Genomic DNA, 57671 nt, shown 5'->3' with positions numbered 1-57671 from the left:
ATGTATCGTATTCTTAAGCCTGGCGGTCGTTTACTTGTGCTTGAGTTCTCAAAACCAGAGCAAGAAATACTGAGCAAAGCTTACGATTTCTACTCATTTAATATCTTACCTAAGATGGGTGAGCTGGTTGCGAATGACAGCGAGTCTTATCAATACCTTGCTGAGTCTATCCGTATGCATCCTGATCAAGAAACATTAAAAGGCATGATGGAAGATGCGGGTTTTGAACAAACCAGTTATCAAAACCTTACTGGCGGTATTGTTGCCCTTCACCGTGGTTTTAAATACTAAAAACTCTGTAAATTAAGTAGGTAACGCGATGTTAGCAAACGCTCTGTTATCACTCGTCGAACGAATCATTAATCAACTGCTGCAGTTAGACCCTCAGTTAAAGGGTAAGCTTGCAGCAATTGCTGATAAACAGCTGTTGATTGAGATACGTGATTGGCAACAGTCAATTTTGTGCGTTTACAGCGACGAGCAAATTCACTTATACAGTACGCAAGAACGTAGTTTTGACTGCATGATCAGCGCCGATATCAACACCTTATTGGCGCTTAAAGATCCATCAATGCTCACGCAACTCATTCGCCAAGACAAGCTCGACTTACAAGGCGATTTAAATCTTGCGCAAGGCTTTAGCAATGCGTTTGCTGAGCTTGATATTGATTGGCCAGAACATTTTTCTCGATACATTGGCGATGCCCCAGCACAACAGTTGTGGCTCTCTATTCAAGCTTTAAAACGTCGTAGTTCACAAACGAAAAGCAAGTTAGAAAATACCTTAACAACGCTTTGCCAAGATGAGTTAGCAGTGACCATACATCCTCTTGAACTTGCTGAATTTAAACAGCAAAATCGCCAATTAAAAAGCCAAGTATCTCAATTAGAGATGCGAATTAACGCGCTGTTACAGTCACGCTAATGCGCTAAGGAACTTGTGTGTCGTCTGCTCGTCTTTATTACATTACTAAAACTCTACTGAGCTATGGCTTAGACGAATTAATTCCGCGTAAACGAGTGCCTTGGTTTGCCAAACTCGCCCGTGGCAGCTTATTTTGGTTACGTAACCAACATAAAGATAAACCTGCAGGTATGCGCTTAAGACTTGCATTGCAAGAGCTCGGCCCGGTGTGGATCAAGTTTGGTCAAATGCTTTCTACACGCCGTGATTTACTGCCGCATGATGTCGCATTAGAGCTTGCACTGCTACAAGATCAGGTTGAACCTTTTGAAGGTGAGCTTGCCCAGCAACTGATCGAAAAGGCGCTCGGTATTAATGATATTAGTGAATTATTTAGTGATTTTTCGCAAACACCTTTGGCATCAGCCTCGATTGCACAAGTTCACACGGCAACTTTAATTGATGAGCATGGCGCGCCACAAGATGTGGTGATTAAAGTCATTCGCCCTAACATTAAAGAGCAAATTGATGCTGACTTAATGCTAATGCAAAAAGTCGCTCGCTTGGTTGCTAAGTTATTAAAAGAAGCAAAACGTTTACGCCCTATTGAAGTAGTAAACGAGTACAAAAAAACTTTACTCGATGAGCTCGACTTAATGCGTGAAGGGGCGAATGCGATTCAGCTACGCCGTAACTTCGAAGACTCAGATTCGCTCTACATTCCCTTTGTTTACAGTGACTACAGCCGCAGTAACGTATTAGTAATGGAGCGCATTTATGGTATTCCGGTATCAGATACCGACGCATTACTGGCACAAAATACCAATATGCAGCTACTAGCTGAGCGTGGAGTCGAAGTATTTTTCACACAAGTATTCCGCGACAGTTTCTTCCACGCTGATATGCATCCGGGTAATATTTTCGTTTCACGTGAAAACCCTCATAACCCAAAATATATCGGCATTGATTGCGGCATTGTGGGCACCCTTAATCGTGAAGATAAACGCTATTTAGCAGAGAACTTTATTGCCTTTTTCAACCGTGATTACCGCCAAGTAGCGCAACTGCATGTTGATTCTGGCTGGGTACCCGCCGATACCAGCATTGAAGAGTTTGAATTTGCCATTCGTACTGTGTGTGAACCAATTTTCAACAAACCACTGGCCGAAATCTCTTTTGGCCACGTGCTAGTTAACCTGTTTAATACGGCTCGTCGCTTTAATATGCAAGTTCAACCGCAATTAGTGTTACTACAAAAGACGCTGTTGTATGTTGAAGGCCTTGGCAGACAACTGTATCCGCAGCTTGATTTATGGAAAACCGCTAAACCTTTTCTAGAAGATTGGGTCAAAGAACAAGTTGGTCCGCTTGCAGTAATGAAAAAAATGTATGCGAACTTGCCATTTTGGGCAGAAAAAATGCCTGAATTACCTGATTTAATTTATCAAAACTTAAAACGTCAACAACAACCTGTACAATTGCCAGCGCCGCAATCTGCTAAGCCTTTGTTACTTAGTATCTTTGCTGGTAGCTGTTTAATAGTTTCAGGCTTATGTTATTTACAGCATGACTTAGTCGCCTGTGTAATTACCGCAGGCTTTGCTATAGCAGGCTTTATTGCAGCATGGCGAAGCGCATAAACTAAGTGCTATTTATGTTTTGGTGGGTATAATCAAGGCAAGTCTATTCAATAAATTTGATAAAAACGGAGTAACCCATGGGTTTTGGTGGTATCAGTATTTGGCAATTAATCATTATTTTAGCAATCATCGTGTTGTTATTTGGCACAAAGAAACTTCGTGGCATTGGCGGTGATTTAGGTAGCGCAGTAAAAGGCTTTAAAAAAGCCGTGTCTGATGATGACCAAGCTAGCGCTAAAAGCGAGCAAATAGAACAAGCTTCTAACACGCAAAACAAAGAAACCGTAGAGAAAAGCAAAGACGACCATAAGGCTTAATCAACATGGGGATGTGGGAACTTGTTGTCGTACTTATCGTAGGTCTGATTGTGTTAGGCCCTGAGCGCTTGCCTGTGGCAATTCGTACAGTTAGCCGCTGGGTAAAAACATTAAAGTCAGTCGCCAATTCAGTGAAAGCTGAAGTGAACGAAGAACTCCGTATCCATGAGCTTCACGAGAACTTAAAAAAAGCAGAACAGCAAAACTTGCAAGAGCTCACACCAGATCTGCAAGATTCTGTAAACGAACTTCAAAAGGCTGCTCAGTCAGTTACCCACAGTTATAAAAAAGACACACCAGAAAAAGCAGAAACTAACAATAATGACGAAAAAAAGTGAATTTAATCTCTGCTTTTGTGGTCAATAACAATGATGATGAATAGTAAATTATGACCGAGCAAGCTCACACAGGCTTTGTTGGCCACTTGATTGAGTTACGAAACCGACTCATGAAAGCTTTGTTAAGCATTTTGCTAATATTTATCGCCTTGGTGTACTTTGCCAACGATATTTATAGCTTTGTTGCAGCTCCACTGATTGCAAACTTGCCAAGCACTGCCACCATGATCGCAACGGATGTAACAGCACCTTTTTTTGCACCGTTTAAACTCACCTTATTTGTAGCGTTATTTGCTGCTATTCCCATGATACTGCATCAAGTTTGGAGCTTTATAGCACCAGGTTTGTATCAACATGAAAAGCGTATGCTGATGCCTATTTTGGCCTCAAGTATCTTGCTATTTTATAGTGGTATCGCATTTTGCTACTTTGTGGTGCTACCTATTATTTTAGGGTTTTTTACTAATACTGGCCCTGATATGATGACATTAGCACCTGATATTAGTAGTTATTTAAGTTTTGCTTTAAAACTGTTTTTTGCTTTTGGTATTGCGTTTGAAATACCTGTTGCCATCATGCTGTTATGCTGGAGTGGCGCAACAACAACGAAAAGTTTAAAAGAAAAACGACCTTATATCGTGGTAGGTGTATTCGTGGTTGCCATGTTCTTAACACCTCCTGATGTACTGTCACAAACATTACTAGCATTACCCATGCTGTTATTATTTGAATTAGGTTTAATTTTGGCTGCATTCTATACCGCCAAACCTCAACAGGAATCCGAGGAATAAAATGAAAAAACAACTCATTCCCTTCGTTGCTCTTTTAACTATTGCTGGTACTGCACAGGCAGACGAAGTTAACTTACAAGCATTGCAAGCCTGTACTTTTGTTGAAAATGATTTTAACCGCTTACTTTGTTACGACAACGTAATGGCAGGTAAATCACTTTCAAAACCGGCTACAAAAAAACAAATTGAGCAACCTGTAACTAGCTCAGCAGCTCCTGTTGCCGCAGCAGCCGCAACAAGTGAACAAGCTCTAAAAACAAAAAATGAAGACTTTGGTTTAGAACACAAAGAAGTTGCAAAAAAAAATGATGACGAAATAACCGCAGTGGTTAAGAGCGTTAGAAAAGCACCTTACGGGGAGCTGATTATAGAACTAGAAAACGGTCAACAGTGGCGCCAAGTAGGCTCAGATAGAATGAAGCTAGAGGTGAGCGACAAAGTCATAATTGAACGAGGCGTTTTCAATTCATTCTTGTTAAGAATCGAAGGGCAAAACCGTTCAATTCGTGTTAAGCGTACTGACTAATGAACTATTCGCTAGTTGATGCTGGCGTCAATTTAAGCAATCATCAATTTGATGATATTCATCAAGCTGTGTTACAACGTGCCGCAGAGGCAAATGTAACACAGATGCTTCTTATTGGCTGCGATCTGCAAAGTAGCCAAGCCTCTCTTAAACTCGCCAAACAGTTTAAGCAATTTTGCACAGCTGGGGTCCACCCTCATGATGCAAAAACTGCAGATGATCAGCTTGAAGCACACTTAACAACTCTCAGCCAACACCCTGAAGTGGTTGCAATTGGCGAGTGTGGCCTCGATTACAATCGTGACTTTTCTCCTCGCGATGTTCAGCGCAGCGTTTTTAGACGCCAACTGCAGCTAGCTGAGCAACTAAATATGCCTGTGTATTTGCATGAGCGAGATGCCAGCGAAGATATGCTCGCAATCTTGAGTGATTACAAGGTACGAGGCGTACTACACTGCTTCACGGGTGACGAAAACGCACTCCAAAGTTACCTAGCAATGGGGCTTTATATCGGTGTTACGGGCTGGGTCTGCGATGAACGCCGTGGTGAACAACTACAAGCCTTAGTACCAACTATCCCTTTAAATCGCTTGTTAATTGAGACTGATGCGCCCTTTTTAATGCCGAGAAATATTAGGCCTAGACCTAAAACTCGCCGTAATGAGCCTCAGAACCTTCCTTATGTATGTCAGCAAATTGCTGATTTAAAAGGCTCAGAATTTACTGAAGTGGCAAAACAAACTACACTAAACTTTCAGCAATTATTTTCCATAAAGGGTTAAGATGAAGCGCCTATGGTCACTTTGTGGCGTAATCTTCGTTGTTTTATTTACTCCTTACTTGCAGGCTAACTCCATTATTGTTAGTTCACAATTCAAATCTCAACATACGCTTAATGTTGAGTACACCCTTGATCCTATCACTCAACAGCAAGCCTTTAGCAGTAACAATGTAACTTGGCATTCAAGCCAAGGCGAAACCCTAAATCTAGGTATGACTCTAAAACCAATGTGGCTCAAGCTATCGATAAGAAACACCTCATTAGATGTTATTCCACTGATATTATCGATAGATAACCCTTTACTCGATGAAGTGAGCGTGTTTCATCTTCAAGGTAGCCAATTATTATTTAACACAAAGATTGGGGATGCAGTCCCATTATCTAATCGGCAAATCAAAAATGAGTCTCTGTTAGTCTCATTAACCATTCCAAAAGCCAGCCACTCCGTTGTTTATCTTAAAGTTAAAAACAATGGGGGTTTAAGAGTACCTCTAAGCCTTTGGAAACCCTCAGAATACCTAAAGCATAAAAGTAAATTTAATTTATTGTACGGTTTATTAGTCGGTTTTATATTATCACTCGCACTCACTAATTTAGTGCTTTATGGCTTTTCTAGACGCCGCTATTTCGCCTATACAGGATTATTACTTACCTTGCTGTGGCTTTCTTTGGCTTACCTTTATGGCTTTGGTTATCGTTATTTACAACCTAGTGGCTCATCGTTTCAACAACTGACAATCCCAACTCTATTTTTTATCTGTGGTGCGTTATTTGTACCATTGCAAGGCTATATATTCGGCTTTACCAAATCTCGCTTAAACCGTTTTCAGTATTGGCTAGCATGGGCAGTTGTGCTTGCCACTATAACAATGTGGTTTTTGCCTATTCATATTGCTATCACACTCTGCTTATTGAGTTTACCTGCGGTGCTTATCATTTTTGCAGGTATTGCTCTAAAACAGTTTAATCATGAATATAAGCAGCCTTGCATTGGCTTTTTTGTTGCTTTGTTCGCTTTCTTCTGTGCCATTGTTTACAGTGCACTCGGTGTATTTAATCCATTTGATTTAAATATCGGAATGCTTTCGCTCACCTTCGTTTGCTTTTTAGTTTGTAGCTTGAGCTTGAGTTATGCGGTAATAAAATTGTTTTTGATGCAACGCGACGCTGAAGTCGCAGCGCAACAAAATGCACTAGCAGAGAGTAAAGCACAAGATACCTTAATGCGTGAGCGCCTTGAACTGCAAGAGCAAGCACGCCAAGATCTTGAAGCTAATATTGAAGAGCGTACCTTTGAGTTACAAGTGACATTACGCGAACTTGAAGAGAAAAACCGAGAGCTTGAACAGCTCAATATGGAAGATGCCCTCACTAAAACCAAAAACCGCCGCTACTTTGATAAAAAACTATTGATGGATATTCGTCGCTCACGTCGAGAGCAAACACCTCTAGCTATCATCATGTTAGATATTGACCACTTCAAAGCAATCAATGATACCTATGGTCATTTAACCGGTGATCAAACCATTCAAGCAGCTGCAGATGTCATCAAACAGCATCTTAAACGACCTCTCGATGAAGTGGCGCGCTATGGCGGCGAAGAATTTGTAGTGTTATTACCGAATACACCACTAGAAGGTGCATTAGAAATTGCCGAACAAATACGCAAAGCAGCCCAAAATACTGATATAATAGTTGCCGGAACAACGATTAAATTTACTTTGAGTGCAGGTGTTTACAGCGCAATTGCTGAAGACATTAATAACCCAAGTTTTTTCACTGACTATGCCGACAAAGCCTTATATCATGCCAAGCAAACAGGTCGAAATCGCGTAGTGAGTTATCCTCTACCAGACTAGGAGTATACAAAGCATGGCCCAATCAGGACTCGACCTTTTCCCTTATACACGTATGCGCCGCATGCGTCGTGATGACTTCTCTCGTCGCCTAATGGCTGAAAACCAACTAACTGTAAATGACCTTATTTTTCCTGTATTTGTGCTAGAAGGTAAGAACCGCCGCGAAGCCATTGAGTCTATGCCAGGTATAGATCGTCTTTCTATTGATTTGTTGCTTGAGGAAGCGAAAGAGCTTGTAGAGCTAGGTGTACCTGCCGTCGCTATTTTCCCGGTAACACCGAGCGATAAAAAATCCCTTCTTGCTGAAGAAGCCTATAACCCAGATGCATTAGCACAACGCACTGTACGCGCACTTAAAGAAGCTTTTCCTACATTAGGTGTGATCACAGATGTTGCACTTGACCCATTCACTATTCATGGTCAAGACGGCATCATCGATGAAGACGGTTATGTGATTAACGATGTAACAACTGAAATCTTAGTTAAACAAGCGCTATCGCATGCCGAAGCTGGAGCTGATGTAGTTGCGCCATCAGACATGATGGATGGACGTATTGGTGCAATTCGTGAAGCTCTCGAAGCCGAAGGCCATATCCACACTCGTATCATGGCTTACTCAGCTAAATACGCTTCAAGCTACTATGGCCCATTCCGTGATGCGGTAGGTTCTGCAGGCAACTTAAAAGGTGCCGATAAAAAGACCTATCAAATGGACCCTGCCAACTCTGATGAAGCGATTCGTGAAGTAGCCCTTGATCTGCAAGAAGGTGCAGACATGGTGATGGTAAAACCAGGTATGCCATATTTAGATGTAGTACGCCGCGTAAAAGATGAGTTTGGTGTGCCCACATTTGCTTATCAAGTAAGTGGTGAATATGCTATGCATAAAGCAGCCATTGATAACGGTTGGCTTGCAGAAGATGCAATAATCATGGAGTCATTATTAGCATTTAAGCGCGCTGGCGCCGATGGCATCCTGACTTATTTTGCAAAACAAGCTGCAAAATGGTTAAAAAACAACTAACTTAAAAAAATGTTCTTAAAATAGGTCATTATTTCTATTTTATTAACATTTTGTATTTAATTTGTCATAGATTTTTCTTAAAGTACTGTGTCCCATATTGGGACTTTAATAATACATACACGGGAAAAATAATGATAAATACAAAATTAACGCCGCTCGCGCTTGTTATTGCAAGCCTGAGCGCGCCTGCTTCTGCAAACCTAATCATCTCTGAATATGTTGAAGGAAGCTCTAACAATAAAGCGGTAGAGCTATACAACACATCGAGTGCTGAACTATCGCTTGACGGTTACACCATCTCTTTATACTCAAATGGTAACGGCGATCTAGCAGACCCTAATAACAGCTTAGCTTTAACAGGTACTCTTGCAGCAAATGCAACCTACGTTATTGTAAATGCGGGCTCTGCTGATGAGTTAAAAGCCAATGCAGATACTGAATCAACAATCACTTACTTCAACGGTGATGACGCATTAGTGCTAACTAAAGATGGTGCAATTGTTGATAGCTTTGGTCAACTGGGCGTTGATCCAGGTTCAGCATGGGATGAAGGCGGCGTTTCAACACAAAATAAAACACTGCGCCGTAAAGCAACTGTTACTACAGGCCGTACTGATGCAACCTCTGCGTTCAACCCAAGCGATGAGTGGGAGCAATTCGACCAAGACGATTTCAGCAATATTGGTCAATATGGTGAGAGCACAGAGCCAACGCCTGAGCCAGAACCTGTCACTCCCCTTGAGTGTGGTGCAGCAAAAACCTTAATCAGCGCAATTCAAGGTGAAGGCGGCGACAGCCCGCTTATTAACACTGAAGTAGAAGTTGAAGGTGTTGTTACAGCTGACTTCCAAGGTGATGATCAACTAAAAGGTTTCTTCATTAGCTCACTTGCTGCTGATGTTGATACAAACCCACTAACTTCTGAAGGTGTATTTGTTTATTTCGCAGATACCGACGTTGCAGTTGGTGACCATGTGCGTGTTAAAGGTAGCGTTGCTGAATACTACAGCGCAACACAACTAGGCGATGTTAGCCAAGTTGAGATCTGTGCGACAGGTTTATCTACTGATGCAACCGCTATCACTTTACCAGTTACTGACGTGGCAGACCTTGAAGCTTACGAAGGTATGTTAGTAACCATCGCGCAACCTTTAGTCGTTAATAACAACTACGGCCTTGGTCGCTATGGTGAAGTTGACTTAGGTACTGAGCGTTTATACCAAGGAACTCAAGTAGCGCTTCCAGGCGATGCAGCAAATGCTGTTGAAGCTGAAAACCTGAAAAAACAAATCTTAATCGACGATGGTTCAACAAAGCAAAACCTTGATCCTATTGCTTACCCAGGTACGGGCCTTGATGCCTATAACACATTACGTTTAGGCGATACTGTTAATACGATTACCGGTGTAATGGGTTACAGCTTCGACCGTTACCGTATTCACCCAACAGTACAACCTGAGTTCACTGCAACTAACCCTCGTACAGATGCACCAGAGCTTAACGAAGATGCAGATCTACGTGTAGCAAGCTTTAACGTATTAAACTACTTTAATGGCGACGGCCAAGGTGCAGGCTTCCCAACTAGCCGTGGTGCAGATAGCGAAGAAGAGTTTACTCGCCAAGAAGCTAAATTAGTTAGCGCAATCACGGCTATAAATGCTGATGTGATTGGCTTAATGGAAATCGAAAATGACGGTTTCGGTGAAAATAGCGCCATTGCTAGCCTAGTATCTGCACTTAATGATGAAGATGCAGAAAATACCTACGCATTCGTTGATTTCGGCGTTGACCAAATTGGTACTGATGCAATCACGACAGCACTGATTTATCGCTCAAATAAAGTATCTGAAGTTGGTAAGGCTGCTCATACCACAGTAGAACCTTTCGATTACAGCAATCGCCCGCCAATTGCACAAAGCTTCCAATCTCTTGAAAGCGAAGAAATCTTCACTGTTGCCGTTGCCCACCTAAAATCTAAAGGCGGCTGTGGTAGCGCTGAAGGTAATAATGCTGACTTAGGCGATGGTCAAGCATGTTGGAATGAAATCCGTGTTGCGGGTGCAAATGCATATGCTGATTGGTTAGCCACTTACCCAACAGAAGTTGAAGATGAAGATATCATCTTAGTGGGCGATATGAACGCATACGCGATGGAAGATCCTATCCGTGCATTTGCAGATAAAGGTCTGAAGAGTGCGGTTGCTGAACTAGACGGCGACACATTAGGTTATTCTTATAGCTTCTCTGGCCGCATTGGTAGCCTTGACCACGCACTAGTCTCTGAATCTATGCTTGCTAAAGTTGTTGCTGCTACGGATTGGCATATCAATGCCGATGAGCCAATCAGCCTAGACTACAACCTTGAGTATAAATCATCGACACAACAAGCTAGCCTTTACGCTGACAATGCATACCGTGCATCTGATCACGACCCAGTGATTGTTGATATCCAATCTGCAGAGCCTGTTCCAGAACAACAAGCGCCAGTAATCGAAGTTCAGCAATCATTCGAAATCGTTGAAAACAGTGAGGTAGGCGCTGTGATTGGTCAACTTGTTTTCTCTGATGGTGACGCTGATTATACACCTGTCGTTAGCTTTAGCATTGAAGGTGAGCATGCTGACGCGATTGCAATCAGTGCTACAGGTGAAATCACAGTAGCCAAAGAGCTCGATTTTGAAGAAGAAGACAAGCTTACATTAATGATCCGTGCAGAAGATAGCGCAGGCAACTTATCAGAAGCACAATTACTCTACATCAACATTACCAATGATGTGGCAGATGATGTAACCGAAGAAGTTGAAGAAGATGAAACTGAAGAAGAGTCAAAAGATGATGATTCTGGTTCATTTGCTTGGTTAAGTCTACTTGCTTTACCATTTGCACTTCGTCGTCGCATGAAAAAATAAGCGACACCGCATTAAGTAAAAAGGCCGCTTATCGCGGCCTTTTTTATACTTCACACTCTAAAACTGATTCAACTCTAGAGTTGGCTTTTGCCTTATAGAGTCTTTCAATCTCAATTTTTTGCTCATCGCTAACTTGCCAATTAAAGAATTGGCAGCTTTTTCCATTTACTAAATCTACTTTAAAAATAGTTAGAAATGCGAGCTGAGAGAACTCAACTGCAGCAATATCTTCAGTGTTAATATAACGCTTTTTAATTCCACGCGAATAACAAATTCCCGCTTTATAACAGTGTAAAAAGCGCAGTTGTAAGAAATTTAAAATAGTTATAAAGAGCAAAATAGGTAAAAGAAACAAAAGTAGCGATGTTCCAAGAAAAGTAACGCTTAATAAAACAAGAATAGCAAACGCTATCTTGGTTCCCTGTAGAGTCCAATTAGGACTTAACTTTATCGTTTTCATGAGGCTGAATCTTAAAATTTTAATGATAATAAGCTGACGTTTAATACAAAATGATTAAAGAATCATTCGATTGCTATTTTACAGAGTCTAAAAAAGGGACACAAGGTACAAAAAATACTTTTGTACTAGAAAAAAGAAACCAGACCGCAACTCATTATAAAACCGCTACTTTTTACCTATAATAGATTTAAATTAAAATATTATAATTTATACCACTCATACCAATCCGCTTAATTAAGTTGTCTATTTTGAGGCAATAAAACCTCAAAATGATTAAGTATTATTGCAGGTTGGTATCACACAAATTCGTTTAATAAGCGGTCTATTTTAGGCAATAAAAAACCCGCAACAAGTGCGGGTTTTTTTAAAAGAAGTTAAAAGGCTAATTACTTAGCAGCTTTTTTCTCTTTTTCTGCAGCGATTACTGTTTCAGCAACGTTTGCAGGACATGGTGCGTAGTGTGAGAACTCCATAGAGAACTGACCACGACCAGAAGTGATAGTACGTAAGTGGCCGATGTAACCGAACATTTCAGAAAGTGGTACATCACCCTTGATGCGAACGCCCATTGCGCCAGCTTCTTGGTCTTTAATCATACCACGACGACGGTTAAGGTCACCGATTACGTCACCTACGTTGTCTTCCGGAGTGAATACGTCAACTTTCATGATTGGCTCAAGAAGTTGTGCACCCGCTTTAGGGATAGACTGACGGAAAGCGCCTTTAGCAGCGATTTCGAACGCGATTGCTGATGAGTCAACTGCGTGGAAAGCACCGTCGAAAAGTTCAACTTCAACGTCTAATACTGGGAAGCCAGCTAGAACACCTTCTTGCATCATTGATGCGAAGCCTTTCTCAACTGCAGGCCAGAATTCTTTAGGTACGTTACCACCAACAACTGATGAAGAGAACGTGAAGCCTGAGTTTTGCTCGCCTGGCTTGATGCGGTAATCGATCTTACCGAATTGACCAGAACCACCAGATTGTTTCTTATGCGTGTAGCTATCTTCGATTTCTTTCGTGATAGTTTCACGGTAAGCAACCTGAGGTTGACCAACAACTAGGTCTACGCCGTAAGTACGCTTAAGGATATCTACTTTGATATCTAAGTGAAGCTCACCCATACCTTTAAGGATGGTTTCGCCTGAATCTTCGTCAGTTTCAACTTGGAATGAAGGATCTTCTGCAACCATCTTACCGATCGCGATACCCATCTTCTCGTTACCGCCTTTGTCTTTAGGAGCAACAGCGATTGAGATAACTGGATCAGGGAAGATCATCGCTTCAAGTGTACATTCGTGCTTAGGATCACAAAGAGTGTGACCAGTTTGAACGTTCTTCATACCAACAACAGCGATGATGTCACCCGCTTGTGCTTCAGTAAGTTCGTTACGCTCGTCAGCTTGCATCTCAACCATACGGCCGATACGCTCTGTTTTACCAGTTGCTGAGTTAAGGATTGTGTCACCTTTCTTCATGCGACCAGCGTAGATACGGATGAACGTAAGTGCACCGAAACGGTCGTCCATGATTTTGAACGCTAACGCTTTAAGTGGCTCATCTGCAGAAACAGTTGCTACTTCACCAGTAGGCTCACCTGTTTCAGGATCAGTTAGAGGTTGTGGGTCAACTTCTGTAGGCGAAGGTAGGTAATCTACAACCGCGTCTAATACTAACTGCATACCTTTGTTTTTGAATGCAGAACCACAGTATGTTGGGAAGAACGCAAGATCACGAGTACCTTTACGGATACAACGTTTGATGTCTTCTAGAGAAGGCTCTTCACCTTCCATGTAAGCCATCATTAGGTCTTCGTCTTGCTCAACAGCAGACTCAACAAGCATCTCATGGTATTCATCAACTTTGTCTACCATGTCAGCTGGAACGTCTTGTACTTCGTAGTTTTCAGGAAGACCAGTCTCGTCCCAAACGTATGCTTTTTTCTCAAGTACGTCTACAACACCAGTGAATTGGTCTTCGATACCGATTGGTAAAGTCATAACTAGTGGGTTAGCACCTAGTACTTTCTCAACTTGACCTACAACGCGGTAGAAATCAGCACCCATACGGTCTAATTTGTTTACGAAGATTACACGTGCAACTTCTGATTCGTTCGCATAACGCCAGTTAGTTTCTGACTGCGGCTCAACACCACCAGAACCACAGAATACACCGATACCACCGTCTAGTACTTTAAGTGAACGGTATACTTCTACTGTGAAGTCAACGTGTCCCGGAGTATCGATAACGTTTAAGCGGTGGCCTTTCCACTCACAAGTTACAGCTGCTGATTGGATTGTAATACCGCGCTCAGCTTCTTGTTCCATGAAGTCAGTAGTAGACTCACCGTCGTGTACCTCACCAGTCTTATGAATTTTACCCGTAAGCTTAAGGATACGCTCAGTGGTGGTAGTTTTACCCGCGTCAACGTGGGCGAAAATACCAATATTTCTGTACTTCGATAAATCTGCCATTATTTTACTCTTAATAAAGTCGAAAAATTATTCGGCGGGAGTATAGCATTACTTAAAGCGAACATCACCATCGAAGTCGCTTAAAATGCAATCAATTTTATAAAATTTTTCTATGCTCAGGATAAGCGGCACTTTTTAACGTGCCGAACAGTGAGTTTATGCTACTAAAATCGCTAATTTAGCGCTGATTTGGCTATTAAATGATGTGATTAGCTACTTGTCATTTTATAGCAACGCTCGGGTCGCCCGATACTTCCGTAGCTCTGATCAGCACTGACTTGCTCAGCTTCAAGCAAGTATTCAAGGTAACGACGGGCTGTTGAGCGGCTTACGCCGACTAAATCACCCATTTGCTGAGCAGTAAAAGCCGTGCCAATATTCGCTTTAAACGCTTTTAAGATCTTTTGCAAAGTAAGCTGATCCACCCCTTTTGGCAGCCTGACAGGGGTTTTTAACTGTTCTTGCGATCCAAATAAAGTATCGACCATAGATTGGGTTACTTCATCGGCATCTGACAAACATTGTTGCCTTGCTTCGAATCGCGCCAGCGCTTGATCTAAACGATTTAGCATTAATGGTTTTACTAAGAAGTCACAGGCGCCAAGTTGCATGGCTTTTTCCAGTGTTTCTACTTCTTTTGCTGCGGTTAATAGCATTACTTCGCTTTTCATTTCTTCGCGGCGTAATTCATTAAGTAAATCAAGACCGTTGCCATCGGGTAAATGAATATCGAGCAAAATTAAATCGGCATTAATCGCCGATAATAACGCTTTCGCGGTGGCAAGATTGCCTGCAATACCAACAACCTGATATTGCCCCTGACGTAGAGTTTGCCGTGCCCCTTGTTGGCCAGCAACGCCATGAGGAAGTAATAAGTATTGCGCCAATAATTGGGCTACTTCAACTTCGTCTTCAACAATGACAACTGAGTAAGTCATGTTCTTTACCTTTTATTTATAGGCTGATCATTTTTTATTATTTTGGAATGTAGACACTTAAGCGTGCCCCCATCAGATCAGACTCACCTATTTCTAAACTACCACGACACGAATCTAAGTTGGTTTTGACCAAATAAAGGCCGATACCATGCTCAGCCCCTGACTTAGAACTGTATTGTGGTGTAAATATCACATCCTTGTCATCGCCTAAACCAAAACCGCTGTCTTCAACATCAAACAATAGTGTTTTACTGGTTTCATCAACCGTAACACGAACCTTAGGGGTACGTGTATCGCTAGCTCGAATAGCAGCTTCAATTGCGTTATCAATCAAATTGCCAAGTATCGAGACAACCCGTTCAAGCATATCTTTACGGGTGATCGATCCTAATAAACTATCTGGATTAAGCTCAAGTATCACGTTTAATTCACGGGCTTTGTGGTATTTACCAACCAATAAACCTGCTAGTACCGGATCTTGGATCCTTTCGAGTAAATGATGGATCTGCGCTTGCGAGCCTTTACTTTCTTGACCAATTAACTCAATTGCCTGATCCGTTTGCCCCATTTGAATTAACGCACCAATTAAGTTTAGCTTGTTCGAGTAATCATGCGTTTGCACTCGTAATAACTCAGCAAAGGCTTGCACTTTAGTTAATTGCTGCGATAAATATTCAAGCTCATCCGCAGGGCGCATACTCAACAAAATACCATCAGCCTGACCTTGCACTTGCAATGCATATCGCGACAACACAATGCGTTTATCGGCGGCAAACAATTCAAAACCAACAATCGGACGCTGTTGGTTATGCATCAAAAACTCGCTATGTTCAGGAAGCAAATCTGCAAGCTTAAGTGGCTGATGAATACAGCTAGTCGGTTTACCGAGGATTTCGCAAGCACGCTGGTTTAAGTTACGCACGTTACCCTCAGGATCGAGGGCAATAATGCCGCTACGAACGGTATTCAAAATAGCATCTTGCTCCGAGAACAACCGTGCTATTTCGTCAGGCTGTAAACCAAAAATAGCGTTACGTACCCGTTGACCGATATATACCGCAGCCAGAATGCTCAAGCCCACTAACAACAAGCCCCAAAGCATAATTTCAGCACTGCGAGCACGAATAAGCGGTTCAATTGACTGCACTAAAAAGCCAACCGAAACCAAGCCGATAACTTCGCCCTGCTCTGAAAGCACAGGGACTTTGCCACGAATAGACTCGCCCAAACTCCCTTTTGCAATCGATACATACCGCTCACCACGTAGCGCCGCTTTACTATCACCACCCACCATCGGCTTACCGAGCTTGTCAGAGTCGGGGTGAACAATGCGGCGAGTATTTTTATCGCCAATTACGATAAAGCTGGCAGCGGTGAGTTCACGAATATGCTCAATTTGCGTATTTAACTCATCAAGCCCTTGCTTGGTTTGCAATGCGCTTTGCACATCATCCCGTGAGGCAATACTGGTTGCGAGCGCAAGCGCTTTATCACCCATGTGGTTATGTAAGCTTTCTGCAGTGATCTGATACACCAATGCGCCAAACAACACAGCCTGTAAAACACATAGACCGGTAACCCAAATAATGAGTCGCGTTTCTAAGCGCTTAGGTTTTTTAACCATATGCTGAAATGGGTTTAGCTTATTGGTGTATCTCATATCAGTGCCTTGTTCTACGCATGTTGCTCTGCTTGCGTAGCTGCTTTTTCTTTACGACGTTGGACAATATAGTCTTTCAGTGGGAACAACAACACTAAGATCGAAATCACAAAAATACTCAGTGTTAATGGGCGGTCCCATAAAAAGCTCAGCGAACCATCAGAAATCATCATTGCACGGCGGAAGTTTCGCTCAATCATATCACCGAGGATAAAGCCAAGTAATAAAGGTGCCATCGGGAAAGCTAACAATCGAAGCACCAAGGCCACCAGCGCAAAGCCCACCATCATAAATAAATCAAAGGTGTTAAATGACACTAAATACACACCAATTAAGCTGAAGAATAAAATCATCACGGTCAGCACAGATTTAGGCATTGCCAACACTTTAGCGAAATATGGGATCAACGGCAGATTCAAAATCAGCAGTACAATGTTGCCAAAGTACATACTGACAATAACTGCCCAAAACACGCTTGGGTTTTCTTGCATTAACATAGGGCCCGGCTGAATACCGTAAGCAATTAATGCCCCTAGCATGATCGCTGTTGTACCAGAGCCTGGAATACCTAAAGTCAGTAATGGTACAAATGAGCCCGTACAGGCTGCATTATTAGCCGACTCAGGTGCCGCTAAGCCACGCATTGAACCCTTACCAAATTTATCTTTCAGTGCCTTTGGAGCAAGGTTACGCTCAGTAGCGTAGGCCATAAAGCTGGCAATGGTTGCCCCTGCACCCGGTAAAACACCGACTATAAAGCCAAGTAAAGATGAGCGGCCAACCACAGGAGCCATATCTTTTACTTCTTCTTTAGTCAGTTTTGTTGAACCAATTTTTGGCGTATCAGGATCGTCAATTTTTTTATCTGGCTCAGCTTCTGGGCGCGCCACATTAATCAGTGCCTCAGCCAACGCAAATGTTGCCATTGCTACTAATAAAAAGCTAATACCATCTAGTAAATCAGCTTGGCCAAAAGTAAAGCGCTCGGTACCTGAAGAGGGATCAATACCTACCGTTGCCAGCATTAAACCAAATACCGTCATCATCATGGCTTTTAAAAATTGCCCTTTATTGGAGAACGCAGCAATCGCCGTTAAGCCTAAAAACATCAGTACAACATAATCAGGCGACTGAAAACTTAATGACACTTTCGCTAATAATGGCGCAGCCACCATCAATAAAATGGCGCCAATGGTCCCGCCTATAAAGGATGAATAAGCTGCAATCGCAAGGGCTTTACCAGCCTTACCTTGTTTTGCTAGTGGGTAACCATCAAACGATGACGCTACCGTGCCTGCCACACCCGGCGCATTAATCAAAATAGAAGAAGTAGAGCCACCGAATATAGCCCCGTAGTAAACACCGGCCATTAAAATCATGCCCGAATCAGCACCGATGCTGTAAGTGATCGGGATCATCAACGCAATCGCGGTAATTGGACCAAGACCCGGTAGCATACCGATGAACGTGCCAACAAAGCAGCCAACAATCACATATAACAAGTTGTTCCAGTCGAGTACGGTCGACAAACCTAACATAATTCCATCAAGCATAACTTAACTCCACAGATTGCCAGGTACTAAGTAAATGCCCAGTACTTGTGTCATTAAAAACCAAAAAACCACGGCCACAGGCACAGAAGCAAACAACAACACTGCCTTACGGCGTTCGCCCATGATAAAAAAGCCCGTAATTAAAAAGGCACTGGTGGCAATTAAAAAGCCGAACGGTTCAAGCATGGCGCTATAAGCAACCATTAATACCAACAGTGCAAAGGTACGTAGTAAGTTACCCTTACTGAGTAGCTCTGCTTTTTCTGCAGGTGCTTGCTTTAATAAGTTGGCACCAATCGATAGTACACACACCACGATACCGAATACTGCATACACTTTTGGTAAGGTTGCAGAAGTAACGCTTTCGTACTCTTCAAATGGCATAAGTGGAATTTGCCAAGCCACAAGGGCGTAGAGGGTAAAGAGGACCAAGAATAAACTTGGTCCAATTAGTTCACGGTTTAACATCGTCTAACCTTAGCCTCGGATAAAACCAAGTTCTTTCATTACAACGCGTAATTGCGCTTCTTGCTGCTCAAGCGATTTAATAAACGCTTCTTTTTCTTGAAATAGATTTAGCCAACCATTGCGGGCACGAACCGCTTCCCATTCAGGGGTTTGTTGCAACTTACGTAGTTTTTCTGTGTACTCGGCAAGTTTGTCTGCTGGTAAATCTGGGGTTGCAAAAAAGCCGCGCCAGTTTACGAACTCCATGTCGTAACCTAGCGACTTTAAGGTTGGAATTGCTGGGTAATCTGGCAATGTTTCTGCAGAAGTCACCGCTAAAATACGTGCCTGACCACCATTAGCGACTTCGAGTGCTTCACTTAAGCCTGTTGAAAGTAAGTTGACCTCACCCGACAATAAACCAGCTTTCGCTTTACCACCGGCATCGTAAGGAATGTAACGTAATCGACGACCATCAAGACCCGCCGCTTTAACCGCTTGTGCAGCCACTAAGTGATCCATGCTGCCGCGCGCAGAGCCACCTGCTACTTTTACAGAGCCTGGGTCTTTTTTCATGGCATCAATAACGTCTTGCCATGTTTTAAATGGCGAGTCATTACGCACCACAAATGCACCATAATCAGCAATCATGCTGGCAACTGGTGTTAAATCGCGATAGCTGTAAGGAATTTTGCCTGATAATGCGCGCAGAACGATAGGCGTTGAGTTAACCATCAACATATCGCCTTTTTTAGTGCCCGACTCAATCAAGTAAGCAATTGCACGGCCACCGCCGCCGCCCGACATATTCTGAAACGATGCATTATCTTCAATGCCCGCTTTTACCATTGCTTCACCAACACCACGTGCTGTGGTATCCCAACCGCCGCCTGGGCCACCTGGTACCAAAAAGTGTAAGTTTGCCAATGCCAATGGGCTGGCTACTAATAATGAAGCTGCTAAAACAGATCTTTTTAATGATTTAAACATAGTCATAATGCACGACTCCTAAAATAAGTACTGCATACGAGCACTGATGCCCATACCTGAATCTTCATCACCTACCAGGGTAGAAGCACCGGCACCATCAACATCGCTGTAAATCAGGTTGCCCATAAATTTGATATCGCAGCTTAGATAATAAGATGTGCCTAATGTGTAAGTGGTTACATCGGTACCTTGCTGTTTGCTGCTGGCGTTCATTTGTGACACACGTGCAACAAGCTCCCATGCATCTTTAATCCCTTTTGGTTGTACAAATAATGCTGAGCCTGCTTTGTAACGGCGCTGCTCACCACCTAAGAAGTAACTTGCCGAAACATGGAAGCCATCAAAACGTTCACCATCAAGTTCGTTGCTACTATCGACCGTATCAAGGTAACGGCTGGCATATTCAGCCTCTAGAGTGAATGCATTCGCTTGGTAGGCAAATTCAAGACCGCTTTGCGACATGCTATTTAGCGCTGCCGTTTCACCACCGACTGCGTAATCGACTAAGCGAACATTGGTTTCACGCACTTCACCACGGGCAAAACGAGCGCTTAAGTCATTGCCGCCCATATCACGATAAGAGTGCCAAGCACCTAAATGAATCACATCACCCGGTGCTGCACTTGACCAGGTTAAGCGACCTGTTACAGCCAATGTCAGTTTGTCATTTTCGTCATGGCCTGAAGCACCAAACGCATCGTTTTTGTAAACACCCACGGCGTAACGCAAGCCTGAATCTTTAAAGTATTGATAAGCCGAGATACCCCAGCGGAAGAAAGGAGAGAAGGTGTTAGCAAGGGTGCTACGCTCAATGGTATTAATGTGTTTAGAACTGGTTAGCGCATTGAGCGACATGTCTTCACGGATTTTACCGGCTTTTACTTTTAAGCCGTTGTCGAATGCATAACGTACCCGCGCTAACACGATTTCAGCCGTGCCTTCAGAAAATTCGAGTAGTAATTTGTGATCCCAGTTACCATGTTCACTTTCAACATAAGTACGGATACGACGTGGGAAGAAGTCGCTGCCTCCAGCGCCATCATTGTCGGCATTGTAAGCACCGTCGAAATAGTTGTAATCAAGTTGCACGCGACCACCAAATTCTAGGTTGAAGCCGCTAGATGTTTTTAATGAATCCACTTCTTTTTGAAGTGCATCGAGTTGTTGCTGTAGTTGTTCAGTGTCGCTTTGTGCGAATGCTGATGTACTTGCTAACGCCGCTGCAACGGCTAAAGCGAGCTGTGTGTTACTTGCTTTCATGAATTACTCCACACCAGATTATAATTATTTGTTGTCGTTGATCGGCCTACTGCAAACGGCGATCTGGTTTGGAGCATAGTGTTAACGATAGATTAACGAAATGTTTAGGGGGTAAGTTGCATTGATGGTGATAAATGGCTTTTTGTTCATAAAACTCATGAACAAAAAGCACATTACTGGGGGTTAGTATAAAATCTAGGCAAATTAGCTGCTTAAAAGTCGCAAAACTAGCTAAAAGTCATCTCAGGAATGTCACCAGAGACAATAAGCTTGCCCTGTGTCTTAGCAATAATCTCATCAACCGAGACACCCGGGGCACGCTCTAATAAATGAAATGCACCGTCTTTAATTTCTAATAGTGCCAAATCGGTGATCACTTTATTGATACAACCAACACCTGTTAACGGCAAACTGCATTCGGTCAGCAGTTTTGATTCGCCATGCTTGTTGGCATGGGTCATGGTACAAATAATGTTTTTAGCACCGGCCACTAAATCCATCGCACCGCCCATCCCTTTAACCAGCTTTTTCGGGATCATCCAACTGGCTATGTTGCCGTTTTGGTCTACTTCAAACGCGCCCAGCACGGTTAAATCAACGTGGCCACCGCGGATCATGGCAAAGCTTTCTGCGGAGCTAAATATAGCCGCCCCCGTTGCAGCGGTGACCGTTTCTTTACCTGCGTTAATCATATCAGCATCAACTTGGTCTGCACTTGGGTATGGCCCCATACCGAGTAAACCATTTTCAGATTGCAGCATCACTTCGATGCCATCAGGGACATAATTAGCAACCAAGGTTGGAATACCTATGCCTAAGTTAACGTAGTAACCATCCTGTAGTTCCATCGCCACGCGTTTAGCGATTTGTTCTCGTGATAATGCCATCAGCGTGCTCCTTATTGATTCTCTTGCTTAGTGGTAACTTTCTCGATGCGCTTTTCAAATTCACCTTTAATCACTCGGTCAATATAGATACCCGGCGTGTGAATTTGGCTTGGCTCTAGCTCCCCTGGCTCAACAATTTCTTCAACTTCAAGAACCGTAATTTTGCCTGCGGTTGCTGCCATCGGATTAAAGTTCATCGCCGTATGACGATAAATGCAATTACCGTAGCGATCTGCTTTCCACGCTTTAACTATCGCAAAGTCGCCAGTAATGCTTGGCTCTAATAAATAATCGCGACCATTAATATTGCGGGTTTCTTTACCGTCAGCCACCGGTGTACCGACACCCGTTGCGGTATAAAATGCAGGAATGCCCGCGCCACCTGCGCGCATTTTTTCAGCTAAGGTGCCTTGCGGTGTCAGCTCAACTTCAAGTTCACCATTTAATAGCTGCTGCTCAAATAACGCGTTTTCACCAACGTAAGAGGCAACCATCTTGCTGATTTGCTTATCTTCAAGCAGCACACCTAAACCAAAACCATCAACGCCACAGTTATTCGATACCACGGTTAAATCTCGGGTGCCTTGACGTTTAATTTGCGCAATCAGTCCTTCAGGAATACCGCATAAGCCAAATCCACCGGCTATCACTGTCATGCCATCTTCAAGGCCAGCCATTGCTTCGCTATAACTTGTAACTACTTTATCAAAACCTGCCATTGGCTCCTCCTATTGTGCAGTCCAACCGCCATCAATGGCGATTGCTTGGGCGGTAATATTGCGTGCTGCATCGGCCATTAAAAAGCTAACGGTATGCAGGATCTCATCTAAGCCGATAAATGCTTTTTTCGGCATCGGTGCTAGCATAATTGTGTCGATCACTTGTTGCTCAGAAATGCCATGTTCTTTGGCTTGCGAGGCAATTTGTTGCTCCACAAGCGGCGTTTTTACATAGGCTGGGCACACGGTATTAATCGTGATGTTGGCATCGCCCGTTTCAAGTGCCATGGTTTTAGCAAAGCCGATTAAGCCATGTTTTGCAGCGATATAAGCCGACTTATATTTAGATGCCACCATGGCATGAATTGAGCCAATATTAATGATGCGACCAAAATCTTGCTCACGCATGCGAGGGAGTACCGCCTTGGTCATCATCGCCGGGCCAACGAGCATAACTTGCTGTAAGAACTGCCATTTATCAGCAGGAAAATCTTCAAGCTTCGCAACGTGCTGAATACCTGCATTATTAATAAGTACATCAATTGGCTGATTAAGCTCAGTGAAAAACTGCTCAATTGCATCACTATCTGCCACATTAAGCGCATACCCTTCGGCGCTACCACCTTGCTCAACAATGCCTGCCGCCGCTTGTTGTGCAGCTTGCTGATTTAAATCAGTCACAATAATAGTGTGACCTTGCATCGCCAGTTGCTGAGCAACATATAGACCAATCCCACTGGCTGCACCGGTAATTAAAACTGTTTTGCTCATCGGGTTACTCCTCTAAAAACTCACTGATAAGCTGCGCTTTCGGGGCGATTGAGAAAATGCCATCAAGGTGTCCCCAACCCCCTTCAATTTCTGAAATCTCAACGTCTTTACCTGCCGCTTTCATGGTGTCAAAAACGGTGCGCATGTTTTCAGGGCGAAGCAGTAAGTCGTTCGTTGCGGGTAGTAATAATGTTTTGGCAGAGACATTTTTAAGTGCCGTTGTTAAATCGCTTTGCATACCAGCGGTAAATAGTTGTGATGCCCGGACCAAATAAAGTACATGGTTTGCATCTTGGGTTTTAGCTCGTGCCATTGCGCGCTGAGCGAGTACTTGGTTTAACTTAGGCAAGGTACGAATATCTTTTAATGCACCTTCATCCAATACATTAAAGTCAGGGAAGCTCGCGTTATAAATAATTGGATGCATCGCATCTTGCGTAATATTAAGCATGGTTGCCGCTAAACCATCTAACGGGCGCTCTTTGCCGTAGTAATTACCTTGCTGCCAGTTTTTATCTAGACGAATTGGTAACGCCCATTTTTCAAGTGCAGCGACTGTCCATGCATCCATCGTTGCAGCGCCAATCACATGAATTAAACGCTCTACTTTATCTGGGTAACGAGTTGCCCACTCAAGTGCTTGAAACGACCCCATTGATGCACCCATCACAGCATGTAACTTAGTGATACCTAGGTTGTCGAGTAAACGCTTTTGCACATTCACAAAGTCAGTAATCGTAACCACAGGGAAATCCAAACCATAAGGTTTACCTGTTTTTGGATTAGTTGACGCAGGGCCTGTGGTAATAACATTTTCATCATGCCAGTTGGCATTTACTAAAGTATCTGAGCTAATCACATAATATTTATTGGTATCGATAGCTTTACCTGGGCCGATAATCGCATCCCAATAACCCGGTAGGGCATCATCTGCTTTATATTTACCTGCGGCATGAGAAGTACCAGAGAAGTAATGAGTGATTAAAATCACGTTATCTTTATTGGCGTTTAGTTTACCGTAGCTTTCCCAGCCAATATCCACTTGCTCTAACGTCACACCAGACACGGTGGTAAAATCTTTTGTCGTAAAATGCTGCTTTTCCACCAGCATGGTGTCGGCTTTATTTGCAGCGCCAAACGCAGTGCTACTAAATACAACCAGCCATAGCAAAATTATTAATTTGGTTTTCATTGCTGTTCCTTAAAAGATAATAAAGAGTCCGAGTGCCAATGCGACACCGATAAGCGGAATAACCGCCGTCAGCGCTGCCATTGACCAATACGCACGTTGGTGCGTTTCTTTACAGATAGCGCGTATTGTTGTGACCACATAACCATTATGCGGCAAGGTATCGAGGGCTCCAGAGCTAATTGCCACTACTCGGTGCAGTTGTTCGGGGTTTACACCCATGTCTAAATAACCTGGTGCGACAAGGGGTAATGCAATGGCTTGCCCGCCAGAAGCAGAGCCAGTTAAACCAGCAATTACACTAACCGCAATCGCAGCACCAACCAACTCATTCCCCGGCATATGGGTCATCACATCGACAGCGGCGGTAAATGCTGGTGATACTTTCGCCACAGCGCCAAAACCAACCACGGCAGCGGTATTACCGATTGCCACTAAGGCGCCGGTTGTACCAACATTAATAGCGTTACCCATATCGTGAAAATGCTTAAAATTGATAATCACAATACTCAGTACACCACCAAGCAAAGCGACAATAAGCGCGGTTTGCTGCAGTACATCATGTAGCGTAAATGATAAAAGCAGCACCACAATCAGTGGGATCACACCCGTAATTGGATGCGGACGACGACGCTCAATAATGACAGGATCATCATCACGCGCTTCAAAGGTTTCGCCATTAGCAACGGCTTTTTTGATCATCTTGTTCAACCAAAAGTAACCTGCTGTCGCCATGAAAATAGCGACCACTAAGCTCACTTCCCACGCTGCATAGGGTGACGTACCAAGGTGCTTAACCGGGATCCAGTTTTGAATTTCTGGCGAGCCTGCCGAAGTCATGGTAAAGGTCACCGAACCAAATGCCAGCGTTGCTGGAATAAAGCGGCGCGGTAAGTTTGCATCTTTAAACAGACTTAATGCCATTGGATAAACGGAAAACGCAACAATAAAGACGCTCACGCCACCGTAGGTTAAAACAGCACAGGCAATCACAACCGCAAGAACGGCGTGCTTCATACCTAGTTTACCCACAATGTAGCTTGCAACACTGTCTGCAGCACCGGTGTCTTCCATGAATTTACCGAACAACGACCCCAGTAAAAACATAAAAAACCACGCACTTAAGAAGCCTGCAAAGCCATCCATATAGGCGTTAATAAAGTTTGTATCTGCCGATACAGGGAAAATGGCCATGCCACTACTAAGTGCAACTAACAGTGCACAGATTGGCGCAGCGATAAATAAATTTACCCCACGCAGCGTTAAAATGATCAGCAGTATTAAACCGCCTAACAGTCCTATCATGCTCAGCATAGACATTCCTATAATTATTGTTATTACACAGATAAGGTGACATCGGAATAATGCTTTCAGTCTTACCCTAAGCGTTCAAAAAATACATAACACTAAGGTACTATCTGCTTTAAAAATAGCTTAATTGCTTGATAAATAAAGGGCTGTGACGGGTATAGCACTATGGTACTAATTCAATTTTTGCAACTATCTTCTACATTAATTGACAGGTGACACGGGCAAATCTTATTCAGTCTTCGGCAACATCGATGTGAGTGGCCATAAGACTAATGACAACAATAACAAGGAATACAACATGATAAAGCTTAACCCAAAAGTCGCGCCACTTACTCTGGCTGTATCACTTGCTTTGGCAGGTGTCAGTGCTCAAGCGGCAGAACAAGCCGAACCTGCAGCAAAAAAAGGCGAACTTGAACGTATTCAGGTAACAGCACGTAAAACTGTTGAAAACCTGCAAGAAGTGCCAGTCGCAGTCACTTCAATTGGTGCTGAAGAGCTAGCTGAAAATGGCATCGTCGTCATGACCGAAGTTCAGCAGTTCTCGCCAAATACCACCTTACAAGCAAGCCGTGGTACTAACTCTACAATTACTGCGTTTATTCGTGGTGTAGGTCAGCAAGATCCACTTTGGGGGTATGAGCCAGGCGTAGGTATTTATATCGATGATGTTTATCTTGCTCGCCCACAAGGTGCCGTGCTTGATCTGCTTGATGTGCAACAAATCGAAGTATTACGCGGCCCACAAGGGACGCTTTACGGTAAAAATACCATTGGTGGTGCAATTAAATACGTCACCAAAGAAATGAGCGGTGATGCTACCTTAAATATACAAGGCACTGTAGGTAGCTATAACCAAAAAGATTTAAAAATCACTGGCCAATTACCGATTGTTGACGAAAAACTTTACGTGGGTTTTGGTTTTGCAACGCTTAACCGTGATGGCTTTGGTGAGTTTTTAACATCGGCTCTTGATAACCAAGACCGCGAAAACTACAACAAAGACGTAACCGCAGCTCGTGTTACACTCGAATACACACCGACTGATGACTTATTCTTCCGCCTCGCGTGGGATAAAACAGAAGACAAATCAAACGCAAAAGGTGGTTACCGTTTACTACCAAGTATTCTTACTGATGCACCAGTTCCAGACAGCGTGTATGACTCTTACACCAGCTTACCAACATGGAATAAAGTTGAACTCGAAGGTTACAGCTTAACTGCTCGTTGGGATATGACTGACAGCACTAGCATTAAATATATCGGTTCAAGCCGTGAGAGCTACTCACCAACCAATATCGACTTTGATAACACGTCACTGCAAATTTTCGACGTACCTGCTATTTACGATGATGAGCAAACGACTCACGAGTTGCAGCTAAATCATCAAGGCGATAACTACAAATTGGTTTCAGGTCTTTACTACTATGATGGTGAATCTTGCGGTCAATTTGAGGCTATTTTAGGTATCTTAGGTCAAAGTCTAGGTGCTCCGGGTCTGACTCGTGAAGTAAGCGGCTGTAGTAACTCAAACAGTAAAGCAGCGTATATCCAAAGCTCGATTGATTTAACAGATAAATGGTCAATGACACTCGGCGCACGTTACACCAAAGACAAAAAAGAAGCGCAGGTTAACAATGGCCTAATCTTTGACATTGTTTACCCTGAATCAGGTTGGGTACCAGGTTACACTCGCCCAGAAGGTCAGCTTGTACCAACGGTACTCGATGATGAAGAAGAATGGTCACGCTTCACACCACGTGCTGGCGTTGAATACCAGTACAATCGTGACATCATGTTCTTTGCAAGTTATGCGCAAGGCTTTAAGTCAGGTACTTTCAATCCACGTGCAACCACTGCAGAGCCAGCTGCAAAGCCAGAAATCGTCGATTCATTCGAAATCGGTATGAAGAGTGAGTGGAACAACAACTTACGTGCAAACGTCACGTTATTCACCCTTGACCATAAAGACCGTCAATATATTTCGGTATTACCGGGCGATAGCGCAGCAGATCTGAACCAACGTTTAGGTAACATTGGTGAGTCAACATCAGATGGTATTGAGCTTGAGCTTAACTATGTTGCAACAGAATCACTCAGCTTTGATGCATCAGTGGGTTACATCGATAGTAGCTTTGATAACGTAATTGATTACGACCCAGAAACCGGTGAAGCATTCGATAAATCAGACCGCTTTACGGTATCAAACACACCTGATTTAACCTTTAACCTGGGTGCAACGTACCGCATGTACACAGAAATGGGTGACTTTGTTGTCAACGGTAACTACTACCACAGAGGCAACTACGCGCTATTCGAAGAAGATAGCCTATTAACGCAAGATGCTTACGGTATCTTTAATATGGGTATTACTTGGTACAGCACAGATGGTCACTGGACGGCAGGTCTTTACGGTAAAAACTTAACGGACGAAGAGTACATGATTGGTGGTTACCAGTTCGTAGCACCTGATCCAACAGACCCAACAGATACCAGCAAATACACCCCAGGTTTAGGTGGTGATAATACCCTGATTGGTTACTACGGCGACCCTCGTACTGTAGCCTTCACTGTTGGTTACCGTTTCTAAAATAGAATCTAAATCCTTGTGTGAGAAAGGTTTGTCTGAAACTTCCCCTCAGGCAAACCTTGTTTCAAAAGGCAAAATCACTTATAACATAACGCATTGGAGAATCGAGGGAATGTCTTTAGCTGTGAACACCATAATCGCCGATGATCACCCGTTATTTAGAAGTGCGCTGCGTCAAGCTGCCGCGACATCAGTGCCAGAAGAACATATTAAAGAAACCAGTGACATTGATGGTTTGTTTGCACTGTTAAGCGCTCACCCTGAGATTGAACTGATATTTTTAGACCTTACGATCCCAGGTGCAAATGGCCTGCAAGCCCTTTCGCAACTGCGTAACCACTACCCTGATATCTTGGTAATCATGGTCTCTGCCAATGAGACACCCGCCATAATCAAACAAGCGATGAGCCTTGGCGCTGCTGGCTATATTCCTAAGTCATCTTCTTTAGATGTTATTAGTGAAGCAATTAGTCATGTACTCAATGGCGACACTTGGTTACCACCTGAAGTGGATTTAACCGATGTGGTGATCAACGACGAACAAAGCGAATTTGCTCGTAACCTTGAAAAACTAACTCCGCAGCAATACCGCGTACTAGCGATGATTGCCGACGGTTTATTGAATAAACAAATCGCCTTTGAAATGTCGATTCAAGAAACTACAATCAAACAACATGTGTCAGCGATTTTACGCAAACTCAATGTTTATAACCGTACTCAAGCGGGCATTTTGTTTAATCAGCTTTCGCAGGTTGGCAAAATCGAAGAAAGCTAATTTAAGCATTCACTCCCAGTTTTAAAACTCGCTTTCCCAGTAGTGGGAAAAGCTCACGTTGCAAAAGATAAAAAGTTACTACTTTTCAACACCTTAACTTTTGGCACAAAACTCGCCTTAGCTATTCCATGATTATTTATTTTTCTCAGTATCATGGATTTAGACAGCACACTAAAACGCAAACCTCAGCAATCAAAAGCTAAAAAATGGCTGGCTGGTGCAGCTATTGGCGTATCGGCTCTTGGCGCTTTAATGATGTATCAATGGGCGACACCCACTGTAGTTGCTGCAAGCCAACTGCAAATAGCAACCGTAGAACAAGCCGATTTTGTGGTAAAAATACGTGGCTTTGGTCGTTTAAAGCCAAAGTATCAACGTTATTTAACCAATACCGACACCGCAATGGTCGAAGCTATCCATGTATACCCCGGCACTATCGTTAAAAAAGACACGGTGATTTTAAGCCTCGTCAACCCACAGCAAGCGCAGCGTTTATCGGTCGCTCGGCTAGAACTTGCTCGCCAAAAAGCCAGTGTTAATGAGCAAAGAATTAACCAGCAAAGTGAACTACTTGAGCGCCAAGCAAATCTCGCCATATTAAAAAGTGAGCTGCAAAGTGCAGAGCTTAGAGTCGATGCTGAAAGCAAACTGATCGAGCAAGGGATTGTTTCAAGCCTCGATTACAAACGAAGCATACTAAACGTTGCACAGCTTACAGAGCGCGTAAGTATCGAGCAGCAACGCCTTGCACAGCTTAAAGAAATGCACTTACAACGTAGCAAAATACAGCAAGAACTATTAAGCCAATTTGAGCTTAATTATCAGGTTGAACAACACGCTTTTGATCAGCTGCAAATAACAGCTGGCATCGATGGCATGCTACAAGAGTTGAATGTTGAACTTGGCCAAAACCTCGTGCCGGGTACCCGCCTTGCGGTGGTTGGCTCAAATAAAGCACTCAAAGCAGAGCTAAGCGTTAAGCAAGCAGATGCCGAAAAAGTGGCACTCAATATGGCAGCGAAAGTAAACACCTTTAGCCAAGCAGACCACAGTGAAGTTGATGCCAAAGTCACCCGAATTGACCCTATTGTTACCGATGGTCGAGTTATTATCGAACTTGATTTACAAGGCACACTGCCTGCCAATGCCCGCCCCGATTTAAGCATTGAAGGCTATGTCGTTAGCAACATTATTCCCGATGCGTTAACCATTAACGTGCCGCAAAAAGCACAAGCAAATAGCGAAGCCACGCTATTTAAACTTAATCCAAATACCCAGTTAGCAACGCCAACCAATATCGAATTTGGTACACTCAGTGACAATCAAATTCAACTTTTGAGCGGTGCCACCGTGGGCGAACAGCTGATCATTTCAGACCTTTCTAAATGGCAGCATTTGGCAACAATAAAAATCGAACAGGACAGTTTATGAAAACCAACACGCTTATCTCATTAAACAAAATCGCCAAAGTTTATCGCGGCCAAAATGTTGAAACCTATGCATTAAAAGACATCAGCCTGAATATTAACCAAGGTGATTATATCTGCATTAGCGGCCCATCTGGCTGTGGTAAATCGACGCTGCTGTCATTATTAGGCTTACTCGATAGCCCAACTGCTGGCGACTATTTCATTAAAGAAGTCGATACAAAAACCCTCGATATGGATCAGCAAGCTGAACTTAGAAACCTTCACATTGGTTTTATATTTCAGTCGTTTAACCTAATTGATGAATTATCGGTGTTTGACAACGTAGCACTGCCGCTCACTTATCGAGAGCCAGCCATGATCCCAAACGAAATTGAGCTTGCGGTAAAACAGGCCCTTGATGAGGTTGAGATGGGCCACCGTGCTCAGCACAAACCAAACCAATTATCTGGTGGTCAGCAACAGCGTATTGCTATTGCCCGCGCACTGGCTGGCAAGCCAAGCATTTTATTGGTGGATGAGCCAACTGGTAACTTAGATTCAAAAAATGGTGATGCCGTCATGGACTTGCTTGATGAGCTGAATAAAAAAGGCACCACGATTTGCATGGTAACCCATGATTTACGTTATGCAGGACGTGCAAAGACGCAACTTAAATTGCTAGATGGTGAAATTGTTTCCTACTCTGAAGCTCGCCAAGCACCTAGCAACGACACTGCTGAGCAAGTACTCGAAAGCGCCGAGGTGATGTAATGAAATTAACCAAAACACGCGCCCAACTGAGCTTAGCGTGGGCATCATTAATGAATGCTCCTGGCTTTGTCACTGCGGTTATCGCAACGCTTGCTTTAACATTGGCCACCTTGTTTGTGGTGCTTAGCCTTGTTAACAGCTACTTTTTAAAGCCCCTTGATGTGTACGATGAAAGCCGCATGGTGGTGGTTGAGCAATCACTTACCTATGATGACTACGATGCTACTGGCTTTCAAAGCTACCAGTCGATGGTGCATTGGCTTAAGCATAATCAAAGCTTTGAACAAAGTATGATGATCAATGCGGGTGAGCAAATCTTTGCAAACCTAGATGGCGAACCTAAAGAGCCTGTGCTGTATGTTGGCGGCAACTATTTTGACTTATTAAACACGCCATTTTTAATGGGACAGGGTTTTGACCTTGGAGAAACACTCGAAACTCCTGATGACCGCGTTGTTATCTCTGCTAACTTCTGGCGCAAGCATTACAACAGCGACCCGAACATTATTGGTAAAACACTTTCAGTCATGGCGGGTGAAACCGATTACGTTCACCGTATCGTCGGTGTTGTTGATGACTCATTCAGCCCACCCTACATGTTTAAAGCAAGTGACGTTGAAGTGTGGTTTCCATCCAGTGCGGACCGCCGTTTCTTTCACAATGACGATTGGCAAAGCCCGTGGACAAACACTTTCAAAAACCTAAAACTGATTGCAGTTTTAAAGCCTGGGGTCACCATAGATCAAGTTAAAGTCGATTTAAAACAGCAAATTGATACGGTTAAATCAGAGTGGCTAAACAACGGGGGGATCACCGATGTAAAACCTGAAGTAACCCCGTATCGTGACGTTGAGCTGGGTAATAACGATGACTTAAGCTTAATGATGTTAGCCGGTGCAGTAGGGCTACTGATTATTGCAGTACTTAATGTAAGCACGTTGTTTTTCTCACGCGCTCTTGCTCAACATAAAACCCTCGCTTTGCAGGCGGTGTTAGGTGCAAAACGCAGCACATTATTTAAAAGTATCTTTTTACAGTCACTGATTTTAATGACCTTATCGGTAAGCATTGCGCTGTTTTTATCGGTATGGGGCATACGTTTATTTAAAGTACTAGCAGAAGGCCGACTGCCACTGGTTAATAGCTTGGCCGTGGATAGCACGTTGGTCATTGTTGCCATCATACTGTGTATTGCTCTTGCTTATATTTTCTCTGTAATTACAGCGCGTTTGGTGAATTACAAAACCCTAAATACGCAAATGCAGAACAGTGGTAAAGGCGGGGTTTCACAGGTATCTGGCCGTACAGTGCGTATTTTAATTGGTTCACAAATGTTTGTTGCCGCGCTGCTTGTGAGTTTTTCGGTGATGGTAGTCAGTAAAGCAATGGGCACGATAAACCGCCCACTCGGCAGTGATACCGAAAACCTGTATTTTGCTAACCTGTTCCAGCCAAATAATCAGATGTCATTGGCTGAGCGCTACGAACATATGCTGCAATACAAGCAGGTTTTGCTTGATAGCCAAGGCATTGATGATGTTGCCCTGGGTCACAGCCCAGTATCAGCAAGACAAAATGCCAACACCCTGACTGATGTAAACGGTAAAAGCTCAATTTTCTTCCCTAGTCAGTGGGTAGGGCCTGATTACTTTGCGTTAGTTAACACCAAAGTTCTCGCTGGCCGCACCTTTAGCGAACAAGCTATACGCGGTGAAACCAACGAGATACTTGTCTCGGTCAGCGTTGCAGAGAACTTATTACCAGGCCAAGACTATCGAAATATCATCGGTAAGAGCTACCAAGGCTTAGAAGAAAAGATGTATGAAGTGGTGGGTGTAACCGAAGATTTTAATCACCCTAAATACTACGATGAGTCGTTTGGTCGTCACATTTGGTGGCCAGCAACACCGTATAGCTACATGTTTACAATCAAAGCTTCTGAAGGCGTTAAGCTAACAAATAAACAAATACTTAATACGCTAAAAGAAAAGAACAGCGACCTAACCATGTGGCAGTTTAATGACCTGCAACAAGAGTACGACAATTTACTGTATATGAGCCGACTGACCGTGGTTCTATGTAGTACCTTAGCGCTATTTACTCTATTATTAGCAGCAATCGGTATTTTTGGGGTACTGAGCTACAACCTGGGTCTGCGCCGTTATGAGTTTGGTATTCGTATGGCATTAGGTGCGAAAAAAGCGCGCTTATTCAAGCTTATGAGTGTTGAAGCTATTATCCCTGTGCTCATTGGCTTTGCGGTTGCTCTCGCCGCGGTAATGGTGGGTTTTTACATGTTACAAGGACAGCTCATGTCTTGGCTGATACTTGATGTAAGACTGCAATTACTCGCTTGGAGTATTACCTTATGTATTGCGCTATTCGCTTGCTTTAGACCTTTGGTTTTACTGCTCAAAGCAAAACCTATGGCCGCACTACGTAACGATTAACAGCACAAAATGGTGGCTTAAGTTTTAGCTTAAGCTACCTCAACAGGATAATAAGAAAACATCATGGACAAAATCTTAGTCATAGACGATCAAGCTGATGTGCGTCTGGCTGCTACTGTTGCATTACAACAACTGGGCTTACATTGCCTTGAGGCCGAAGGCCCTGAACATGCCCTTGAATTATTAAAATCGGAGCACATTAGCCTGATTTTGCTTGATATGAACTACAAGCTCGACACCACCTCAGGTGAAGAAGGGTTACGCTTTTTAAAGCAACTAAATCAATTAGGTTCGACCATACCTGTCATTGTCATGACCGCATGGGCCAGCATTGATGTTGCCGTTAAAGCCATGCAATTAGGGGCTGTCGACTTTGTTGAAAAGCCATGGAATAACTTACGCTTAACCGCCGTTGTGCAACAACAACTCAAGCTCAAGCAAAGTAATCACGACAACGCGTGCTTAAAGGCGCTTACCAGTGACACACAAGCACATTACATAGCTCAATCAGAAATCATGCAGCTGTTGCTTGCCAAAGCTGAGCGCGCAGCTAAAACCGATGCCAGCATTTTAATTACCGGCGAAAATGGCACTGGCAAAAGCTTATAGGCACATTATATTCACCAGCGCTCACTCAGAGCTGATAAACGCTATGTAAGCGTGAATGTTGGCGCCATTGCCCCGACGCTATTCGAAAGCGAATTATTTGGCCATAAGAAAGGCTCTTTTACTGATGCCAAAGAAGACCGCCTAGGGCGTTTTGAAATTGCCGAAGGCGGCACCTTATTTTTAGATGAAATTGCAACTTTAAGCCTTGAGCTACAAAGTAAAATGCTGCGTGTGCTAGAAAGCAAAGAATTCGAAGTGCTCGGCTCAAGCCAAACCAAAACCGCCGATGTTCGGATTATTTCTGCCACCAATAGTGAATTAGCTACGACCATTGAGCAGGGTGAATTCCGCCGTGACTTATTATTTAGACTCAATACCATTGAACTACACATTCCACCGCTTCGCGACAGAAAAGACGACATCGCTCCCTTGGCAGAACACTTGTTGTTAGTGCATGGTAAAAAATACCAACGTGCAAATATGGCGCTAAGTCCTGATGCCCTAAACGCGCTAAAAAATTACAGCTGGCCTGGTAATATTCGTGAGCTAAGTCACTGCATTGAACGCGCGGTGATCATGAGCGATAACAACAATGTTCAAGCCAATGACCTCATTTTAGATCAACCAAGTTGCGAGCAAACAAATAGTAATGCAGAACAAGCTTTGCCACTATTGCCCCTTGAAGAGCTTGAAAAACAGATGATTCAAAAAGCACTGCTGCAATTTAATGGCAATGTTATCGCCGCAGGAGAGTTTTTAGGATTAAGTAAATCAGCGATTTATCGTCGCATTGATAAACATCAGCTCGATTTAAAAGAAGTAGAACGCTAAATGAGTAGCAAGTTGTCGTTAGAGCAGCGTGTTCGACGCTATTTTTATATGGTTATAGCGGTGCTATTAGCACTTGGTATTGCCCTTTCGCTCAGCTTAGAACTAGATTGGTTTGCCAGTATCAGCCTATTATTGCCGTTTATCGGGATAAGCGCTTTTGCTTTAATTAAAAGCTACCGTGCGATCACCGATGTGGTTGAACGCTTTGGCCTGCAACTAGATGCACTGGCAAATGACGAAAGTAATAGTTGGCATTTAGCGTCTTATCAAACTGGACGAGTCGCAGCGCTTAAGCAAGATTTTGCCAAGCTCAGCAATAAAATAGCCAAGAACAAACGCCATTATATGCAAACAGAAGAGTTTGTTTTTGAGTTTGCCAGCATGCTGGACTTACCCATCGTTATACTAGACCCCCATGGCTTGATTTACTTTAGTAATAAGGCGTTTATCAACAGTATTAGTCATCGCCAGATTGAAGGTAAATCGGCCAGCGACTTAGGCATTGCACTGCATGATGGCGAATGGCAACAAAACAGAGACTCACTGTTTAAACAACGCTTTCAAATCTCATCGCAGACTTTTTGGCGGACCGGCAGAAACTTTGAATTACTAACCTTTTTTTCAATTGAGCAACAGCTTCGCGATAACGAACAACTTGTTTGGCAACGTTTAATTCGCGTGTTGAATCATGAAGTGCGTAACTCACTCACGCCGATTTATTCAATGAGTCAGTCATTGCAAACCCTTAAGCGCCAAGGACAAATTAGCAGTCACGATGATCTCGCCCAAGATATGCTGCAAGTTATAGAAAAGCGCGCTCAACACTTGCTTGATTTTGTAGCCAGTTACAGTGCGTTTGCCAAGCTACCACCCGCACAAAAACAAGCAATCAGTAGCGAGCAATTAAACACACGTTTAAGCGCTATCTTTCCTGAACTCGTAATAAATAGCAGTGAAGAGTTACATATTAATGCCGACTTTGGTCAGCTAGAACAAGCATTGATCAACTTGATAAAAAATGCCTTTGAAGCAGGCAGCGATTCTGCCCCAACCCTCACTTGGTCAAGGCAGGGTGATAGCTTGAATATTGCAATTAGCGACCAAGGTTGTGGTATTCAAAACCCCGATAACTTGTTCGTGCCATTTTACTCGACCAAAGCAAATGGCACAGGTATAGGACTTGTGATCACCCGAGAACTTGTGCGTAACCAAGGCTTTGAGTTATCAATAAACTCAAAACCCCTGCAAGGCACAGAAGCTACAATTACGGTGCCCAGCTAACTTATTTTACAAATGTGGCTTTCACACGCTTAGATAAACCTAAATAAAAAGCAAAACTTCAGCGCCATTTTCTAGGCATTTATATGAGCCAAATTAAAAAAGCCCTAAATAGTGAATTTTATTTGGCTCAAGCCGCGAAATTCAGTAATTTGTCATATAAAGCTAAACGTAATTAGAAAATAACAATGAAATGGATGCACTTACAACTTAAGCTACTGGCTGTTTTTTTATTCTTTGTGAGCTGCTTTGCAGCCGCAGAAGAGTATCAAGTTGCGCCCGCAGCTAACTGGGTAAAACACCATAAGTTACTTACCCCTGAGATACCTCGAGACCAAATACGAGACGGGACTTTCTACCTAATGCTCGACACTCAGCTTCAGGTATCTGAGCAAGCCCCACAGCAACGCTTTAATCGTACTGTAATGCAAGCGGTCAATCAGTCTGGGGTTGATTATATTAGCCAGCTGAATATTGATTTTGACCCAAATTATCAATCTCTTACGCTCAATAGTTTAGGCATTATTCGTGACGGCCAATATATAGATAAACTAAATAGTGCCGAGCTACAGGTGTTACAACGCGAGACTGACTTAGCAAGTCGTATATACAATGGCACCTTAAGCCTAAATGTCATTATTGATGATATGCGGATCATGGATATTTTAGATTACAGCTATACGGTTTCGGGCAGTAATCCGGTTTATCAACACTTCAGCACCAAGCGCACACTGAACTGGTCGGTGCCGATAGTGCAGCAATTTATGCGGGTACAGTGGCAAAAGCCTACGCCCTTATATATCAACTTTATAAATGGCGAGTCGCCTGTTACTAAAACCAAGCTAGATACGGGTTTTGACTACCAGATTAGCCAACACAATGAGCCGACCCTTAGCTCTGCAAGCGAAGTACCGCATTGGTATTCGCCTTACAAGGAAGTGTACTTTTCTGAAGTAAATAATTGGCAAGAGGTAGTCAATTGGTCGTTACCTTTGTACCAATCTGCCATCGAAGTGAGCCCTGCTATTGAAACAATTGCTCGTCAAATTAAGTTTCAACATGCCGATTTAGAGTCTCAAATTGTGGCTGCCCTGCGCTTTAGCCAAGACGAAGTACGTTATTTGGGCCTAGAAATGGGCACCAACTCACACCAGCCTACTCCAGCATCAGAAACTCTGGCACTGCGCTATGGCGACTGTAAAGACAAAACCATCTTGCTCATTTCTTTACTTAAAGCGCTCGGGGTAGAGGCTCATCCTGCTTTAGTTAACACTGAAGACCGAAAACGTACTGCTAGCTTACCGGTCTCTCCTAGCTTATTTGACCATGTCATTGTCACCTTAGAGCATCAAGGTAAGCGTTATTGGCTTGATCCGACCATTTCGTATCAGCGCGGCGATTTAGAAAATTTAGCTCAACCGAACTACGATGTAGCGTTAATAATAAAGCAAGGTGAAACAGGCTTTACAGATATGTTCACAGAGCCTGCCCTAAAACGCATACAGGTTTCTGATAATTATCAGATCCCAGAAGGTATTGATGAGCCAGTTAGTTTCTCAACTCAATATAAATACGGTGACTTTGAAGCAATTAGCCGCCGCAGTTCAATCGCTAAAAACAGCTTAAAAAGCATAGAAGATGATTACCGCGAATATTATCAAGATACCTACAAGGGCTTAAAAACTGCCAAACCTATGCTGGTTGAATCCCCAGAGGACACCGGTCAGCTAATTACCAATGAGCACTATACTATTGATGACTTTTGGCTACCTGAGGGTAATGATTTTCAAAACGACTTTTACGCCAGTGAAATTCAAAACTCAGTTTATAAGCCGGAGCAGCGAGAGCGAAACAATGCACCAATGTGGTTTCGTTACCCAAATAATATCGAAACAACCATAAAGGTTACGTTTACGGACTCTAATTGGCAGTTTGATGATGAGCAGGTCACGATCGACAACCCATTTTTTCATCTCGAAAAGCGCGTAACATTTAAAGACTCAGTGTTGACCTTATACTTTGATTACAGTGCTAAGCAGGATCATATTCCAGCCGATCAAATAGACCTTTACCTAAGCGAGCGCAAAAAACTCAATAACGCGACCCATTACGGCATCATTAAATACGGCACAAATAGGGCCACAACCACACCAGTAGATGACGAAACCAACTGGTATAGCGTTTTTATTTTAAGTTACTTAGCGGCAATCATCTTTTTCATCGCGGCTTGGCGTTTTGAAGTTCGAAAACGTCCAGAATTTGAAGGTGCGCAGTTTTATCCTGTAAGCAACAGTAAATTTTACCTTTATAGTTTATTCAGCTTGGGCATATTTATTAATTACTGGAGTTATCGCAATTGGAAGTTTATTAAGCAGCAACAAAACAGCCATATGATGCCCATTGCCCGAGGTATTTTTGCGCCTTTATTCTTTTTTGCACTGTTTCTTCAACTTATAAAACATAGCGAACAAACCTTTAACAAAAATAAAATATTACCAACTGCGGTTGCTTTTGTAATTTGGTTAATGATTATTGTATGTGAAATAGCAAGTTCACTAGGTGACTATGGTATGTGGCTATTCTTAATCATTCCTTTATTATGGCTACCAATTGTTAACTACATTCAAAACCTGAACCAACCTAAAGATGCGTTAGAGTACAACTCAAAATGGCGTGCAAGACAGCTGCTAATTTCTGTATTCGCGACGCCTTTACTACTTTATGGGCTAATTGCTGAATTATACTTATTGCCTAATTCAACCATAGTTACAGGTGACAAACTTTGGTCTTATCAGGTTAACTTTTTAAAGCGTCAAGAGATTATGCCTAGTGATGAAAATGTGGAGTATTTTTATAGCGATGCATTTTTTGATTTCAGAGATGATGGCAATGGCATGACGAAAAATACGCTTTTTAGTTACTGGAAAAATGAACAAGGTGTAATTGAAAAAGATCTGCTCTACTTTAATGAAATAAAAGAAGTGAAAGCAGACTATGCAAAAAGTCCTCTAACAACATCTTCACTTACCGTTATTGATTATGACGGTAATGAGATGCTGTTATTCTTAAGCAATGAAGACGACCTAGATAGACGCTTTGTTGCCAAGGTTAAGCAACGCCTCAAAGAGTCAACCTTAGCAACTGAGCAAAACGCAGATTAAGTCAGTCGCTTAATCATGCGTTTTAAGGCGGGCGCTTTCAGAGGCTTATAAAGCAATGGATAGCCCGCATCGAGCACTAATTCGCGTATGCCTTCATCATGATTCGCAGTATTAACGATGGCTGGTAAGCGTGTTAGTGCCGCTTGCTCAATCACTTCGAGCCCTGTTACCCCATCATCAAGCTGATAATCAATAATCAACAATTGCGGCAGGGCTTGGCTTGCCTTTAACTGCTCAAGCTCCGCTAAGTTAGTGGCTATTGAAATTTCACAGCCCCAATTTTCGAGTAGCTGCTTTAATGCCTCTAACACGTTGCGGTCGTTATCAAGCAACCAAATACGCAATTGCCCCAGCTCTGTTTCTTGTGATGCTTCAGCGCCTTTCGCTTGCGCAGGCGCAGTACTCACTCTACAAGGCAGGGTAAGGGTAAATTGCGTGCCTTTACCAAGTTCAGACCCCATCACTAAGGGTATTTTAAGTAAGTCACATATACGTTTAGTGATTGCCAACCCTAAGCCTAACCCCTCGGCGCTTGGCTTTGCACCAAGCTGTTTAAACTCTTGGAAAATAGTTTGTTGATCGCTCGATGCAATACCAATCCCTGTGTCTTCAACAATAAAGGATACATGGTCATCGTCGTACTGCATTTTTAAGCGCACTTCACCTTGCTCGGTATAACGAATCGCATTACTCAAAAGGTTACGTAGTACTCGACGTAACAGCGCTTTGTCGGTATGCAAGCGCACATCACAGGTTTCAATAATGAACTTTAAGCCTTTTTCACGGGCAAGGGCTTCGTAGTCATTACGCAGAGGCTCAACCAACGAACTGGCAGCAAACTCGCTCATTTGTACTTTAAATGAGCCTGAATCGAGCTTAGTTAACTCTAAAATACTCGATAATAACTCTTCGGCGCTGCCCAATGAATTCTTAATATTCATCGCCAACTCTTTAAGTTCGGTGTCTTGGGCTTTTTCATTCATTAAAGAACAAAACAAGCTCGCAGCATTGAAAGGTTGCAGTAAATCATGGCTAGCAGCGGCAAAAAAGCGCGTTTTACTGACCGTTGCTTGCTCCGCCACTTGCTTTGCCATCGACAACTCTTGGTTTGCTTGAGTCAATGCCAAGGTGCGTGCGGCGACTTTTTCTTCAAGGCTAACATTGGCTTCGGTTAACGCTTTTTGTTGTTTTACGAACTCGGTGATGTCGGTATAGGTTGTTACAAAGCCGCCACCTGGCAGTGGGTTACCTTGCATTTCAAACACGCGACCATCATTGTGCGAGCGCTGGTATTTATAAGCACTGCCTTGGCGTAAATAGGCTAAGCGTTTTTCAACTTCGCTGGTCATGCTCTCGCCGCTAAATAAACCGCGCTCGGCATTAAAACGAATAATGTCGGCAACCGGGCGGCCTATGTAAAGCGCATCATCTGGGTAGGCGAACATGTTTTTGTAGCCTTGGTTCCAAGCTACCAAGCGCAGCTCACTATCAACTACACTGATCCCTTGTTGAATATTTTCGATTGTTGATTGCAGTAAATCACGATTAAATTTAAGCACTTGGCTTGCTTCGTCAACAAACTCGGCAACCTGCTCTAGAGGCTGGCGCTGCTCATTTTTCGCCACATCTAAAATAAGTCGTGCCGATGCGCCGCCGATCACCGCAGACATCTCGCGCTCAACTAATAGCTCTAACTCGACATTGGCAGGGCGCTTCCACTTACTTTTATCATCCGGAAAGTAATGATTTACCAACGACTGCGCCGCTTCTTTTTCAGCAAACCGCTGCATCAGTGCACCTAGATCATGGTAGCTCAAAGGCTGTAGATGATTGCTTACCTTCGAATCATTCAGCTGCGAAACAAACTTATTACTCTGTAAGCGTTCAGCCAAGGTTGCACGACTAAATAACGGCACTAAGAAATACACTAAACAGTTCGCACCTAACGATAGCAATAGAGCTTGGCTAATGCTTTCCATGCCTAATGAGAATAAGTCGGTTGGCGCTAACCAGTTTATTCCCCACGGTCCATTCACAAGCCATAAGCTATCGCTTCCTAAACCTCCGGCGATATTCGGCAGTAAAAGTGTGTATCCCCAAATAATAAAGCCGCTTAAAATCCCCAATTGCGCACCCCGACACGATGCTTGTCGCCACCATAAGCCTATGATCATGGCCGGCGAAAATTGCGCGACTAAGGTGAACGACATCAAACCCACATTGGCAAGGGTTGTACTTTCGCCCAGCACTCGGTGAGTAAAATAGCTAAGCAATAAAATCAATACGATAACGATTTTTCGCGCATGTAATAGGTTATTTTTATCAAGCCCGCGACTGCTCGATGTAAGTTGCGAGCGGCGTAAAATAAACTGGTTAATAAAGTCATTAGTGATCATCACTGAAAGCACAATTGATGACACAATCACCATACTGGTTGCCGCTGAAAAGCCACCTAAAAAGGCTAATAACGCCACAAAGGCATCATCAGCCGCCATAGGTAAAGCCAATACAAAGGTGTCGTAGCCGACTTCTTGACCTTGAAAGTAAATTAATCCGGCATATGCAATAGGTAAAATAAATAGGTTAATAAGTAAGAGGTAAATCGGAAATAGCCAACGCGCCGAGGCCAGCTCTTTATCGTTATTTTTTTCGATAAAGCTCATGTGGAATTGTCTTGGCAAACATAAGGTCGCCAAAATACCAAGCAAAGTATGAGCAACATACACATAGGTTGGACTTTGTGTGGCCGTCACTTGCTGATCAATATTTAAGTCATGCGCTTTTTCAAACAGCGCCACTGGGCTGTCGAATAGAGCAAAGCATACATACAAACCCACCGCTAAAAACGCCAACAACTTAACCACAGATTCAAAAGCAATACTGGCAATCAATCCTGGGTTATGCTCACTGGGTTTTAACCGCCTCGCGCCGAATAAAATAGCAAACAGTGCCAATACAATCGTGATGTAAAAAGTACTATCGGCCCATACTTCATGGCTTTGTGTGGCAGCACGGTCGGTAAGTAAGTTGATACTTTGTGCAGTTGCACTTAGCTGTAAAGAGATATAGGGCACAATGGCAATCACTGAAATCAATGAAATGAGTCCAGACAAACTCGACGACTGACCATACCGAGTCGCAATAAAATCTGCCATTGAGGTTATTTTTTGCTGCCGACAAATATGCGCTATGCGGCAATAGACTTGCCACCCAAAAATGAATAACAAGATAGTGCCTGCATAGGTCGGAGCCAACCACCAGCCGTTGTATGCAGCTTGTGCTGTAGTGCCAAAGAACGCCCAAGAGGTGCAATACACCCCAAGTGATAAACCATAGGTTAAGCCTTTAAAAGGCAATACTTTTCTTTTATCAGCCCAGCCTGCAACCGCAAATAAAATTGCCAGATACACAATTGCAAGAAGGCTTATTGACCAAATTGAGAACATCGCATGTGATTATTTTAATTGTTATAGCCCCAGCATAGTTTTTATTGCACGTAATTTACAGCCTAACTTTAGTGCTAATGCATTGTATTACGGAAGTTTAAAAAACAAACACAAAGAAATGAGAATTATTTTCAATTGAGTGTTGACAGACACGTAAATCTAATTGATAATCACTATCAACAAGACGATAAAGTACTTGTTCGGAATAAACTGATTTGTTTCTCGACCCTGAAACACGTGTGGCCCACGATAAAGCTAAGATCGCCTGTTGCTAATCGCAACGCCCCTTGATATTGGCAACAGGTGATCGCCCTACTATTTTACTTGCTACATTGCTCATATCGGTGACGGTAGATATGAAACTCAAAAAGCCCTTACAGGGCTTTTTTTATGTCTGAAATTCGTACAAAACCTGCAATAAAACTAAATGAGAATTATTTTCAAAAAAGTATTGACAGCATCGCAAACCTAATTGATAATTAATCTCAACAAGCCAAGCGAAGTATGATGACTTGTTGAGATTGAATTTGTTTCTCCCCAGAAACGCGTGTCGACACGTTAAAGCTTTAGCTTATATGTTGCTAATCGCAACGCCCCTTGATATTGGCGACATATAAGCGACCCTACTTATTTTACTTGCTACATTGCTCATATCGGTGACGGTAGATATGAAACTAAAAAAGCCCTTGCAGGGCTTTTTTTATGTCTAAAAGTTAATGCGTTAACTTTATCGACGGTTCTTACGTGCACGTGCACGGCGTTGTTTTTTCTCTTCTTCTTTAGCGGCTTTTTTCGCCTCTGCAGCAGCGCGAAGCTGTGCAACCATTTGCTCTTCTTCTTCACGCATGGCCGGTGTTTCCATGGTAATACGACCAATAATGCCATCGCGTAATTCGTTGATAAGAATTTCAGACATTTTGTAAGTGTCGATTTGATTGCCACCGCGGATACAACCACGCTTTTTACCTGCCATTTCAACAAACTCCCAGTCAGACTCTGGTAGCTCATCAATTTTATAGCGGCTTTTTAAAAGCTCTGGGTATGCATGCAGTAAATATTCAGCGGTGTAACTTGCCACTTCTTCGTAGTCGATAGCGGTATCACGAATAGCACCGGTTGCCCCTAAACGATAACCAGAGTTTTCGTTCTCTACTTTAGGCCATAACATACCCGGCGTGTCGTAAAGCATAATGCCATCGTCAAGCTTAATACGTTGCTGCGCTTTGGTTACCGCAGGTTCATTACCTGTTTTTGCCACGATACGGCCGGCCAAAGTATTAATAAGCGTTGATTTACCAACGTTTGGAATACCCATGATCATGGCTTTAATTTGTTTATCAGCGCCTACTTTATGAGGCACTAATTTTTTACAAAGCTCATTAATACGGTGCACTTCACCTGCTTTATCATTACCAAAATCAATCGCTTTCACACCACTTTGCTGCTCAAAGTAGTCTTTCCAAGCTTGCGTTAACTTAGGATCAGCCAAGTCCGCCTTGTTCATGATTTTGATCACCGGCTTATCGCCACGCAGCGCAGTAACCATTGGGTTTTCACTACTGTAAGGAATACGGGCATCAAGTACCTCAATGATCACATCCATCTGTGGCATGATTTCTTTAATTTCGTTTCGGGCTTTGTTCATGTGACCCGGGAACCACTGTATTCCTGTTCTACTCATTTGATTATTAAGCTCTTTATTTTAAAGGTTAACGCCACGGGGGACTTATATGGGTACTAAAAGCAAAACTACTCTATTCGTACTTAACTAGTGTAGGTAGTTTACTACATTGAGTATGATTATTTAAAAATAAATACACGATACTGTAGGTCAGCAAAGCTTGCCATAAAGAGAGTTTTCTCTTTTACCCCGCCTTAAGAAAAAACACCCATTAAAAATCACATTCAAACAACTTAAATCGTATTTTAAATAATTTTCGGCGACCTTCGATGCACACCTCAAAAACTAAACTATACTGATTTTGACAATAAATTTTATGGATGAAATATGATGTCGGACCAAGATAAAGGATTGATCAAATCTCCTTCTCCAGAAATTAATTTACACCAATCACACTGGACTCTGAAAGTAACAAAAATATTTTCAGCGGTTATATTTGGACTAATTATTCCTGGAATTCTAACTTTTAATGTTATGGGAAACCTAGCTCAACTTGAGCAAAGCATTAATTCGAAACAAGATCTCGAAAAAGTAGCAAGTATTTACAGAACTTTAAAAGAAGAAGTTGAAGTACAAAATCAGTATGCCCTCGCATCCTATTTATTTTCATCTGCTATCAATCAAAACACCCTAATCAATAAACAAATCATGAAAACGGTAGCCATTCATATTGGGTTCTCGGTAATTAGCTTTGGAGTTTTATTCATCATATTGGGCATTAATCAAGGTTCTATATCTGCCTCTGGTACTTTTGCAAATTCAACCAGTATTGATTTTAAAAGTGGCTCAATGGGAGTTGGCGTTATACTTATTGGAGGCGTAATGGTAACAACTGCCGCAATTCATACCAACGAGTATACAGGTGTCTCAATCCCTGCTTATAAACCTTCTGAGGCAACCCTTATCAAAACTATTGATAATTTAGAGGCTGCTAATTACAGCAATTTTGTCAGAAGTCTTCTTCTTAGGACGATAGAGAATACTAGTACTGAAAGTAATAACTCAGGTGGACACAATAAGGATAATGCCCCTTGGCAAACTAAACCTAATACCCTACTGAATCAAACTAAACTAAAAAGTGAGAACGGCAATGAACAATAAAGTTAAACCCTATATAACAAAACTTGATAAAGGTAATGCATACTGGATGGCTAGGCTAGCAAAGGCTGTTTACACACATGACCAAACCCCAGCAAAGTTGCCTGATAAAAAAGCGATTCTTAATGATTTAAAAAGCGAAGATAGTGACTTTCTTGATGTAATTGTAGCCAGTAAAGATAGCGCCCAAGGTATGATGGTAGAGCATAAGGAATATTTTTGTCTTGCCTTTAGAGGGACTGACGAGTTAGCCGATTGGGTCGACAATATAAATGCAATCGCTGTAAAACAGCTGTTTGGGGAGTTTCACCGAGGTTTTTGGAACTCTGTTCAAGATATTTGGGAAATTCTGTTTGGTCAATATCAACTTAAAGCACGAGAAAAACAAAAGCCATTATTTCTGACAGGTCACAGCTTAGGTGGGGCAATGGCGACTATTGCAGCAGCTATCCTGAGCCATAGAGATTTACCTTTTACCAGTTGCTACACTTTCGGCCAACCTAGAGCTATGAACAAAGAGACTTCTCGGCTGTTTAATATGGAATGTAAGGAGCGCTTTTTTAGGTTTCATAATAATAACGATATAGTAACAAGGGTCCCCGCTAGAGTTATGGGTTATAGCCATGTTGGTCAGTATTTCTACATAAGCGAAGAAGTAGAGATACACCAAGAGCCTGGTTTCTGGTTTAAATTTATTGATTATGTCGATGGCGCTGTTTCTTCAGTAAAAGCTAGGCGCCTTGATTTGATTGATGATCACAACATGGACGACTACCTCGCGGCAGTAAAAAAGTGGGACTTTAAGGATGAGTAATATGATTAGGAAAAAGCTACGGCATATAATTTGGGGAGTAATTCTCATTATTAATATGAATGGCTGTGTTTCAATTCCGGCCGAAGCACCAGAGTTATCTGCTGAGCTTGGAAAGCATCTAAGCCAATTAGAAAAAGCAAATATTACATTATTAAATAAATTTTTCGATTTGAAGCGCCAAGAAGTTAACCGTTTCATTGAAACTGAGTGGCTACCTACTTTTGCCGAAGAAGTTTTTTCCGTACCTAGCTTTCAAAACGCATGGGATAACATACTTAAAAACGGTAATAAAGCTGATCAACTGAAATTTGTAATAATGTTAGGCCCAAAGTTACTTAAGGAAATGGATAAAACAAGAGCTGAGATTTTAAAGCCTCTAAATGAGCTAGAAGCAACAATGGAAAAGCGGATAAGAGATGAATACATTCAAGCAAAAGCGATTAATAACAGTCTAACTAGCTTCCTAACTTCAGCCGCAGAAGTTGTTGAATCTCAAAATAGATACCTAGCAATGGCTGGCGTCACTGAAGAAAAAATAACCTCTATTGTCGAGAAAACTGACAAAATAGTTTCTGATGCATTATCGAACTTCGAAAAGGCTAATGATTACTCTACTGACATTGCAAACTATAAAGAAAAGCTTAATGAACTCAAAGATATATTGAATTAAGGAGATATTCATGACTATTAATTGGGAAGAGCTCGAAAAGGAAATTGATGGTGCAATTCAAACTGGCACTAACAATACCAACAAAAAACTATCTTCAAGAATATCATCTGTAACAAGACTAACTGACGAAGAGATTACTGAAATGCTCCCGGAGTCTACGGATGTTAAAAAGTTATCAAAGTTAATGGCAATAGTTAAAGCTGCAGAAGACGATAATACTAAGGCTAAAAAACTGGCTCATAATGTCGAAGAACTCGGTTCTATAGTTATAAAGCTGATTAACAAACTCACCTAATCTTTTTGTGAGCAATAGATAATGAAGCGTAAATATAAAGTGCTCTATCTACTATAAAATAAAAATTGATGGACTCTTTTGGGTCCATCATTAGATAGTTTAAGAGGTTTTTGCTTTTAAGTGTAACCAGTTTTCTTGTTTAAGTTTATTCCAAGCAGCAAGGATATGTGCGGGCTTCATTTGCGTTTTACGAGCATTCCAGCTACGCACTGCATTAACAAGCTCTTCATCAGTAATAGTGGCTCCTTCTAACTCATTAGTAGCAACCCAATGAACCGTTGAAAGTAGCTCCATACCATTTTGTGACTCAAAACCTTCGATTAACCTAGATACTTTATTAAATCGCAGTTTGGTCTCTGGATACGCCTGCAAATAGTTAAGTGCTTCAATAGCTGCATCATCTTTAAGCTCTATCGGCGTATCAGGCTTGTTTATACCATCTGCATAACCAGTAACAAAGTGGCCCTCCATTTTATCGAGAACATGGCGTAATACATCAGCATAAGGGCCATAGTGATGCTTTTTAAATACAACTTTATTTAAAGGCTCACCTGCCGCTGTTAAAAAGTAAACGAGCTTTTGCACTTCCAATAAAGACAAACGATATCCAAACCCTGTAGATATGTAACGCTCTATCAACCCAAGTACAGCGGCTCTCCCTAAAGTCATATCGGGTCTTTTAGTTTTATTAGGCATAGCCTGAGCACTTGGTGCGTTTTGTGGCGGGTACACACGCCATTCAACATCAGGTAATTCACTTAAAGAGCTCTGTAAAAGTGAATCTACATCACCCCAATCTAAGCCCCCTAATCCGCTACCTAATGCAGGTAATGCAACAGATTTAAGTCCTAATTGTTTTACTTCAGATTTTAAGCTACTAAGCCCTTGCTTTATATATTCGAGCTTAGACTTCCCCTTCCAATGTGCTTTAGTCGGAAAGTTAATAATATAAAATGGCGGATTGATAGAATTAAGCTCAACAGTTAACACCACACCTGTTACAATCTCTTTGTCATCACAAGCTTTTTTATACACCTTAAAATTATCAGGAAAGGCTTTTTTAAATTGCAAAGCCAGTCCTTTACCCATTACCCCTACAGTGTTAACTGTGTTGATAATGGCATCCGCTTGATCATGCAAAATGTTGCCAGTTTGATAAGTAATCATATTAACCTCAGTAGTACCACTGTGGCATAACTAATACCTCAGGTTTATGTCGCGCATTTTGAAGCAAGGCATTCACTTCATCAGCCACAACTTGCGATTTAACGCCTATTTGCCGGATAGCTCCCCATTGTAAAGACTCAAACGCTAAAAACTCAGCTTGTTTTTCTTCTTTAAAGTCCTGCCAATAGCGCTCATTAATAATTCAATTGATATCTAGCTCATTTATACGTGTAAAATCATCAATTTGCTCTGCATAATCTAAGTCAGCATGAATATCAGTAAAAAAGCAATGTTGATTGCCTAGACGTATCGTTTCTATATCACTAATTAAGTGTAATACCTTATCTTGCCCACCACCATAATCATCATGCCCACAATAAATAACATACAACATGACTGAGCGCGGACAAAAATTAAACGGCACATACTGGCCAATCATTCCTCCCGCAGCTACTTTTACAGGGCGAACTAAACGACGTTGCTTAATATGGTTATAGCCAATATTTTGGTTAACCAAACCAAGCTCTATACGTCTAGCGTCAGACAATAAGCAGCCTTGACCTAAAATACTAGCTAAGTTACCAATGTGAGTGATGTGAGATACTTTTATTGTCATTTAAAATCCATTTTTAAATTACTCTAACTGGTTCGGAGCAAATACCAAATCACTTTAAGATCTGTACTTGAGCAAAGTAACTTGAAGTGGTTTGGGTATTAATACGCTATAATGACGCAAATTTTTTCAAGTAAGCAGTTATGGCTCTTAAATCAACCATTATTAAAGCGCAATTATCGTTAAGCGATATGGACCGCCACATTTATCAAGATTTCAATTTAACTCTGGCACAACACCCATCAGAAACCGAACAACGTTTGATGATCCGCTTGTTGGCTTTTGCGCTAAATGCCCGTGAAGGCTTAGAGTTTACTAAAGGCTTATGCGCCGATGATGAGCCTGAGCTTTGGCACATTAACTATAGCGAAGAAATTGAATTATGGGTTGAGCTTGGACTACCAGACGAAAAACGCCTGAAAAAAGCCTGCAATAAGTCGAAGCAAGTTGTTTTATATACCTACGGCGAAAATAACCAAGCGATTTGGTGGCAAAAACATCAACCTAAGTTGTATGATTTTAAAAACTTAAGTATTTTTAGTCTCGATTATGCCGCGACTCAGGCATTAGCCGACTTAGCTGATCGTAATATTAAGCTCACTATTACCATTCAAGATGGTGAAGTATGGGTTAGCTCAGACACAGCAAATATCGAAATTAAACCGCAACAGTTAATGTAAGGAACGCGATGGCAATTAGGCAGGTTGTAGTATTACACGGACTATATATGTCAGGCTTTGTGATGCGCCCACTGTGCGCGCGTCTTGAAAAGTCAGGACTAAAAATACTCAATTTGACCTATAACACCCTCTCTCCCGATAGAGCGGCGATTTTCGATAAGATTGATCGCTTTATTGGTGGTAAACCTACCGCCTTAGTTTGCCACTCAATGGGCGGCTTGGTTGCTCGCGCTTACTTAGAGGCCAATTCTCTTCAAAGCCGCCATGTCGAAAAGGTGATCACCTTAGGCACCCCGCATAAAGGCAGCCATATTGCCAAACAAATGCAGCAGAAGGGCTTTGAAATGCTGTTAAAAAATAGCGTGGAGTTTTTATTACCTAAAAATGGCGATTGGCCGTTTGATGCCAAGCTTTATAGTATTGCTGGTGACTTACCCATAGGGCTAATGCCACTGATTGCTAAAGGCAGTGTCTCTGATGGTACAGTTTTGATAGATGAAACCAAACTCAATGGCATGGCAGAACATAAGGTGTTTCATTTGAGTCACACCAGTATGATCTACTCACGCCAAGTGATGGATTACATTATTAAGCTTATAAATCAAAGTGAGTGACACTTTAATCTTCAGCACTTGCAGCCACTTTATATGAGATTAAAACAATGATCCCTAGGATCAATGGTACAGGTGCAGCAATATAGCCAAAGGTATCAAAGTTTGCGAAGCTAGCACCAGCTAGATGACCTACCAAACCGATAACAAATGCAAGTAATGCGATCACGACAACGACTATTTCAGCTTTGTTTTCTTTAACTGTTTTACCGTCCATTTTTCTTCTCCTGGTTAAATGCGGTAAAGTCATTATGCGCTTCTGGTTCGTTGTTTTTTTGACCTAAATCAAGTTCTAAATCAGCGTGTTTCTCAGCAGGTGCAAACCTTGTTTTAGATCATACTTTCTGCCTAATTTTAAAATATTCGTAAAATAAGGTAGATTTTTTGCTCAGTTGCCCCAAGTCTATTAAAAGTAATTCAAAGTTATATTGATAGTGCATAAATGGACAACACCAACCTTTGATAGGTAAAACCTATCACCGTGTTCGAATTAAACCATTTTACAGATTAACCAAGATGGCTAATACTTAACACCAAGCACTAGCAAGTAAACACTTAACGGTTTTTTTAAGGAGCAATCTATGTCACAGGTAAATGCAATTGGTTTAAACAGCGCAAAAAGTGAAGATATCGTAAATTCACTAAACTCTTTACTAAGCTGCTACCAAATTCAATATATGAACGCACGCGGCTTTCATTGGAATATCAAAGGTCGTAACTTTTTTGAATTACACCTTAAATTTGAAGAAATTTATAACTTACTACTTGAGAAAGTAGACGAGATTGCAGAGCGTATTTTAACGTTAGGTGGTACACCGGTACATGCATTCTCTGAATACATTGAAGCAAGTAAGATCAGTGAAGCTAAAAATATCACGGAAGGCACTGCTGCAGTAGAAAACCTTTTAGCAGGTTACAGCACGCTTATTCAAATGCAGCGTGAAATCTTAGCACAAGCTGGTGATGCAGATGACGAAGGTACAGCATCATTAATGGGCGACTACATTAAAGAACAAGAGAAACTTGTTTGGATGTTAAAAGCTTACCTAGGTTAATATTCAGAATTGACACGAAAAAGCCCTCTCTTGAGGGCTTTTTTATATTCAGAAGGTATTATTTTAACCACTTTCTTAAATTATCGTACTCGGGTCTTATTTGAAAAAAGCTTTCAGCGTCTTGGTGAAAGTTAATATCCATTTCGACACCAGACCAAACTGTTTCTAATAAATTGCGGGCAATGATATTCGCTTTGATGTAATCAACGCGTTTGTAGCCTCGTGCTTTGACAGCCTGAAAGTAAACCTTAGCAGTTTCAATACTATCGGCAGTTGCTAATTCAAATTGTTCCAAATTAACCACAGCATACTGAATTGAAAACTCTGGGTACTTCATGATTTCTTGAGCAACTTCAATACTAAATGAAGCAACGGCTTCTTTATTAAAACTGCCACTCATTTCCACATAAATCACCGGCGGCTCAACAAAATAACGCCAATCACCATGGGCTTTAAACATGCTTACCCCTTTGAAATACAACTTAAGTTTACGCTTATAAAATTTATTTACCTATTTATCTAAGCCTTTATTCGATAATAAAGCAATAAAAAAGGCCATTTCTAATGCCTTTTCTTCAAGGCTTTTAAAGCGACCCGATGCACCACCATGGCCTGCATCCATGTCGGTTTTAAATACCAAAATGTTGTCATCGGTTTTAAGCTCACGTAGCTTAGCAACCCACTTCATTGGCTCCCAGTATTGCACTTGAGAGTCATGAAACCCGGTTGTAACAAGAATATTAGGGTAAGCCTGTGGCTTAATATTATCGTACGGTGAGTAAGCCTGAATCACATCATAAAACGCAGGATCATTTGGATTACCCCATTCGTCGTATTCATTGGTCGTCAGTGGAATACTCTCATCAAGCATGGTGGTTAGCACATCTAAAAATGGCACATGACACCCAATACCTAAATAAAGCTCAGGTGCTTGGTTAACCACAGCGCCCATTAATAAGCCACCAGCACTGCCACCAGACGCGAATACTTTCTCTGGGTGTGCATAGCCTTGCTCAGTAAGCGCATGCGTAACATCAATAAAATCGCTAAAGCTATTTTGCTTATATTGCTTTTTACCTTGCTCATACCAGTGACGCCCTAGCATTTCACCACCACGAATATGTGCAATCGCATAAACAAAACCGCGGTCAAGCAAGCTTAGTGAGCTACTTGAAAAACTAGGATCGATGGTAATACCATACGCGCCATAGCCATATTGCAACAGCGGATTACTTCCATCTTTATTAAATTGGTCGATACGATAAACCAAAGATACCGGCACTTGCTCGCCATCTCTTGCAGTAACCATTAAACGTTCTGAGCGATAATGCTCTGGGTTAAAATCACCCAATACTTGCTGTTGTTTTAATAAGGTTTTGTTACCTGTTTTTAAATCAACATCATACAAAGAACCTGGCGTAGTTAAGCTTGAATAGTAAATACGCGCAGAGCTCACATTCGGCTCTGGATTCATGGCAATTGCAGCATAATAACAAGGGTCATCAAACTCTAAAGTAAGACGCTCGGCTTGCTGATCCACCACTACAAAACGTGTTTGGCCAAGCTCTCGCTCGGTGAGGATAAGGTAGTCATCGAAAATCTCGACCCCTTCTAACAATACGTTCTCGCGATGTGGTGTATGCTCTTGCCAACGATGTTTATCGGCAATGGTGCTTTGCGTCGCGGTCATTAAACGAAAGTTTTTCGCTTGCCAGTTGGTCACAATGTAAAAGGTATCACCTAGCTTATCGACATCGAACTCATGGCCTTCTTCGCGTGGCATTAAGGCGCTAAATCCACCTTCTGGATTATTGGCATCAAGCACCCACGTATCGTTTGTTTCTGTAGTCGCAAGGTCAATTATGATCAGGCTTTCATCGCGGCTTTTGCCAAGCCCCATAAAGAAGCTTTTATCTTGCTCTTCATAAACCAGTACGTCATCAGCTTGCGGGGTGCCTAAAACATGGCGGTAAACCTGAAAACCCAATAAGGTTTGCAGGTCTTTTTTCACATAAAACACCGTTTTATTATCATTAGCCCACACCACTTGGCCTTCGGTGTTTTCCAGCACATCACTAAACATCTCGCCGCTGGCAATATTTTTAAAACGCACGGTATAAATACGACGACCTTCAGTGTCTTCAGAGTATGCAAGTAGCTGCTCGTCAGGGCTAATTGCAACTTCGCCTAATTCATAAAATTCGTAATCGCCAGCTAATTGATTTACATCTAACAGCAAGTGCTTGTCGCGTGCCTCTATTGAGCTACTGCGATAATGGCGTGCATATTCATCGTCGCCACGTACTTCTGAGTGATACCAATATTGGCCATCTTTCACGGGTACCGTGTTGTCGTCTTTTACAATGCGGTCTTTTAGTTCATTAAATAATTGTTCGCGCAGTGGTTTTATATCGGCGAGTTGCTCATCGCAATAATCGTTTTCGGCGTTTAAGTGCGCTAATACATCTTTATTTTCACGCTCATCATCACGCATCCAATAATAGTTATCGGTGCGAGTTAGTTGATGAGTAGTTAATGGATGAGGCTGTTTTTTGGCAACAGGAGGATGCGCTAATAAAGACAAAGAATACGAATTTGACGACACAAGAAAAAACCAAAAATAAAAAACGAATTGCTGGCAGTTTATCACAGAATTATACCAATCAGCTTAATTAAGTATTATTGCGGGTTGGTATTAAAAAAGCCCACTCAAATTGAGTGGGCTAAGCAATGCTAAAATAGCATTTAGGGGGAAACTCTTAATGTGAAACTTGCTGCCAAGCCATAGCCCAGCTTTTTCCTACACCTGGTTCAAATAGCGGGTTGTGTGAATCTTTAACACGACAAAACTCGCTAAATGGCCATGGTTTACACATATAAATATGGCCTGTTTTAGGTTGTAAAACCTTAATTCCTGCACTGTAATCGTTGCATGCTTGAGGATAAACATAGTCATAATCTTGCAGACTATCTTTTACTCGCTCTTCACACTTGGCGATACAATTAAACGCCACTTTTACATGCGTAATACCCGAGCCTTCTAGGGCATAAATTTGGTTTGAGCGATAGGCTACCACTAAACCTTGATCAGTCATTTTTCCAGCTTTTACTAGCGGAATATGCACATTAATATGCTCAGCAACGGAGCGCGGCCAATTATGAGGCTCACCTTGATCCGTACTGACTATTGGATATTCGAATGATAAATCGACTAGCTCTCCTTGCATGTCATAAAAGGTCACAATCACCCTATCACCAACAAATAGTTGGGTATGATGATTCAAGCAACCAATCGGCAACCACTTCCCGGAGGCCATTGACGTATGCATAAACAAAGTATCACCCTAAGAACAACTAATAGGCATTATCTAACAACCGTACAAAATAAATACTTTTTAGTTTGAGGCAAAAGATCCAAAGCACTAGATTATGTGCTTATCAGCGGTCCCGCTATCATAGTTTAAAACCTTAGACCGGAAACTTTGCGTCCTAACTTTTCAGTTAGTTTGCCAAAAACAAGACTGAGTATAATCGCGACCGAATCACAAATCAAACAAAAGAATGTAACCAAAGGTCTTATATAGCAAATAGTTACTAGCAAAAGATGCAGAAACAAAAAAGCCAACCGCTCGGTTGGCTTTAAAACAGAAAGAGCTTTAGTCTTTCACCAGCTTTCTTCTGGTCGTTATTCGGTGACCAGAACGGAATATATTCAAAAAGCCATTACCTACATCACTCATGATAATGTACAAACAAGGTACTAGTACTAAAGTGATTAGAGTTGCAAACATAACCGCAAAACCAAGTGCAACCGCCATTGGAATTACAAACTTAGCTTGCAAGCTGGTTTCGAACATAATCGGTAGTACACCGGCAAAGGTTGTAATTGATGTCAGGGTGATTGCTCTAAAGCGCGCACAACCTGCTTCAATAACCGCTTGGCGAGTTGAAATACCTTCGCGGCGTGCTTGGTTTACAAAGTCTGTCATAACTAACGAGTCATTAATTACAACACCGGCCGCAGCAATCAAGCCAAAGCCCGACATCAAGCTAATATCTAAACCAAACCAGAAGTGACCCCAAATAGCACCGGTTAAGCTAAATGGAATAACCGACATAACAATTAGAGGCTGCGAATAGCTCTTAAGCGGTACAGCAAGCAAGATATACACTAAAATCATACCGCCGATGAAGAACATGATTTGCTCATTAGCTTGCGCTTGTTGTTCTTCAATAGAACCACCTAGCTCAGTTTTAACTGACGGGTACTCTTCTTTTAACTGTGGCAACAAGTTCTCGTCAACTTGCTTAACAACTTCGCCCGGTTCAATCGCTTCTTCATCGATACTGCCGTAGATATACACAGTACGATAGCCACCTTCACGGCGAATATAGCTAATACCTGGTTTTTCGTTCAGTTCAACAACATCACCCAGCATCACCTCTTGACCTGCAGGCGTTGTGATAACAGCATGCTTTAATGATGCAAACGCTTCACGTGTTAGTTTCGGGTAACGAACCATAACACGCACTTCTTCACCGCGACGAATAACACGCTGAGCTTCACCACCGTAGAAACTTGCACCTACTTGGTTAGCAATGTTGGCAAGGTCTAAACCTAGATCATATGCCACAGGTTTTAAGCTTAATTGCACTTCTTTACTCGCCGGATCGATGGTCGAACTAATATCAAATAAGCCTTTTTGCTGTTGTAATAGTTGGATGAAACGACGACCTGCCTCATTTAAGGTATCGATATCTGGGCCATAAAGTAAGTAACCAAACTCACCATCCATACCACCGCCATTTACATCATCATAAATTTGCAGTGATTTCACACCTGGGATGCTTGGCATTTGTTCACGCCAACGACGAGATAGTTCGAATGCGTTATAAGGGCGAAGCTCTTCATCTACCAGCGGAGCAAGTAATTGTGCTTCAGTACGACCTTGGTTGAACACTAAGATATCGCGAATTAGCTTTTGGCCAAATTCACGTTCTGTTTCTTGGTCTACCTTGTTAACCATGGCTTCGATTTCACGAATAGCATTAATTGTTTGCATATCCGAGGCATTTTCATTCATTTCTAAACGAATTTGCGGAAAGTCCTGAGGTACTTTTGGTGTTGGTACCACACGCACTTGGTTTGAAGAAATTAAGCCAAACGTCAAAATCAATAAACCGATAAACGCAAATAGTACAAACCAGCGCCATTCAACACACAGCTCAATAAAACGCTTATATGGACCATTTACAAACTCAAAGAAACGTTTGTTAAAACGCGCTCGCCAGCTATTAGGATTAATTGGCGGAAACTTAGTATGGGCAATGTGCGCTGGTAAAATAAGTTTCGATTCAATCAAACTAAATATCAGACACAGAATAACCACCACTGCGATACCAAAGAAGAATGCGCTCTCTGGACCACTTGATAATGTAAACGGTGCAAATACAGCAATCGTTGTTAAGACACCAAATGTTGCTGGGGTAGCAACGCGCTTTGCGCCATTTACCACATTTACAACACCACCGCCTTTTTTCTCAATTTCGGTGTAGGCGCTCTCCCCTATGACTATGGCATCATCTACCACGATCCCGAGTACCATAATAAAGGCAAATAACGACACGATATTAATACTGATACCAAATAATGGCATCATCATCATTGCCCCTAAGAAACACACAGGTAAACCAATCATTACCCAAAGTGCTAGCTTAAAGCGCAAGAAAATAGACAACATAATGGCCACCAAGATAGCCCCTTGGAAAAGATTGGTTTTCATCATGTCTAAACGGGCATTGAGGTAATAAGTCATGTCCATCAGTGGCACAAGACGAAGACCGGCTGGTAGCTCTTTATTCTTTTGTTCAATAAAGGCTTTAACTGAATCAGCAACCGGGATCATATTTTGTTCTTTA

General features: G+C 42.2%; 46 protein-coding genes, 2 pseudogenes and 1 riboswitch (2 of these 49 cut by a window edge). Of the genes and pseudogenes, 26 read left to right on the top strand and 22 right to left on the bottom strand.

The genetic code is table 11. From position 1 onward, the window contains the following. The 11 genes from ubiE to L1272_RS00425 form a co-directional block, all read left to right on the top strand. A protein-coding gene (gene ubiE, locus L1272_RS00475) for a bifunctional demethylmenaquinone methyltransferase/2-methoxy-6-polyprenyl-1,4-benzoquinol methylase UbiE (protein ID WP_054552346.1) crosses the window boundary here: on the top strand, positions 1 to 291 show its end. The gene continues 465 nt to the left of window position 1, outside the view; the window shows 291 of its 756 coding nt (coding positions 466–756); the start codon falls outside the window, past its left edge; its stop codon occupies positions 289 to 291. Positions 292 to 319: 28 nt separating this feature from the next. Further along, on the top strand, positions 320 to 925 hold the full coding sequence (locus L1272_RS00470; RefSeq protein WP_138618506.1) for a ubiquinone biosynthesis accessory factor UbiJ: 606 nt from the start codon (positions 320 to 322) through the stop codon (positions 923 to 925). 17 nt (positions 926 to 942) lie between these two features. Beyond that, positions 943 to 2544, top strand: a complete 1602-nt coding sequence (gene ubiB / locus L1272_RS00465) for a ubiquinone biosynthesis regulatory protein kinase UbiB (RefSeq protein ID WP_235372553.1) — start codon at positions 943 to 945, stop codon at positions 2542 to 2544. Positions 2545 to 2621: 77 nt separating this feature from the next. Next, positions 2622 to 2861, top strand: coding sequence for a Sec-independent protein translocase subunit TatA (gene tatA, locus L1272_RS00460; protein WP_054562924.1), 240 nt, complete (start codon positions 2622 to 2624; stop codon positions 2859 to 2861). A gap of 5 nt (positions 2862 to 2866) precedes the next feature. Beyond that, entirely contained in the window at positions 2867 to 3199 is a 333-nt protein-coding gene (gene tatB, locus L1272_RS00455; RefSeq protein WP_054552342.1) for a Sec-independent protein translocase protein TatB, read from the top strand. Between the two features lie 50 nt (positions 3200 to 3249). Then, the gene (tatC, locus tag L1272_RS00450; protein WP_054552341.1) at positions 3250 to 3990 is read left to right on the top strand and encodes a twin-arginine translocase subunit TatC; all 741 of its coding nucleotides are present in this window, start codon (positions 3250 to 3252) and stop codon (positions 3988 to 3990) included. A gap of 1 nt (position 3991) precedes the next feature. Beyond that, positions 3992 to 4516: a hypothetical protein gene (locus L1272_RS00445; RefSeq protein WP_054552340.1), complete on the top strand. Its 525-nt coding sequence runs from the start codon at positions 3992 to 3994 to the stop codon at positions 4514 to 4516. Further along, on the top strand, positions 4516 to 5298 hold the full coding sequence (locus L1272_RS00440; protein WP_138599080.1) for a TatD family hydrolase: 783 nt from the start codon (positions 4516 to 4518) through the stop codon (positions 5296 to 5298). Before L1272_RS00445 ends, L1272_RS00440 begins: the two co-directional genes overlap by 1 nt. Position 5299: 1 nt before the next feature. Next, positions 5300 to 7156 (top strand): sensor domain-containing diguanylate cyclase, encoded by a 1857-nt coding sequence (locus tag L1272_RS00435; protein WP_235372552.1) that lies wholly within the window; start codon positions 5300 to 5302, stop codon positions 7154 to 7156. Between the two features lie 13 nt (positions 7157 to 7169). Then, entirely contained in the window at positions 7170 to 8180 is a 1011-nt protein-coding gene (gene hemB, locus L1272_RS00430) for a porphobilinogen synthase (protein ID WP_194442461.1), read from the top strand. Positions 8181 to 8311: 131 nt separating this feature from the next. Next, positions 8312 to 11089, top strand: coding sequence for an ExeM/NucH family extracellular endonuclease (locus L1272_RS00425; protein WP_235372551.1), 2778 nt, complete (start codon positions 8312 to 8314; stop codon positions 11087 to 11089). Between the two features lie 43 nt (positions 11090 to 11132). Here the strand turns inward: L1272_RS00425 and L1272_RS00420 are convergent, their stop codons facing one another. The 13 genes from L1272_RS00420 to L1272_RS00360 form a co-directional block, all read right to left on the bottom strand. Next, positions 11133 to 11549: a hypothetical protein gene (locus L1272_RS00420; protein WP_138599083.1), complete on the bottom strand. Its 417-nt coding sequence runs from the start codon at positions 11547 to 11549 to the stop codon at positions 11133 to 11135. Between the two features lie 386 nt (positions 11550 to 11935). Further along, the gene (gene fusA / locus L1272_RS00415; RefSeq protein WP_062566304.1) at positions 11936 to 14023 is read right to left on the bottom strand and encodes an elongation factor G; all 2088 of its coding nucleotides are present in this window, start codon (positions 14021 to 14023) and stop codon (positions 11936 to 11938) included. Between the two features lie 209 nt (positions 14024 to 14232). Further along, positions 14233 to 14961, bottom strand: coding sequence for a response regulator (locus tag L1272_RS00410; RefSeq protein WP_166341214.1), 729 nt, complete (start codon positions 14959 to 14961; stop codon positions 14233 to 14235). Between the two features lie 37 nt (positions 14962 to 14998). Further along, positions 14999 to 16621 carry an ATP-binding protein gene (locus tag L1272_RS00405; protein WP_166341216.1) on the bottom strand — a complete coding sequence of 541 codons (1623 nt, stop codon included), beginning with the start codon at positions 16619 to 16621 and terminating at the stop codon, positions 14999 to 15001. Positions 16622 to 16635: 14 nt separating this feature from the next. After that, positions 16636 to 18174: a tripartite tricarboxylate transporter permease gene (locus L1272_RS00400; RefSeq protein WP_054552331.1), complete on the bottom strand. Its 1539-nt coding sequence runs from the start codon at positions 18172 to 18174 to the stop codon at positions 16636 to 16638. A 3-nt stretch (positions 18175 to 18177) separates the two neighbouring features. After that, complete coding sequence (locus L1272_RS00395; protein ID WP_054562934.1) at positions 18178 to 18642, bottom strand: tripartite tricarboxylate transporter TctB family protein; 465 nt, start codon at positions 18640 to 18642, stop codon at positions 18178 to 18180. A gap of 9 nt (positions 18643 to 18651) precedes the next feature. After that, complete coding sequence (locus L1272_RS00390; RefSeq protein ID WP_370625277.1) at positions 18652 to 19617, bottom strand: Bug family tripartite tricarboxylate transporter substrate binding protein; 966 nt, start codon at positions 19615 to 19617, stop codon at positions 18652 to 18654. A gap of 12 nt (positions 19618 to 19629) precedes the next feature. Next, entirely contained in the window at positions 19630 to 20871 is a 1242-nt protein-coding gene (locus L1272_RS00385; RefSeq protein WP_235372550.1) for an OprO/OprP family phosphate-selective porin, read from the bottom strand. Positions 20872 to 21098: 227 nt separating this feature from the next. Further along, on the bottom strand, positions 21099 to 21758 hold the full coding sequence (locus L1272_RS00380) for a 3-oxoacid CoA-transferase subunit B (protein ID WP_130050233.1): 660 nt from the start codon (positions 21756 to 21758) through the stop codon (positions 21099 to 21101). Positions 21759 to 21769: 11 nt separating this feature from the next. Continuing rightward, entirely contained in the window at positions 21770 to 22477 is a 708-nt protein-coding gene (locus L1272_RS00375; protein ID WP_063527828.1) for a CoA transferase subunit A, read from the bottom strand. 9 nt (positions 22478 to 22486) lie between these two features. Continuing rightward, positions 22487 to 23248, bottom strand: coding sequence for a 3-hydroxybutyrate dehydrogenase (locus tag L1272_RS00370; protein WP_054552326.1), 762 nt, complete (start codon positions 23246 to 23248; stop codon positions 22487 to 22489). Positions 23249 to 23252: 4 nt separating this feature from the next. Then, on the bottom strand, positions 23253 to 24440 hold the full coding sequence (locus L1272_RS00365; RefSeq protein ID WP_199528619.1) for an E22 family MetX-like putative esterase: 1188 nt from the start codon (positions 24438 to 24440) through the stop codon (positions 23253 to 23255). Positions 24441 to 24449: 9 nt separating this feature from the next. Continuing rightward, complete coding sequence (locus L1272_RS00360; protein ID WP_235372549.1) at positions 24450 to 25751, bottom strand: GntP family permease; 1302 nt, start codon at positions 25749 to 25751, stop codon at positions 24450 to 24452. A gap of 295 nt (positions 25752 to 26046) precedes the next feature. Here L1272_RS00360 and L1272_RS00355 point away from each other — a divergent pair, with 295 nt between their 5' ends. The 8 genes and pseudogenes from L1272_RS00355 to L1272_RS00320 all read left to right on the top strand — a co-directional run bounded on the left by L1272_RS00355 (position 26047) and on the right by L1272_RS00320 (position 39622). Further along, a complete protein-coding gene (locus L1272_RS00355; RefSeq protein WP_235372548.1) occupies positions 26047 to 28338 on the top strand; it encodes a TonB-dependent receptor in 2292 nt (763 codons plus the stop codon). A gap of 112 nt (positions 28339 to 28450) precedes the next feature. Next, positions 28451 to 29113 (top strand): response regulator transcription factor, encoded by a 663-nt coding sequence (locus tag L1272_RS00350; RefSeq protein WP_054552322.1) that lies wholly within the window; start codon positions 28451 to 28453, stop codon positions 29111 to 29113. A gap of 153 nt (positions 29114 to 29266) precedes the next feature. Beyond that, positions 29267 to 30544: an efflux RND transporter periplasmic adaptor subunit gene (locus tag L1272_RS00345; RefSeq protein ID WP_235372547.1), complete on the top strand. Its 1278-nt coding sequence runs from the start codon at positions 29267 to 29269 to the stop codon at positions 30542 to 30544. Continuing rightward, on the top strand, positions 30541 to 31293 hold the full coding sequence (locus L1272_RS00340; protein WP_235372546.1) for an ABC transporter ATP-binding protein: 753 nt from the start codon (positions 30541 to 30543) through the stop codon (positions 31291 to 31293). The genes L1272_RS00345 and L1272_RS00340 overlap by 4 nt, the downstream gene beginning before the upstream one ends. After that, the gene (locus tag L1272_RS00335) at positions 31293 to 33743 is read left to right on the top strand and encodes an ABC transporter permease (RefSeq protein ID WP_235372545.1); all 2451 of its coding nucleotides are present in this window, start codon (positions 31293 to 31295) and stop codon (positions 33741 to 33743) included. Before L1272_RS00340 ends, L1272_RS00335 begins: the two co-directional genes overlap by 1 nt. Before the next feature lie 63 nt (positions 33744 to 33806). Continuing rightward, positions 33807 to 35183, top strand: a pseudogene (locus tag L1272_RS00330) (sigma-54-dependent transcriptional regulator). After that, positions 35184 to 36464 carry a sensor histidine kinase gene (locus L1272_RS00325; protein WP_235372544.1) on the top strand — a complete coding sequence of 427 codons (1281 nt, stop codon included), beginning with the start codon at positions 35184 to 35186 and terminating at the stop codon, positions 36462 to 36464. 185 nt (positions 36465 to 36649) lie between these two features. Beyond that, positions 36650 to 39622: a DUF3857 domain-containing transglutaminase family protein gene (locus tag L1272_RS00320; protein ID WP_235372543.1), complete on the top strand. Its 2973-nt coding sequence runs from the start codon at positions 36650 to 36652 to the stop codon at positions 39620 to 39622. Here L1272_RS00320 and L1272_RS00315 read toward each other — a convergent pair. Next, entirely contained in the window at positions 39619 to 43068 is a 3450-nt protein-coding gene (locus L1272_RS00315; protein ID WP_235372542.1) for a PAS domain-containing hybrid sensor histidine kinase/response regulator, read from the bottom strand. The genes L1272_RS00320 and L1272_RS00315 overlap by 4 nt on opposite strands. A gap of 727 nt (positions 43069 to 43795) precedes the next feature. After that, a complete protein-coding gene (ylqF, locus tag L1272_RS00310) occupies positions 43796 to 44749 on the bottom strand; it encodes a ribosome biogenesis GTPase YlqF (protein ID WP_235372541.1) in 954 nt (317 codons plus the stop codon). Between the two features lie 327 nt (positions 44750 to 45076). Between ylqF and L1272_RS00305 the strand changes: the two genes are divergently transcribed. Genes L1272_RS00305 through L1272_RS00290 form a run of 4 tightly spaced genes read left to right on the top strand, consistent with a single transcriptional unit; the run spans position 45077 to position 47626 of the window. Beyond that, positions 45077 to 45850, top strand: coding sequence for a hypothetical protein (locus L1272_RS00305; protein WP_235372540.1), 774 nt, complete (start codon positions 45077 to 45079; stop codon positions 45848 to 45850). Continuing rightward, positions 45840 to 46661, top strand: coding sequence for a lipase family protein (locus L1272_RS00300; RefSeq protein ID WP_235372539.1), 822 nt, complete (start codon positions 45840 to 45842; stop codon positions 46659 to 46661). Before L1272_RS00305 ends, L1272_RS00300 begins: the two co-directional genes overlap by 11 nt. Position 46662: 1 nt before the next feature. Beyond that, positions 46663 to 47331 (top strand): hypothetical protein, encoded by a 669-nt coding sequence (locus L1272_RS00295; protein WP_235372538.1) that lies wholly within the window; start codon positions 46663 to 46665, stop codon positions 47329 to 47331. 10 nt (positions 47332 to 47341) lie between these two features. After that, positions 47342 to 47626, top strand: a complete 285-nt coding sequence (locus L1272_RS00290; protein ID WP_235372537.1) for a hypothetical protein — start codon at positions 47342 to 47344, stop codon at positions 47624 to 47626. A 99-nt stretch (positions 47627 to 47725) separates the two neighbouring features. On the opposite strand, the gene darG is transcribed toward L1272_RS00290, so the two are convergent. Both darG and darT read right to left on the bottom strand, forming a co-directional pair. Then, a complete protein-coding gene (gene darG / locus L1272_RS00285) occupies positions 47726 to 48793 on the bottom strand; it encodes a type II toxin-antitoxin system antitoxin DNA ADP-ribosyl glycohydrolase DarG (protein WP_235372536.1) in 1068 nt (355 codons plus the stop codon). A gap of 7 nt (positions 48794 to 48800) precedes the next feature. Then, positions 48801 to 49409: pseudogene (gene darT, locus L1272_RS00280) on the bottom strand (type II toxin-antitoxin system toxin DNA ADP-ribosyl transferase DarT). A gap of 140 nt (positions 49410 to 49549) precedes the next feature. On the opposite strand from darT, the gene L1272_RS00275 reads away from it, so the two are divergent. Together L1272_RS00275 and L1272_RS00270 are read left to right on the top strand one after the other, a co-directional pair. Next, a complete protein-coding gene (locus L1272_RS00275) occupies positions 49550 to 50086 on the top strand; it encodes a YaeQ family protein (RefSeq protein ID WP_054552313.1) in 537 nt (178 codons plus the stop codon). An 8-nt stretch (positions 50087 to 50094) separates the two neighbouring features. After that, a complete protein-coding gene (locus L1272_RS00270) occupies positions 50095 to 50700 on the top strand; it encodes a PGAP1-like alpha/beta domain-containing protein (protein WP_187489547.1) in 606 nt (201 codons plus the stop codon). 4 nt (positions 50701 to 50704) lie between these two features. On the opposite strand, the gene L1272_RS00265 is transcribed toward L1272_RS00270, so the two are convergent. Then, a complete protein-coding gene (locus L1272_RS00265) occupies positions 50705 to 50914 on the bottom strand; it encodes a hypothetical protein (RefSeq protein ID WP_054552311.1) in 210 nt (69 codons plus the stop codon). Between the two features lie 364 nt (positions 50915 to 51278). Between L1272_RS00265 and L1272_RS00260 the strand changes: the two genes are divergently transcribed. After that, positions 51279 to 51752, top strand: a complete 474-nt coding sequence (locus L1272_RS00260; RefSeq protein WP_054552310.1) for a Dps family protein — start codon at positions 51279 to 51281, stop codon at positions 51750 to 51752. Between the two features lie 58 nt (positions 51753 to 51810). Here L1272_RS00260 and L1272_RS00255 read toward each other — a convergent pair whose 3' ends face one another. The 4 genes from L1272_RS00255 to L1272_RS00240 form a co-directional block, all read right to left on the bottom strand. Then, entirely contained in the window at positions 51811 to 52212 is a 402-nt protein-coding gene (locus L1272_RS00255; protein WP_054552309.1) for a hypothetical protein, read from the bottom strand. Between the two features lie 51 nt (positions 52213 to 52263). Then, positions 52264 to 54357 (bottom strand): S9 family peptidase, encoded by a 2094-nt coding sequence (locus L1272_RS00250; RefSeq protein ID WP_235372535.1) that lies wholly within the window; start codon positions 54355 to 54357, stop codon positions 52264 to 52266. A gap of 154 nt (positions 54358 to 54511) precedes the next feature. Next, positions 54512 to 55081, bottom strand: a complete 570-nt coding sequence (locus L1272_RS00245) for a hypothetical protein (protein WP_054552308.1) — start codon at positions 55079 to 55081, stop codon at positions 54512 to 54514. A 108-nt stretch (positions 55082 to 55189) separates the two neighbouring features. Continuing rightward, positions 55190 to 55273, bottom strand: a riboswitch (cyclic di-GMP riboswitch). A gap of 135 nt (positions 55274 to 55408) precedes the next feature. Then, positions 55409 to 57671 carry the 3' portion of an efflux RND transporter permease subunit gene (locus L1272_RS00240; RefSeq protein WP_235372534.1) on the bottom strand. The gene runs 875 nt beyond the window's last position, so the window shows 2263 of its 3138 coding nt (coding positions 876–3138); its start codon lies beyond the right edge, outside the window — the gene reads right to left on this strand; the stop codon is at positions 55409 to 55411.

The organism is Pseudoalteromonas sp. PAST1 (assembly GCF_021532515.1).
Lineage (GTDB): Bacteria > Pseudomonadota > Gammaproteobacteria > Enterobacterales > Alteromonadaceae > Pseudoalteromonas > Pseudoalteromonas simplex.
The sequence above is the reverse complement of the archived record's forward strand: the minus strand, read 5'-3'. Positions and strand labels throughout refer to the sequence as shown.

Bases quoted from the DNA above. Each gene is read 5' to 3' on its own strand.
- L1272_RS00400 (WP_054552331.1), bottom strand. From the start codon at position 18,174: ATGCTTGATGGAATTATGTTAGGTTTGTCGACCGTACTCGACTGGAAC.
- L1272_RS00435 (WP_235372552.1), top strand. From the start codon at position 5,300: ATGAAGCGCCTATGGTCACTTTGTGGCGTAATCTTCGTTGTTTTATTT.
- ylqF (WP_235372541.1), bottom strand. From the start codon at position 44,749: ATGAGTAGAACAGGAATACAGTGGTTCCCGGGTCACATGAACAAAGCC.
- L1272_RS00355 (WP_235372548.1), top strand. From the start codon at position 26,047: ATGATAAAGCTTAACCCAAAAGTCGCGCCACTTACTCTGGCTGTATCA.
- L1272_RS00360 (WP_235372549.1), bottom strand. From the start codon at position 25,751: ATGCTGAGCATGATAGGACTGTTAGGCGGTTTAATACTGCTGATCATT.
- L1272_RS00370 (WP_054552326.1), bottom strand. From the start codon at position 23,248: ATGAGCAAAACAGTTTTAATTACCGGTGCAGCCAGTGGGATTGGTCTA.
- L1272_RS00345 (WP_235372547.1), top strand. From the start codon at position 29,267: ATGGATTTAGACAGCACACTAAAACGCAAACCTCAGCAATCAAAAGCT.
- L1272_RS00380 (WP_130050233.1), bottom strand. From the start codon at position 21,758: ATGGCATTATCACGAGAACAAATCGCTAAACGCGTGGCGATGGAACTA.
- L1272_RS00305 (WP_235372540.1), top strand. From the start codon at position 45,077: ATGATGTCGGACCAAGATAAAGGATTGATCAAATCTCCTTCTCCAGAA.
- L1272_RS00255 (WP_054552309.1), bottom strand. From the start codon at position 52,212: ATGTTTAAAGCCCATGGTGATTGGCGTTATTTTGTTGAGCCGCCGGTG.
- L1272_RS00385 (WP_235372550.1), bottom strand. From the start codon at position 20,871: ATGAAAGCAAGTAACACACAGCTCGCTTTAGCCGTTGCAGCGGCGTTA.
- fusA (WP_062566304.1), bottom strand. From the start codon at position 14,023: ATGGCAGATTTATCGAAGTACAGAAATATTGGTATTTTCGCCCACGTT.
- L1272_RS00325 (WP_235372544.1), top strand. From the start codon at position 35,184: ATGAGTAGCAAGTTGTCGTTAGAGCAGCGTGTTCGACGCTATTTTTAT.
- L1272_RS00440 (WP_138599080.1), top strand. From the start codon at position 4,516: ATGAACTATTCGCTAGTTGATGCTGGCGTCAATTTAAGCAATCATCAA.
- L1272_RS00425 (WP_235372551.1), top strand. From the start codon at position 8,312: ATGATAAATACAAAATTAACGCCGCTCGCGCTTGTTATTGCAAGCCTG.
- L1272_RS00270 (WP_187489547.1), top strand. From the start codon at position 50,095: ATGGCAATTAGGCAGGTTGTAGTATTACACGGACTATATATGTCAGGC.
- L1272_RS00395 (WP_054562934.1), bottom strand. From the start codon at position 18,642: ATGTTAAACCGTGAACTAATTGGACCAAGTTTATTCTTGGTCCTCTTT.
- tatA (WP_054562924.1), top strand. From the start codon at position 2,622: ATGGGTTTTGGTGGTATCAGTATTTGGCAATTAATCATTATTTTAGCA.
- L1272_RS00315 (WP_235372542.1), bottom strand. From the start codon at position 43,068: ATGTTCTCAATTTGGTCAATAAGCCTTCTTGCAATTGTGTATCTGGCA.
- L1272_RS00275 (WP_054552313.1), top strand. From the start codon at position 49,550: ATGGCTCTTAAATCAACCATTATTAAAGCGCAATTATCGTTAAGCGAT.
- L1272_RS00410 (WP_166341214.1), bottom strand. From the start codon at position 14,961: ATGACTTACTCAGTTGTCATTGTTGAAGACGAAGTTGAAGTAGCCCAA.
- L1272_RS00405 (WP_166341216.1), bottom strand. From the start codon at position 16,621: ATGAGATACACCAATAAGCTAAACCCATTTCAGCATATGGTTAAAAAA.
- L1272_RS00300 (WP_235372539.1), top strand. From the start codon at position 45,840: ATGAACAATAAAGTTAAACCCTATATAACAAAACTTGATAAAGGTAAT.
- L1272_RS00420 (WP_138599083.1), bottom strand. From the start codon at position 11,549: ATGAAAACGATAAAGTTAAGTCCTAATTGGACTCTACAGGGAACCAAG.
- L1272_RS00470 (WP_138618506.1), top strand. From the start codon at position 320: ATGTTAGCAAACGCTCTGTTATCACTCGTCGAACGAATCATTAATCAA.
- hemB (WP_194442461.1), top strand. From the start codon at position 7,170: ATGGCCCAATCAGGACTCGACCTTTTCCCTTATACACGTATGCGCCGC.
- L1272_RS00335 (WP_235372545.1), top strand. From the start codon at position 31,293: ATGAAATTAACCAAAACACGCGCCCAACTGAGCTTAGCGTGGGCATCA.
- L1272_RS00375 (WP_063527828.1), bottom strand. From the start codon at position 22,477: ATGGCAGGTTTTGATAAAGTAGTTACAAGTTATAGCGAAGCAATGGCT.
- L1272_RS00445 (WP_054552340.1), top strand. From the start codon at position 3,992: ATGAAAAAACAACTCATTCCCTTCGTTGCTCTTTTAACTATTGCTGGT.
- L1272_RS00265 (WP_054552311.1), bottom strand. From the start codon at position 50,914: ATGGACGGTAAAACAGTTAAAGAAAACAAAGCTGAAATAGTCGTTGTC.
- darG (WP_235372536.1), bottom strand. From the start codon at position 48,793: ATGATTACTTATCAAACTGGCAACATTTTGCATGATCAAGCGGATGCC.
- L1272_RS00365 (WP_199528619.1), bottom strand. From the start codon at position 24,440: ATGAAAACCAAATTAATAATTTTGCTATGGCTGGTTGTATTTAGTAGC.
- L1272_RS00340 (WP_235372546.1), top strand. From the start codon at position 30,541: ATGAAAACCAACACGCTTATCTCATTAAACAAAATCGCCAAAGTTTAT.
- L1272_RS00260 (WP_054552310.1), top strand. From the start codon at position 51,279: ATGTCACAGGTAAATGCAATTGGTTTAAACAGCGCAAAAAGTGAAGAT.
- L1272_RS00245 (WP_054552308.1), bottom strand. From the start codon at position 55,081: ATGCATACGTCAATGGCCTCCGGGAAGTGGTTGCCGATTGGTTGCTTG.
- L1272_RS00390 (WP_370625277.1), bottom strand. From the start codon at position 19,617: ATGACTATGTTTAAATCATTAAAAAGATCTGTTTTAGCAGCTTCATTA.
- L1272_RS00350 (WP_054552322.1), top strand. From the start codon at position 28,451: ATGTCTTTAGCTGTGAACACCATAATCGCCGATGATCACCCGTTATTT.
- tatB (WP_054552342.1), top strand. From the start codon at position 2,867: ATGGGGATGTGGGAACTTGTTGTCGTACTTATCGTAGGTCTGATTGTG.
- L1272_RS00320 (WP_235372543.1), top strand. From the start codon at position 36,650: ATGAAATGGATGCACTTACAACTTAAGCTACTGGCTGTTTTTTTATTC.
- L1272_RS00295 (WP_235372538.1), top strand. From the start codon at position 46,663: ATGATTAGGAAAAAGCTACGGCATATAATTTGGGGAGTAATTCTCATT.
- L1272_RS00290 (WP_235372537.1), top strand. From the start codon at position 47,342: ATGACTATTAATTGGGAAGAGCTCGAAAAGGAAATTGATGGTGCAATT.
- tatC (WP_054552341.1), top strand. From the start codon at position 3,250: ATGACCGAGCAAGCTCACACAGGCTTTGTTGGCCACTTGATTGAGTTA.